This is a genomic window from Actinospica acidithermotolerans, from assembly GCF_018139625.1.
Lineage (GTDB): Bacteria > Actinomycetota > Actinomycetes > Streptomycetales > Catenulisporaceae > Actinospica > Actinospica acidithermotolerans.
The window spans coordinates 57,672-115,342 of sequence record NZ_JAGSOH010000001.1; the positions used below are offsets into that span (position 1 = coordinate 57,672).

Here is a 57,671-nt window from a genome sequence, read left to right on the forward strand (position 1 = left end):
CCTGACTATGGAGACACCGTCACGGCATCGTCACAGAGATCGGCTCGTTGCGGGGCCTTTGGGTCACCTCCCGGCAGTCCCACCGTCCGGCGTTGAAGCACGCTGTCTCGCGATGCTGCGCATGCTGGAGCAGAGCCCACCTGTGCCATTACCGGCGTGATCACATGTCGACAGCAGGGTCGGCGCGTTCCCGTCTGCTGCAGGCGGCTGCTGGCCAGCCCTATATGCAGAGCGGCGCCCGGACGACCGTCCGGGCACCGCTTCGATCTGCCTTTTGGGAAATGAGCCGCTACATATCAGCTGTTCTCAAATACCCCGAAGGCGTCGATGATGACCTGGGTGCTTCCGCTCCCGCCGAAGTAGAGCCCGATATCGTAGCTGCTGTTCTTCGAGTCGTACGTTATTCCGGGCGGGACGATCACGAGGTTGGGCACTGTCTGTCCCTTCCCGAAGTTGAGGTTCGACGTCGACGGGAGTAGTCCCGGGTCGGCGTTGTCGAAGGGGTAGACGGCCAGGAAGCCGCCGCCCGTCGGCTGGGTCACGGTCGCGTTGAGCACTGCGGCGGTGATGTACGCGTTCTGGGTGAGCGGGAGATACCCGACCGTGTCGGCCGGTAGGGGCCCGCCGCCCTTGCGTGTGTCGAGGATGCGCTCAGGGACTGACAGCGGGAGATATCCGCCGTAGCCGCCAGCGGCGGTGAAGTAGCCGAACACGTCTGCCACCAGATCGACGGACCCGCTGCTGTTGTTGTGGAACACGACCTCGCCTGAGGCGCCGAGCGGGACCATCGCCATGTTCGCCACGGTCTCGCCCGCGGAGAAGTTCAGGTTCGAGACGGTCGGCAGAGACTCGCCGGCCGGGTAGGCGGTGAGTACACCGCCTCGCGCCGTGTTCGTCACCGTGAGGTTCAACGCGGCCGCGGTCACCCCGGACGAGGGGATCTCGGTGAGGTTGGCGCCCTCGATCTTCAGTGTCAGGTTGCCGTTTGCCGGGATCTTCGCCACGGTCGCCGTGCCGATCGCCTTGCGGGTGTCCAAGACCCGGATCGGCGTGATCGCCACGTACTCGTCGGCGACCTGCTGCATGAAGTAGCCGGAGACGTCCGCGACGACCTGGGTCGTGCCGCTCGCGGCGTTGTAGAAGTCGACGACCCCGTTCGGACCGACCGGTGCGACGACTAGATTGGGGACGGTCTCCCCTGCCCCGAAGTTCAGGTTCGATGTGCTGGGAGCGGCAGCGGACGCCCCGCTGGCGGTTTCATCCCCGTAGACGGTGAGATGGCCGCCTGCACTCGGCTGGGTCACGGTGACGTTCAAGATGACCGCCGTGATGCCCGACGGAATCGTCGAACCCTTCGTGCCGGCGCCGACCACCTTCAGCTTCAGTGTGCCGTTCGAGGCTACGGCAGCCTTGGCTGCGCCCAGCCCTATACGGGTATCGAGAAGGCGGACCGGGCCGTACGGCGTGTATTCCGAGCCTGCAGTCTTCACTCCGGACACCGAGTTCGAAGCGAGATCGTTCTTGCCATCGGTGGCGTTGGCCGTGATGCTGTACGTGCCTGGGTCGCTGTAGGTGTGCTGAACCGTCCCGGTGCCTGTCGCGTTGAATGACTCCGACTGGCTTTCGCCGTCGCCCCAGTAGATGGCCATTCCCTCGCTTGGACTGGTAAGTGTGGTGTCGCCGGTGACCGTATAGGTGAGCGTCACGGAGAACGCGCCGGAGTCCACGACTGAGAACGCGACGGCCAGGTTGGGGTTCGGCCCGGTGAACTGAACAGCGCCGCGCGTGTTGTACGGCGAGACTCCGTAGTAGTCCGAACTCAGGGCGCCCGGCGCGCTCGCGTTCGCTGTGCCGTCGACAGGCGTCTCATTCGTCGGAACGATCCCAAGCGGAAAATTGCCGTCGGGGAATCGCATGTACGAGCCATCGAACGTTGAGAACTCGTCGAGATCGTGTGCTCCTTGGCTGGACGCCGCCTCGAACGCTGCGATAGTGCCGAAGCTCGTACCTTCCCAGCTGTACGGGTCGTTCGCCTCCGTCGGCTGCGGATCGAAGTAGTTGTAATCACTGGTGGTTCCGGCGGAAGCCGAAGTGGCGACAGTGATGTTCGGGGCCCAGCCGTACCCGTTCTTCAGACAGTAACTCTCGTCGATGATGCGGGGGGACTGCGGAGCCACTTCGACGACGTTGTTCTCGATCGAGACACCGCTCGACGCACCCTCGATGTCGACGGCTCCCGCGCAGCTCGGCAAGATCGTGTTGCCGACGATATCGAGGCCCGCGACCCCCGTCGCGACGATCGGCAGATTACTGATCACATTGCTCGCCAGATCGACATTCTTCGCACCGGCCGCGATATCCACCGCCGTCAGGCCGGTGCCCCAGCCTTTGGTGTCCAGAAAACTGCGGCTGATGGTGACGTTGCTGGAAGCGCCGTCGATGGAGACCCCGTTGCCGGGGTAGGTGCTCCCGCCGATGAAGTCGGAGTCCAGTGTGATGCCGGAGGAATTCTCGATCACGACAGCGGCGGGATTCCCGGACGACATGATCATATTGCTGATCTTCACGTCGGACGCGCCGTCCAGCGTCAGCTGGTCGACCCACGAGGTATCTGTGGTGCCGACGAGTGTCAGTCCGGACGTCGTGATCGTTACCGCAGGTGAGCCAGTCCCGCTGTGGACGGATCCGACGTCGATCGTGTCGCCGGAGGCGGCAGCGTTGACCGCGTCCTGGAGACTGCAGTACGGACTCGCCTCGGTACCATTGCCGGTCTCCGTGGAACACGACGAGCCCGACAGCGAGTAAATGGTCGTGCCAGATCCAGTCGTCGCGACAGTCCGTGAGACTGCGGACATGTCGGCTGCCACCGACTTTTGCAGCCGGAAGGATTTTCCTGCCGGAGTGCTGTAGGTCTTGAACCCGGCAGCTTCCGCCAGAGAGGTCACTGCGGCGGTCTTGGCCGGGCTCAACTGCTTCGCTCCGGCCGAGGGCGATGGTGTCACAGCCTCGGCGGCGATGGGTGCGAGTGCGACGGCAACGGATCCGGCCAGCGCAGCGGGTATCAAGAATCGGCGGCGCAGCACCGTGTCCCTCCCCAGGGTTCTCCGCGGACAGCTCGCGGAGCATTGAGAACTAAGGCAGTCGAAGCTACTGCTCATGAGAGTGCCGTTCAACTGCCGTCACAGTTCTGGAACGTACGTGCCGGCCTTCGGGAGGGACCAAGTACCGTCTACGGCGCGCCCTCGTGGCGGCGGTTTCGGTAGTGGCCCGCACTCGACGGCCATGACTGGCTTTGCGCACTCTCCCGCAGGTCGCCAGCAGCGCCACCTGCATCTGTAAGCCTGCGAGTGTAACAACTGGTACACGACGTCCGCTGGCCTCTACGTCGCGTCGCCGAGCGCGCGTATTGTCGCTGCTTGGGTCTCGTGAGAGATCTTCATGAAGGATCTTCCTGCGAGGGATCCTCATGGCGGGGCATCGGAAATCAGAGGTGGGGGGACATGCGTCCTCGTGTTGTCGCCGTGTCCGCGGCGACGCTTCTCGCGGCTGCCTCCGTGGCGCCGGGGACGGCGCAGGCGGCCGGGCAGAACGCGCTCTACGTCAACGGCGGCAGCTCGGCCTGCACGGACTCCGGGCCCGGGACGTTGGCCGCGCCGTTCTGCTCCATCCAGGCGGCGGCCGATGTGGCGAATCCGGGCGACGTCGTCGTCATCTCGGGTGGCACGTACGCGTCCGGGGTCACGATCACGCGCTCCGGTACCGCGTCGGCTCCGATCGTCTTCACCGGTGCGGCGCGGGTCACGACGATCGGCGAGGGGTCCACCGCCTCGTCCGAGTTCACGCTCTCGGGTGCGAGCTATGTCGAGATCGAGAACCTTGAGATCTACAGCGGCTCGTCCGCCGCGGTGACCGTCAACGGCGGCGCCGATGACACCTTCGCAAAGGACGTGTTCACCAGCGTTGCCGGGCCGAATACGGGTGGGCCGACTGCGTTGCACGTCACGGGCGGTGCGTCGGGTGTGACCCTCCAGGATTCCACGGTCTACGACGGAATCGCGGTGGACGGCGGCTCGACCGGGACGGTGGTGACCACGAACGTGGTCGAGGGCGCGGACAGTACACCGATCTCCGTACAGGGGGCGAAGAACACCGCCATCACCAGCAACACGGTCGAGGGCTGCAGCCCGGGAATCGCGGTCACGGGTTCGTCGGCCGGCACGAGTATCGAGAACAACGTCGTCACGGTCCTCGAGGATTCGCGCTGCCCGGCCGCCTCCGCGCAGTACGGCGTGCAGGTCGATGCGAGTTCGGCAGCCGGCACGACGCTGGACTACAACGACGTCTATGGCGGAAGCAGCGGGACGGCCTATTCCTGGGGCGGTACCGCCTACCCCACCGCCGCGGGGCTGTTCTCCGCTGTGGCGCAGGGCAAGCACGACTACAACGGCGCCGACGGCGGTGAGCTCGCCGAGGGCTCGCCGGTCATCAACTCCGCCGACTCCGCCGCGATCGGCGAGCAGCCGTTCGACGTCAACGGCGATCCGCGCGTGATCGACCCGCTGGTCACGCCGACCGGCGCCGGGCCGTACAACTACTACGACCGGGGTGCGACCCAGTTCCAGGACCCGTACACGGCGACCGCGAACAGCTCGTACACGCTGTCGGCGACCAAGATCCCGCTTGGCGCGACGGTCACCGCGCATGCCGTTCTCGCCGACACCTGGGGCGACAGCTTCACTTCGTACGAGTTCCTTTTCGGCGGCAGCGCGCAGCCCGTCGTGAGCTCCACGCCGACGGAAACCTTCACCCCGACCACCGCCACGACCTACTGGACCGCCGTTCTCGCCGCGACCGCGGGCAGTTCCACGTACCACCAGCTCTCCGGGGTCGCCGACCAGTACGTCTCCGTCGTCGCACCGCAGCCGCTGGTAGCGGCCGAGGCTCTGACGGCTAGCGGCGAACTCGGCGTCATCGCCACCGACTACGGCACGACGGACGCGTGGAACATCTCCAGTGCCACGTTCGACTTCGGTGACGGCACGAAGCCCGAGACGGTCGCGGACCTCGCCCAGGCGCAGCACACCTACGCCAAGCCGGGTACGTACACGATCACCGAGACGGTCACAGACGCGGGCGGGAACTCGGCGACGACGTCCTCGAAGTTCGCAACCGCCGAACCCCAGCCCGGCACGCTGGGTTCCGTCGTGAACGGAGGCGGAGTCCCGGCCGGATCCACCGGCATCGCGCAAGCCGCCATCGGCGGCGCCGGCTCAGGCGCAGAGATCCTCGCGGCCACCACCAGCGGGCAGGCCGAGTTCTCCAGCAGTGACTTCAACGCCGTCTGGCAGCCCTGGCAGACCCTGAGCCAGCCGGGCGTGACGGTGAAGTGGGTCGGCCTCGCGGGCATGCCGAACGGCTCCACGCAGCTGATCGAGGTCACCTCCGCGGGCAGACTGCTGCACACGATCCGCAACGCGAACGGGACGTGGCAGTCCAGCGGCTGGGGCAGCCCCGCCGGATCCACCGGATTCGCGCACGCGGCGATCACGGCCATGCCCGACGGATCCGCGCAACTCGTCGCGGTCACCACGTCCGGCGTGTTGATGCACAACATCCGCTTCGCCAACGGCTCCTGGCAGGGTTGGCGCGCGCTCAGCCAGCCCGGCACGACGATCATCGACGCGAGTATCGCCGGCAAGCCCGATGGCTCCTCCCAGATCGTGGAGGTCACCTCCGGCCGTGTCATGAAGCACACGATTCGCTTCTCCAACGGGTCGTGGCAGAAGCAGGGCTGGGGCTCGCCGGCCGGGGCCACCGACATCGTCCAGGCCTCCATCGCCACCGTCGGCGCCGGGTCCACGGCGATCGCGGTGACCAAGGCCGACGGCACCGGCGAGACCACCTATCGGAACTGGGACGGCTCGTGGACCGGATGGCAGCAGGCTGACATATCCCCCGCGCCCTCGATCACCGACTTCGAAGCCGGCTGGGTTCCGAACGAGAACGTCCTCTTCATCGCCGTTTCCGGCGGCTGAGCCGACCACCAGACCAGGAATACGAGGTGGGGGACATGCGTCCTCGCGTCGTCGCCACGTCCACGGCGACACTCATCGCCGCGGCCTCGCTCTCGCCGATGGCGGCGCAGGCGGCCGGGCAGAACACGATCTTCGTCAACAGTTCCAGTTCGGCATGCACCGACTCGGGCACCGGGACTGTCGCGGCCCCGTACTGCACGCTCCAGGCGGCCGCCGACGCGGCGAATCCCGGTGACGTCGTGAACGTGGCGCAGGGTACGTACGCGCCCGCCACGATCACCCGCTCCGGCACCGCGTCCGCGCCGATCACCTTCACCGGCAACGGTGTGCGCAACGCCATCGGGAGGCTGGCCTACGCGGCGACCATCTCCGTCGACGTCAGCGGCGCGAGCTACCTGAAGTTCCAGAACTTCGACATCATGCCCGGGAGCAGCGCCGCCGCCGCGGTGGTCGACGGTGGTTCCGACATCACGTTCAGCACCGACTGGTTCCAGGCCGCGACGCCCGCGGAGCCCTCGCTGCACGTGACCGACGGCGCGTCGGCCGTGACCGTGCAGGATTCCATCTTCTACGAGCAGATCCTCGTCGACGGCGGATCCTCCGGCACGATCCTCACCACGAACAGATTCAGCGATCTCGCCTCGAATCCGATCTCCGTGGTCGGCGCCGCGAACACGGCCATCACCAGCAACACGGTGTACGGCTGCGGACCGGCGGTGTCGGTCACCGGCTCGGCGACCGGGACGAGCATCGAGAACAACGTCATCGGCAATCCCGCTACGTCCTCGACCACGACCTGCCCCGCGCCGGCGCAGGCTGAGGACGGCATCCTGGTCGACGCGAGCTCCGCGTCCGGCACGACTTCCGACTACAACGACGTGTACGCGACGGGCTCTGCCTACGACTGGGCCGGCACCACATACGCGTCGGCCGCAGCGCTCTACGCGGCGGCAGGTCAGGCCCAGCACGACGACAACTCCCTGCTGGGTACCGAGACGACCGAGCATTCGCCGCTGATCAACTCGGCGAACTCCGCGGCGATCGGCGAACAGCCGCTCGACCTCAACGGCAATCCGCGCGTGATCGATCCGCTGGTGACGCCCACGGGCGCGGGACCGTACAACTACTACGACCGCGGCGCCATCCAGTTCCAGGACCCGGTGACGCTGACCTCGAGGAGCATCACGGCCTCGGCGACTCAGGCCCCTGTGGGCGGCGTGGTCACTCTGCATGCCTCAGCGACGGACACGTGGTCCAGCAAGTTCGACTACCAGTTCCGGATCAACGGCAGCAACGGCACGCTGATCGACGGCGGGACGAGCGGTACCGCGACCGCCTCTTTCAGCACGCCGGGCGACTACGCTGCTTACCTGTACCTCGCCCCAACCAACGGCTCGCCGACCCCAGTTACACCGGCGGCCTATGTGCAGCTCGTCGTAGTCCCCGCCGCGCCGCTCGCGCCGCAGATTAGCGCGACCGCGGGTCCGGGACCGTACGACGTCATCGTCGCCGACTCGGGCACGACGGATGCATGGAACATCACCGGGGTCACGTACGACTTCGGCGACGGCACGCCGACGCAGACCGTCGCCACCGGGGCGAGCTCGACGCACACGTACGCCAAGGCCGGAACGTACACGATCACCGAGACGGTCACAGACGCCGACGGGAACAAGGCCACGACCTCGACGAGGTTCAGCACATCCGCACTGACCGCCGGAACACTGATCAACCTCGGCAGCGCACAGACGACCGACGTCCCCGCCAACTCCACCGGAATCGTCCAGGCGGCCGTCGGCTCGCTGCCCAACGGCACCAGCGATCTCGTCGCGGCCACCACCGCCGGGACGGTCGAGTTCGCCACCGGCAACAAGAACGGCACCACCTGGCAGTCCTGGCAGCAGCTCAGCCAGCCGGGAGTGACGGCGAGGTGGGTGGGGATCGCGGGCATGCCCAACGGCTCCTCCCAGCTCATCGAGGTCACATCCACCGGCAGCCTGCGGCACATCGTCCGCAACGCCAACGGCACCTGGCAGTCAAGCGGCTGGGGCACCCCGGCCGGTTCCACCGGGTTCGCGCACGCGTCGATCACCGCCATGCCCGACGGCTCGACGCAGCTTCTCGCCGTGACTACCTCGGGCGTGCTGATGCACAACATCCGCTTCGCCAACGGTTCCTGGCAGGGTTGGCGGGCGCTGAGCCAGCCGGGCGTCACGATCGTGGACGCGGGGATCGCCGGGATGCCCGACGGCTCCTCGCAGATCGTCGAGGTGACCTCCACGCAGGTGATGAAGCACGACATCCGCTACGCCAACGGGCGCTGGCAGCCGCAAGGCTGGGCCGTCCCCGCCGGCGGCACCGGGATCGCCGGGGTCTCGATCGCCGCTCAGCCCGCGTTCAGCAGCACGAGCACCTCCCTCGGCGCGGTCATCTCGGCCGTCACCACGCAGGGCGGCGTGCTCATCGGTATGCGCGAGGCCAACGGCTCGTGGTCCGGCTGGCAGAACTGGAGCGGCACGGCCACTGGACTCGGCAACTTCGGCACCGCCGCCAACGTGACCGACGCGACCCAGCACGATACGACGTTCCTGAACTTCGCCGTGGCAGGAGGCTGAGCAGCGAATCGGTTGCCGCCGCGCCCGGCCTGCGGTGTGCGGCGGCGAAGGTGGCGGCGTGGAGGGCCAGGGCGAGCAGGGCCCGTCAATCGCTTCGTCTCCGCCCGATCGCATAGCACCTGCACAACGACGACCGCTGGCATTCGCACTCATGTGAATGCCAGCGGTTTCGCGTCTGGCCACCCGAACGCGGCCCGCCGAGCGGGCTAGCGAACTTCTCCGCGAACGCTATGTCAGAGTCCGACGACCGTCAGCCCTACTACGGCCACTCCGATGGGCGTGCCCCAGCACGACGGAGGGCGTGACGCCGAGAGGCCCCGACGGCGGTGCCCAGTCCGGCGCTCTCGCCGGGACGCCCACGCCGGCAACGAGCGGCTCGGTGACTGATTCGAGGGTGCCCTCGCCGACTTCGCCCACGTCGCTTGCTCTGGGAGCGGAGGATCGGCTCGCTAAGGCGGCGCTGAGCTCGGGGTTTCGTGGTGTCCGGTGGGCTTGGGGTGCTCGGGTTGCCTGAGCATGCGCGGCCGGTCCATGCCCGCCCGGATCGAGAGGTCAGCAGAGCTCGATCACGGCCGCGGCTCTCTGCTGCGGCACGTCGGCGGCGTGGGAGTGGACGGTGAGCACGGCGCCGTCGACCTCGACGCGGCGGGTGCGGGTGGTGTCGCCTGCACGAAGGCGGTCGAGGCAGCGCAGGAACAGCTGCATCTCGGCGTCGTCGAGGACTGCGGCCGCCAGGTCCAGGACCGGGGCCAGGCTCTCGTCGGTGAGTTCGGCGGGCAGTTCACCCGACAGGAGGACGACCGATTCGCCCTCGCGGCCCCGGACCACAGCGGTGGTGGGCCCCCCTTGCACGACCAGCACGTGACTCCTCGGTGCGTTGCGCGGACGAAACCGGGGCGCGGATATGGCCCGGTCGGGCCCGTGCGCTTCGGTTTCTGCGACGTTAACCCGCGTCAGCGGTTCTTGGGGGAGTCTTGACCGAATAGAACGCGCCAATACTTGGCGCCAGTGCAGCGCCACCCGTAAGGGTGGATCGCTCACTCGTGCGGCGTAACGGCGGAACCAGCGCTCTCCGCGTTCTGCGCGTCCTCGTCGCCCTTGCCGCGCTCCAGCAGGGACTCGACGAGGGCCGCGACATGCCGACGGTCCTGTGCGGAAAGCTGGTTGAGGCTCGCGATCAGCACGTCGACCTCGGGGTCGGGGGCGGCCTCGTAGACGTGGATGCCGCAGGACTGCGCGGCGGCGCGGCGGACGGCGTCCAGCGGGAGCTCGAGTCCGCGGGCCAGGCCCTCGAGGGTGGCCGGCTGCGGCATGCGCACCAGGCGCTCGGCCGTGGCGAGGTGGTGCACGGTGGAACGCGGGATGCCGCCGCGCCGTGCCACGTCGCCGTAGGACCAGCCCTGGCGCTCCAGTCGCTCGCGCACCAGCTCCTGCAAGGCGTTCGACGCCGCGTTCGTCACTCTGGACACCTGCACCTGTAGCCGGGACTCCTCGGACGGTCGATCTGCCCGGCCGACGACCCGTCGGACACCTGCCGGGACGTCGATTCTATGCGTAACACGCGTGACGCGAGTCAACCTGTCGCCACCGCATGTGTCCCGACCTGCCGATTCCGCTGCGTTACCGGCCTGTTGCAATCAGTTTCGGCGAAATGCTTGCGCGGCGCTCCGGCGATCCACTACTGTCCAATCTCGTTGGACAGAACGTCCGACGCAATTGGACGAACCGGAGGGATCCGTCATGGACATGCACGAGCTCGAGGCCGAGACCGCTGAGCTGCTGCCGGGCCGCGAGGCGCTGGGCAAGCTCTCCTTCAGCTTCACCAAGAACCTCACGGTGCACAAGGCGTACGTCAGCGCCGACAACACCTCGAACGTCGGCAACTTCGGCTCGCCGGGCGCCGTCGCCGAGGGCGAGGCCGTTCAGAGCATCTCGATCACCCAGTAGCACCGCAGACCTTCCTACCGACCTTCCTCTCTAGCGACAGGAGAACACCATGAGCATGGACATGCACGAGCTCGAGGCCGAGTCCGCCGAGCTGCTCCCGGGCCGCGAGGCGCTGGGCAAGCTCTCCTTCAGCTTCACCAAGACGGTGAACGTCTCGAAGAACGTGGCCGCGGTCGGCGCGTCCAACACCTCCAACGTGGGCAACTTCTGCTCCTGGGGCGCCGTCGCCCAGGGCGAGGCCGACCAGTCCATCTCGATCGCCCAGTAGCCGGACCACGCCGAGGCACGGGGGTACCGCGGGCCGCCACCCGCGGTACCCGACCGTCTTCACGAAACGCCGAGGAAATGACAGTCGCTGCGAATGCGAAGACGCAGGCGTTCGTGCCCGGTCCGGGCGGGTTCGCCGTTTCCGTGCCGCCGGCCGACGCCGTGATTCCGCCCGGCCGGAGCTTCCCCATCCCCCGGCAGAGCGCGGGACTGCGGTTGCACGGCGAGTACTTGGGCTCCGGGTTCACCGAGCCCAAGTACATCGCCCGGCGCGGAGACGGCCAGGTGCTGCAGCTCAGCCGGCTGCTGCACCTGGTCGCCGACGCGGTGGACGGACAGCGCGACACCGAGGGGATCTCCCACCGGGTCAGCGCCCGCCACGGCCGGGAGGTGAGCGAGGAGAACATCCGTTTCCTGCTCGACCACAAGCTGATCCCGCTGGGCGTCGTCGTGCCCTGGGATCAGGAGGGCGACGAGGTCGAGGCCCCGGGCACCGACCTGCTGCTCGCCCTCAAGGGCCATCGCGTCATGTTCAGCGAGGCGCGGGTCAACAAGATCGGCAAGTCGCTCGCGTGGCTGCACCGGCCGCCGATCGTCGCCCTCGTGCTGCTCGCCGCGGTGGTGATGGACGTCTGGCTGTTCGGGTTCTACGGCGCGATGGGGCCGGTCCTCGGGGTGCTGAACCAGCCGGTGCTGATGCTCGCGGTGTTCGCGCTGACGGTCGCGTCGCTGGTGTTCCACGAGTTCGGCCACGCATCGGCCTGCAGATACGGAGGCGCGCGACCAGGGTGTATCGGTTGCGGCCTCTATCTCGTATGGCCGTCGATGTACACCGAGGTCACCGACGTCTACCGGATCAATCGGGCCGGCCGGCTGAGAACGGATCTCGGCGGCGTGTACTTCAACGTCGTGTTCATGCTGGTGCTGACCGGTTGCTACCTGCTGACCGGCCAGCCCTTCCTGTTGAGCGCCGTCTACCTCGGGCACTTCGAGGTGCTCGAGCAGCTGATGCCGGCGGTGCGGCTCGACGGCTACTACATCCTCGGCGACATAGCGGGCGTACCCGACCTGTTCGGCAAGATCAAGCCGATCCTGCGCAGCATGATCCCGGGCCGGCCGACGCCGCCCGAGGTCAGGGACCTCAAGCGCTCGGCTCGCATCATCGTCACGGTGTGGGTGCTCGCGATGGTGCCGCTGATCCTGGGCGACCTGGGATACGCGCTGTGGAACCTGCCCCGTCTCCTGTCGACCGGGGCGCGCTCGCTTTCGGAGCAGCTGTCCGGCACCGGTTCGGCGTTCGTGCACGGGCAGATCGCGGTGGGGCTCGTGGGCGTGATCGGCAGCCTGATGCTGATCATCCCGCTGGCCGGAATGGTGTACCTGTCGGTGCGGCTGACGGGTCGTCTGATGCGGACGCTGCGGCGGGCCAGCGAGGGCAACACCCGGCTCCAGATCGGGATCGGCGCGGTGGGCGCGCTCCTGGTCGGCGGCCTGTGCTTCGCCTGGGTCGTCGGCCTGACGCCGAAGCCGCTGCCGCCGACCGCGCCGATCGTGCCCGCGTTGCAGCCGGGCGTCCCGACGGTGATCGCGGCGCCGAGCGGCCCGACCGGCTCGACGGCCTCGAGTTCGCCGGCGGCCGTGCGGCCGTCGCCGAGTTCGCTGCCGAGCGTGCACCACAGCGCGTCGGCCTCCGCGGCCGCCGCGGCGGCGAGCGCCAGCGCTACCGCATCGGTCTCGGCCACGGCCGGCACCTCCGCTCCGGCTACCTCGCCGAGCCCGAGCACGGTGGCGAAGAGCACGTCGCCGGCCGGGGGTTCGTCCGGTGGCTCCACGCCGACGCCGACCGCGTCGGCGAGCCCCTCGCCGTCGGGTTCGGCGACGACCGCGACCACGACCCCGACGCCCAGCGCATCCACAACCTAAGGAGAGAAATGACAGCTTCGCATCGCAAGGAAGGCCGGCCCGAGGCGGGCTCGCGCCGCCTGGCCCGATTCGGCGTGCTCGCCACGGCGGCGGTCGGCACAGTCGCCACGATCGGCGGTGTCGCACAGGCCGTGACCGTCGGCGGCGGGACCTACACGAACTCCAACGGCGTCGCCGTCGCGGAGGATCACACCTTCGCGCTCAGCAACCCCCAGAACCAGACCTCGTTCAAGGACTCGTTCACGGTCCACCAGGCCGGCTCGGTGGACGCGGCGTACCTGCACAACGAGGCGACCGCAGAGTCGGTGTCCTGCTCGCCGGACGCGCCGTGCCACTCGGTCTCGCTCTCGTTCCAGATCGTCACGATGGCGGGCACCGACATCCACCTGAGCGCGAACAACTACAGCAACGCCGTGAACGAGCACTGCGCCGGATGCCAGACGGTCGCCGGCGCCTACCAGTTCGTCGTGGACACGCCCGGCGCGTTCACGCTGAGCAAGACGGCCATGAAGCAGCTCGACGAGATCCACCACGAGCTCAACGCGCTGAACAACTCCTCGCTCTCCGCGGACCAGGTCCAGTCGGCGGCAGACGCGCTGGCGCTGAAGGTGGCGGCGATCCTGAAGAACGCCGCCGCGACCACGCCCGAGGGACCGGTCATGCAGCCGCTGACCAAGTCGTTCACCCCGAGCGTGCGGATCTACCGCGATTTTCAGCAGCACTGAGGCGCTCGTCACCGCTAGCCTGCTCCCGTGATCGGTGAGGGGGCGGCGAAGACGACGATGCCGGAGGGCGCGGTACTGCTCTCCGGCATCGTCGGGTCTACGGCCTACGGGCTCGCGGGGCCGGATTCGGACGTGGACCGGCTGGGGATGTTCGCGGCGCCGACCCTGGATCTGGTGCGGCTCAGACCGCCGAAGGACAGCCTGGTCACCACGCACCCCGACGTGACATTCCACGAGGCGGCGAAGGCACTGCGGCTGTTCCTGGTCTGCAATCCGACGGCCATGGAGCTGCTCTGGCTGCCGGACGGTCTGTACGAGACACGCACCGGACTCGGGGACGAGGCGATCGCCGTGCGTACGTCGTTCCTCTCGGCGCGACGCACGAAGGACGCGTACCTCGGCTACGCGGTTCAGCAGTTCAGAAAGCTGATGCTGCGCGATCAGGGGTCCTCGGCCTCGTCGCCGGCGCGGTTGGCGAAACATGCGAGGCATTTGATGCGGCTGGTCGAGCAGGGCTACGAGCTTTACACGACGGGGCAGGTGCGTGTCCGGCTGGAGGATCCGGAGAAGTACCGCGCGTTCGGGGAGCGGGTGGCGCGGGATCCGCAGGCTGCGGCGGCGTTCATGGCGGACGCCCAAGAGCGTTTCGCCGAGGCCAGGACCGTGCTTCCCGAGGAGCCGGATTACGCGGTGGCCGAGGACTGGCTGCTGCGGGTGCGACAAGCTTTCTGGACGCCGTGATTGGAGACTGGCCAGGTGGAACTGCTTCCAGCGGTCGTCGCGAGCTACCGAGGCGCGGCCAATGAGGAGCTGGCGGCGGCTCAGCGTCAGTACATGCGCGATCAGTTTCCGTTTCTGGGGATTCCGACACCGGAGCGCCGCCGTCTGTCCAAGGCTGTGTTGAAGGCCGCGGGCAACGCTCGGCCGAGCACGGATGAGTGCGCCGCGCTCGCCCTGCGCTTCTGGGAGCTGCCGGAGCGCGAGTTCCGGTACTTCGCCGTCGACTACCTGGTCGCGAACGTGAAGTACTGCGACACCTCGCTCCTGCCGACGCTGCGCACCTTGATCACGACGGACTCGTGGTGGGACACGGTCGATCCGCTGGCGTCCCGCGTCGTCGGCGCGCTGGTCACGGCGGATCCGTCGCTGGCCGACGAGATGGACGCCTGGGCCCGCGACGAGAACATGTGGATCGTGCGCTCGGCCATCCTGCATCAGCTGCACTACAAGGCGGCGACCGACGAGAGGCGCCTGTTCGAGTACTGCACACTCCAGGCCGGGCACAAGGACTTCTTCATTCGAAAGGCCATCGGGTGGGCGCTGCGCGAATACGCGTACACGGCGCCCGAAGCTGTGCGCGCGTTCCTCGATCGCGTCGAGCTTTCCCCACTGTCGGTGCGCGAGGCGAGCAAGCATCTTTGACGACGGCCTGAGCGGCGCGAGCCCGGCGGACGGGGAGAGCTTCAGCGCGGCGCGCCGTACCTGGCGAGACAGTGCCACACGTATTTAAGGTGCTGCGGGTCGTACTGCCCGGTCGCGGCGGCCTCGCCGATGATCCGCGGGTCCAGCCAGCCGTCGTCGGCGATGCTCCGGCCGAGCTCGACTATCTCTCGGCCGCGGAACTCCGGGTACGCGGCCAGCTTCTCGACGCGCAGCAGGAATCCGGCGTGCCACTCGACGGGGCAGGGCAGCAGCTCGGCGGCGACTTCGACGTCCGTGCCGCGGTAGCAGGGATCGAGGACCAGCGCCTCGACGTCGCCGTCGACGCGGACCGGGCCGTGGACGTGGGCCTCGATGTAGTCGTCGAGGTTCCTCCGGCCGGTGTCGGCAGTCGCCAGCGGAATCAGGCCCATGTGACGTGCGGTCCCGAAGTCCGCGGGTTCGCCGGCGCTGTCCGGGAAGCAGAACGTGGCGCGCGCGGTCGCCTCGGCGGTCAGCCGGAAGTGCGCGGAGCCGAAGCGCGGCGCCGCGCCGAAGGAACGGCCGCGATGGTTCAGCGCGCCGTAGACCGGGCGCAACCGCGGATCGGCCGCGTCGTACTCGCCGCCGAAGATCCGGCTCTCCCACAGCCAGCGGTCGCCGCCGGGGTACGCGGTCAGGCCGCCGTTGCTCGTGCCGGTGACGAACTGGGAGCTGTAGATCCGCTCCCTGGCCAGCGCGGCGAGTATCGGCACGCCGCCGGCCGCGCGGTCGGGGTGGAAGTTGAGCGTGACCCGAAGGGCGGCGTCGAGCGCGGGACCCGCGGATCGGGCCTCGACGTGGGCGATGGCCCGGGCGAAGAGGTTCACGGTCAGATCAGCAGCGCCAGGCCAAGGCCGGCGGCACCCGCCAGCAGCCCGGACGCGATGCTGCCCGCGATGTTGCCGAGGGAGCCGGCCAGCGAGCCGTCCTCGGTGAGCCGGATCGTCTCGAAGTTGAACGTCGAGAAGGTCGTGTAGCCGCCGCAGACGCCGGTGCCCAGCACGCTGACCACGTGCGCGTTCAGGCCGTGGTGCACGGCTAATCCGGTGATCAGGCCGAGGATGAAGGACCCGGAGACGTTGATCACCCAGGTTCCCCACGGGAACGCCGACTCCCACCTGGTCCCGACGAACTGGTCCAGCAGGTAGCGCGCGAGCGCGCCGAGGGCCGCCGCGAGGCCGACGAGGATGGCGAGCAGCATCAGGGTTTCCGCCCCACGTACCGGATGACCTCGACGTCGTCGATGATGACCAGGCCCTCCGTCACCAGTTCGTCGAGCTGCGGCAGGAACGCGTCGATCCGCTCGCGCTCGTCCACGATGACGATCGCGACCGGCAGGTCCTGGGACAGGCTGAGGATGCGGGTGGTGTGGATGTGGCTGCTGGCGCCGAAGCCCTCGATGCCGCGCATGACGGTCGCACCGGCGAGCCCGGCGCGGTGGGCCCGGTGCACGATCTCGGTGTAGAGCGGGTGGTGGTGGAACTGGTCGCTCTCGCCGACGAAGATCGTCAGCCGCCGTGCCGGGCCGGTCGTTCTCATCGCAAGGCCTCTGATTCGCTCGGGTCGGGCTGCTGTGCGGGGATGAGCGGGCCCTCGGCGCGCCGCCTGCGGTAGGCGACCAGGGCCCGGCCGCAGGCGAGGCCCAGCGTCGTGGCGGCCAGCCCGGCGAGCAGCGAGCCGAGGACGTTGGCGGCCGCGAGGCCGTAGCGGCCGGCGGAGATCAGCCTGTCGGTGTCCACCATCCACGTGGAGAACGTCGTGTACGCGCCGCAGAAGCCGGTGGCCAGCAGGGGCCTGAGGTACTTCGTCGGCGGCCAGACTTCGAGGATCAGCACCAGCAGCAGCGCCAGGATGAAGGAGCCGGAGATGTTGATCGCGAAGATCGTCGCCGGGAACGCGCCGTGCGCCGTGGGGAACGCCAGGCCGAGCAGGTAGCGCGCCTCGCCGCCGAGGAAGCCGCCGGCGGCGACGGCCCCGAGCACGCGCGGATCCTGCCGGCGTCGGCGCGGTCGGGCGGCGAACGGGTGTCCGTCGGCTTCGGTGGCCATAGCGACAGCGTATAGGCTCAATGACCGTGAAGATTCTGGTCATCGGCGGCGGCGGCCGCGAGCACGCGATCTGCGTCGCCCTCAGCAAGGACGATTCCGTCACCGCGCTGCACTGCGCCCCCGGCAACCCCGGCATCGCCGAGGTCGCCGCGCTGCACCCGGTGGACTCGCTCGACCCGGGCGCGGTCGCCGCGCTGGCCATCGAGCTGGGCGCGGACCTCGTCGTGGTCGGACCCGAGGCGCCGCTGGTGGCCGGGGTGGCGGACGCGGTGCGCGCGGTCGGGATCCCCTGCTTCGGCCCGTCCCGCGAGGCGGCGCAGCTCGAGGGCTCCAAGGCCTTCTCGAAGGACGTCATGGCCGCGGCCGGCGTGCCGACCGCCGAATCCTTCGTCTGCACGACGCTGGAGCAGGCCGAGCACGCGCTCGACGCGTTCGGGCCGACCTACGTGGTGAAGGACGACGCCCTGGCCGCGGGCAAGGGCGTCGTCGTCACCGATGACCGGCGGGCCGCGCTTGACCACGTCCGCGACTGCGTGCTGCGGCCCGGCGGCGGCCGCGTCGTGATCGAGGCCTTCCTCGACGGGCCCGAGGTCTCGCTGTTCGCGATCACCGACGGCGTGACCGTGCTGCCGCTGCAGCCCGCGCAGGACTTCAAGCGGATCGGCGACGGCGACACCGGGCCGAACACAGGTGGCATGGGTGCCTACTCGCCGCTCGACTGGGCCCCGGCCGGGCTGGTCGACGAGGTGATGGCGCTGGTGCTGCAGCCGACCGTGGACGAGCTGCGCCGCCGCGGCACGCCGTTCGCGGGGCTGCTGTACGCGGGCCTGGCGCTGACCAGCCGCGGCACCCGCGTCGTCGAGTTCAACGCGCGCTTCGGCGACCCGGAGACCCAGGTCGTGCTGCCGCTGCTGAAGACCCCGCTGGCCTCCGTGCTGCTGCGCGCGGCGACCGGCACGCTGGCCGACCAGCACCCGCTGAGCTGGCACGACGGCGCCGCGGTCACCGTGGTGCTCGCCTCCGACGGCTACCCGGTCAAGTCCCGCAGCGGCGATGTGATCCGCGGGATCAAGGCGGCCGAGATGCTCTCCGCGCCGACCGGCGGCTCGGTCACGGTCTACCACGCCGGGACCGCGCGCAACGCCGAGGACGAGTTGGTCACCGCGGGCGGCCGGGTGCTCGCCGTGACCGGTCGCGGCCGCGATCTGGCCGAGGCGCGCAAGATGGCCTACGCGGGCGTCACCGAGATCGGGTTCGACGGCGCGCAGCACCGCACCGACATCGCCGCCGCGGCACTCGCCGGGCAGGTCCGCGCGGCCGACGCGTAGCCCGCGGCGCCGGGCGGCGCGGCGGATCGCGCGGCCCGTTAATCACTCATACGAGCGCATCATGACCCCTCCCGGGTGCCGGGCCGCGCGGACCGGCGCTACAGTCCGGAATTGAAGGGACTCTTCCGGTTCCCTCTTCGAGCATGCGGGAGCGGGTGAACGCCGGTGGGCGGCGGCGCGGACCAGCCGGTGCGGCTGGCCAGGGCGATCCTGCGGATCGGATCCCTGGCCGTCGCCGGCTGGGTGCTGCTGGCCTGCGCGGTCGCGGCGCTGGCCGGCTGGCTGCTGCCGGGCTACGCCGGGGCCGCCGGGGTGCTCGCGGTGCTGGGCTTCGCCGCCGTGCCGCTCTGGCGCTTCCACCGGATAACCCCGCCCGCCTCGGCGACGGTGCCGCTGGAGAACGCGGACCGCAGCGAGCTGGCCCTGATCGTGCGGCAGATCTCGGCCGCGCTCGGCGTGCCGACGCCGGCGGCGATAGAACTCTCCCCGGACTGCGACGCCTGGCTCGAACCCAGGCAGGGCGGTCCGGTGCTGGTGGTCGGGACTCCGTTCCTGTGGTGGCTGCGGGTGAGCGAGCTGCGCGGGCTGCTGGCCCCGGTGATCGCGGGTCTCGAGGCGGCACACGATCCGGCCGTGGTCCGCGCCCGGCGCACCGTGCGGCGGTTGGACTGCGCGCAGCGACAGGGCCTGCTGCCCTGGCCGCGCGGCCTGGTCGCCTGGGTCGCGGACGGCTGCCGGACCCGGGCCGAGGGCATGGAGCGGGTGATCGCCGCGCACGCCTCGCAACGGGCGAGGATCGTCGAGCCGGCCGGCCGGGTGTACGCGCACGAGCAGGTCGGCCTCGTCGCGGCGGCCTGGGAGCGGCTGCTCACCCGGCTGGCGTATCCGGCCTGGGACGCGGGCTACGCGCCGAGCGCGCTCAACGCCGCGCTGGTGGCCGCGCTGGTCGAGCTCGGCGAGCGGGACCGGGTCGGCGTCGGCCTCGCGGACCGGCTGAGCGAGCGTCCGGGCTGCGATCTGCTGGACGAGCCGGGGGAGGTGGACCGGGCCGTCTCCGCGATCGTCCCGGTGGTCTACCAGGACAAGGCGGTCGAGACGCCGCTGGACTGGAGCGACTACACCCGGCTGGTCGCCGAGCCGAACCTGCGCAAGGCGGCCGCCGCGGCGCCGGACCACCCCCTCGTCGCGAAGACCCGGGCACTGCTGCTCGCCCCCGCGCCTCATACGACGATCACACTGATCCACGACTCCGGCGACGGCGAGCTGCCGGCCGGGCTGCGCGCCGTGCTGCAGTGCGGCCTGGTGGACCTGGGCTACGCGGCCTTCGCGGTGGACTGGCTGGACGGCGTCGTGCTGCGCGACCGGGCCGGGCTGACCGTGCCGGTGGACGAGATCGTGCACGCGCTCGTCGACTACTCCGACTTCACGGCGCTGCGGGAGTGGCTGTCCTACGCTGCCGGGCTGTGACCCGCCCGGCTAAAATCGTGGGCGGCGGGCCAGGTCTGTCCCGCTGAAATCCTCCCCGAAGGAGCGATCCGCCGTGATCGGACGGTACACACTTCCGGAGATGGGCCGCGTGTGGAGCGAGGCCCATAAGTACGAACTCTGGTGCCAGGTCGAGACCCTGGTGATGGAGGCGCACGCGGAGGCCGGGGTCGTCCCCGCCGACGCGCTCGAGGCGGTGCGCAAGGCGCCCGCCCCCACCCCCGAGGCGGTCGCCGAGATCGAGGCGGTCACCCAGCACGACGTCATCGCGTTCCTCAGCGCGTGGGCCGACAACACCGAGCCGCGCGAGGCCGCTGCCTACGTGCACTTCGGCATGACCTCCTCCGACCTGCTGGACACCGCGCTCGCGCTGCAGCTGGTCGAGGCCACCGACATCCTGCTGGAGAAGGCCGACCGGCTCGTCGCGGTGCTCCGGGACCACGCGCTCGCGCACCGGAACACGCTGCGCGTCGGCCGCACCCACGGGATCCACGGGGAGCCGGACGTGTGGGGCCACCGGGTGGCCGACTTCGCCTTCGGCGTCGCGCGCTCCCGGGACCGGATCAGGGCGGCCCGCGAGGCCGTCGGCGTCATGGCGATCTCGGGTGCGGTGGGCACGTACTCGAACATCGACCCGGCCGTCGAGGCGTACGTCGCCGAGAAGCTGGACCTGAAGGCGGCGGACGTCTCCACCCAGGTCGTGCTGCGCGACGGGATCTCCGAGTGGGTCAGCGCCCTGGCGATCATGGCCACGGTGCTCGAGGCGATCGCGCTGGAGGTGCGGCACGGGCAGCGGACCGAGGTCAGGGAGCTGTCCGAGGCCTTCGGGAAGGGCCAGAAGGGCTCCTCCGCGATGCCGCACAAGAAGAACCCGATCATCTCGGAGCGGATCGCGGGCATGGCCCGGATCGTGCGCGGGCAGATCGTGCCGGTGATGGAGGGCATCCCGCTCTGGCACGAACGCGACATCTCGCACTCGTCCACCGAGCGGATCGCGCTGCCGGACGCCTCGATCGGCCTGGACTACCTGCTGAACCTGACCATCCGGCTGGTCGAGGGCCTGGTCGTGGACAAGGACCGGATGCTCGCGAACCTGGAGTCCACCGGCGGCCTGATCTACACCTCCACGGTGCTGCTCGAACTCGTCGAGATGGGCCTGGAGCGCGACACCCAGGCGTACCCGCTGACCCAGCGCGCCGCGATGAAGACCTGGGAGAGCGGGCGCCCGTTCCGCGAGACGCTGCGCGAGGAGGCCGCCGAGGCCGGCCTCGAGATCGACGAGGCGCGGCTCGACGAGGTCTGCCGGCCGGAACGCTTCGTGCAGCGGCTCGACGGGATGTTCGCGAAGCTGGCGGAGCTCTCGTGAGCGGCGCCCTCGCCGACGTCCCCGGCGTGCGCCACCTCGGCTCCGGCAAGGTCCGCGAGCTCTACGAGGTGGACGGGAAACTGCTGCTGGTCGCCTCCGACCGGATCTCCGCGTACGACTACGTACTCGAGACGCCGATCCCGGACAAGGGCAAGATCCTCACCCAGTTGAGCCTCTGGTGGTTCGGGCAGCTGGCCGACCTGGTGCCGAACCACCTGGTCACGACGGATCCAGCGATGTTTCCCGTGGAACTTCGCGATCACAAGGCCTTGCTGTCGGGCCGCTCCATGCTCTGCGAGCGGCTGTCCATGATCGAGATCGAGTGCGTCGCGCGCGGGTACCTGACCGGCTCCGGGCTGGCCGAGTACGACGAGCACGGCACCGCCTGCGGCATCCCGCTGCCGGCCGGCCTGGTCGACGGATCCCGGCTCGATGAACCGATCTTCACACCGGCCGCCAAGGCCGCGGTCGGCGAGCACGACGAGAACATCGACTTCGCGGAGACGGAGCGCCGGGTCGGCGAGGACCTCGCCAAGGAGATCCGCGACCTGACGCTCTCGATCTACCGTCGTGCGCACGAGATCGCCGCCGGCCGCGGCATCATCCTCGCCGACACCAAGTTCGAGTTCGGGCAGCGCGCCGACGGCACGGTCGTGCTGGCGGACGAGGTCCTCACCCCCGACTCGTCCCGGTTCTGGCCGGCCGACCTGTGGGAGCCGGGCCACGCACAGTCCTCGTACGACAAGCAGTACGTGCGCGACTGGCTGACCTCCGCCGCGTCCGGCTGGGACCGCCGCTCCGGCGAGGCCCCGCCGCCGCTGCCGGACGACGTCGTCGAGCGCACCCGCGCCCGCTACGTCGAGGCGTACGAGCGGCTGACCGGACAGAAGTTCGCGTAGCCGCAGGTCGAGCGCACCTGGGCGGGGGCACTGTCCCCGCCCAGGTACCCTAGAGGAACCGCCAACAGCGATCACACGCGGACGTGTGTGGTCACGACACCGGGAGCGCTCATGGCACGCGTCGTGGTAGACGTCATGCTGAAGCCGGAGATCCTCGACCCGCAAGGACAGGCTGTCAATCGCGCGTTGCCGCGCCTGGGCTTCGACGGGATCGTCGACGTCCGCCAGGGCAAGCGCTTCGAGGTGGAACTGGAGGGTCCGGCCGACGAGGCCGCGCTCGCCCGGGTCCGCGAAATGGCCGAGAAGCTGCTCGCCAACACCGTGATCGAGGAGTTCCGAGTGCGGGTGGAGGGCTGATGCCGGCCCGCATCGGCGTCGTCACCTTTCCCGGCACCCAGGACGACACGGACGCGCTGCGCGCCGCCCGCCTCGTCGGCGCCGAGCCCGTCGCCCTGTGGCATCGCGACCCTTCGCTGCACGACGTGGACGCGGTCGTCCTGCCCGGCGGCTTCTCCTACGGCGACTACCTGCGCTGCGGCGCCATCGCCCGCTTCTCGCCGGTGATGGAGTCGATCATCTCCGCGGCCCGCGAGGGCCTGCCGGTGCTCGGCATCTGCAACGGCTTCCAGATCCTGTGCGAGTCGCACCTGCTGCCCGGCGCGCTGATCCGCAACGCGGGCACGCTGTTCATCAACCGGGACGTGCGCCTGCGGGTCGAGTCGACGGGCACCGCGTGGACCTCGGATTACGCGGTCGGCCAGGAGATCCTGATCCCGATCAAGAACGGCGAGGGCAAGTTCGCCGCGGACGAGAAGACGCTGGACGAGCTCGAGGCCGAGGGCCGCGTGATCGCCCGGTACGTCGAGAACCCCAACGGCTCGGCGCGGGACATCGCCGGCATCGCGAACGCCGCCGGGAACGTCGTCGGCCTGATGCCGCACCCGGAGCACGCCATCGAGGAGCTGACCGGCCCCTACCCCGGCCCGGCCACCGACGGCCTGCCCTTCTTCACGTCCGTTCTGCAGCATCTTCTGAACCCCGAGCTGGTGGACGCCTGATGAGCGAGAACAAGTACCAGGTGGACACCGTCGAGCGCGCCGCCGAGACCCCCGGGACCGAGCAGCCGTACGAGGCGCTCGGCGTCAAGGACGACGAGTACGCGCGGATCAGGGAGATCCTGGGCCGCCGCCCGACCTCCTCCGAGCTGGCCATGTACTCGGTGATGTGGTCCGAGCACTGCTCCTACAAGTCCTCGAAGGTGCACCTCAAGCAGTTCGGCGACAAGGCCCCGGAGGTCGACTTCCTGCTCGTCGGCCCGGGTGAGAACGCGGGCGTCGTGGACGTCGGCGGGGACCTGGCCGTCACCTTCAAGATCGAGTCGCACAACCACCCCTCGTACGTGGAGCCGTATCAGGGTGCCGCGACCGGCGTCGGCGGAATCGTGCGCGACATCCTGACCATGGGCGCGCGGCCGGTCGCCGTGCTCGACCCGCTGCGCTTCGGCCCGGCCGACGCCGCCGACACCCACCGGGTGCTGCCCGGCGTGGTGCGCGGCATCGGCGGCTACGGCAACTCGCTCGGCCTGCCGAACATCGGCGGCGAGGTCGTGTTCGACGCCTGCTACTCCGGCAACCCGCTCGTCAACGCGCTGTCCGTCGGCGTGCTCAAGAAGAGCGAGATCAAGCTCGCGAAGGCGGACGGCCCCGGCAACCGGGTCGTGCTCTTCGGCGCGCGCACCGGCGGCGACGGCATCGGCGGCGCCTCCGTGCTGGCCAGCGCCACCTTCGACGAGGACAAGCCCTCCAAGCGGCCGAGCGTCCAGGTGGGCGACCCGTTCATGGAGAAGGTGCTCATCGAGTGCTGCCTGGAGATCTACGCCGAGGACCTGGTCACCGGCATCCAGGACCTCGGCGCCGCCGGCCTGTCCTGCGCGACCACCGAGCTGGCCGCGGCCGGCACCGGCGGCATGGACGTGCAGCTGGACCTGGCGCCGCTGCGCGACGCGACGCTCGTTCCCGAGGAGATCCTCATGAGCGAGTCGCAGGAGCGCATGATGGCGGTGGTCACGCCGGAGAACCTGCCGCGCTTCTTCGCGATCTGCGAGAAGTGGGACGTGATCGCGACGGTCATCGGCACCGTCACCGACACCGGCCGGCTCCGGTTGACCTGGCACGGCGAGACGATCGTCGACGTGGACCCGCGCACCCTCGCGCATCAGGGCCCTGTCTACGAGCGCCCGTTCCACCGGCCGTCCTGGCAGGACGGGCTGCAGGCGGACGCGCCGACCGAGGAGCGCCTGGCGCGGCCCAAGACCGGCGACGAGCTGCGCGAGACCGTGCTGCGGATGATCGCCAGCCCGAATCTCGCGGACAAGACCTGGGTGCTCGAGCAGTACGACCACCGGGTGCGCGGCAACACGGTCCTGGCGCACGGCGAGGACTCCGGCATGCTGCGGCTGAACGAGGAGGACGGCCTCGGCATCGCGCTGTCCACCGACGGCAACGGCCGCTACACCAAGCTGGACCCGTACACCGGCGCGCAGCTGGCGCTGGCCGAGGCGTACCGCAACGTGGCCGCGACCGGGGCGAAGCCCTTGGCGGTGACCGACTGCCTGAACTTCGGCTCCCCCGAGGACCCCGAGGTGATGTGGCAGTTCGCCGAGGCCTGCCGCGGTCTCGCGGACGCCTGCCTGCAGCTGGGCACGCCGGTCACCGGCGGCAACGTGTCCTTCTACAACCAGACCGGCTCCGAGGCGATCCACCCGACCCCGATCATCGGCGTGCTCGGCGTGATCGACGACGTGGCCCGGCGCACTCGAAGCGCCTTCGAGACCGAGGGCGAGATCCTGCTGCTGGTCGGCGAGACCCGGGACGAGTTCGGCGGCAGCGAGTGGGCGCACGTGGTGCACGGCCACCTCGGCGGCCTGCCGCCGAAGCCGGACCTGGAGCGGGAGCGGCAGCTGGCCGAGATCCTGATCGCGGGCTCCCGCGACGGCATGCTCTCCGCCGCGCACGACCTGTCCGACGGCGGCCTGATCCAGGCGATCGTCGAGTCCTGCGTCCGCGGCGGCCACGGCGCCCGCGTCGTGCTGCCGAGCGAGCTCGACCCCTTCGTCGCGCTCTTCTCCGAGTCGGCCGGCCGCGCCGTCGTCGTAGTCCCGCGCAGCGAGGAGAAGCGGTTCACCGACATGTGCAACTTCCGGAACGTACCGGTCGCGCGCATCGGCGTCGTGGACGGCGACACGCTCGACGTGCAGGACCAGTTCAGCATCCCGCTGGACGAGCTGCGCGAGGCGTGGACCGGCACCTTCCCGAAGCTGTTCGGCTGACGGCAGGCCCGAAAAGACGCCTGATGGATCGCAAGGAGCTCGCCGCCGCGGTCAGGGAATCGGTGCGCGCTTTCGCGCAGAAGGTTCCCGGCCGCAGCGTCGAGCTCCGCGTTCCACCCTTCGTCGCCGTGCAGTGCGTCGAGGGCCCGCGGCACACCCGCGGCACCCCGCCCAACATCGTCGAGACCGACGCCGCCACCTGGCTCGCCCTCGCCGACGGGTCGCTGGTCTGGGCCGACGCCATCGCGGACGGCCGGGTGCGCGCCTCGGGACCGCGCAGCGACCTGAGCGCGTTCCTGCCCTTATAGCCCCCGCGCCGCCGCCGGTAGTAGAGTCCTGACAGACCTACGGGGCGTGTGAAAATGGGGGCACGCCCGGGAACGGTCCCGTTTTCAGGGGGCTCCATGTACCGACGCCGCTTCGCGGCCGTCACCGCGCTCGCACTCATCACGGCATCGACCTCTCCCGTCGTCGCGCACGCCGCGTCCGGGCCCACCACGTACTACGTCGCGCAGGTCGCCGCCTGCACCGATCTCGGCCCGGGCACCGCGGCCGAGCCGTTCTGCACCGTTCAGCAGGCCGCGTCCGCCGCGACCGTGCCCGGCGACACGGTGAAGATCGAGGTGGGCAGCTACAACGACGAGGTGGACATCACCGCCTCGGGCACCGCCGCAGCGCCGATCACCTTCGAGGCCGCGACGAACCCCACCCCGTACTCGTACACCGTCGGCCTGAGCGGCGGCCTGGTGATCAAGGGCGCCTCGTACGTCAACGTGAGCGGCGTCTCGACCACGGATGCGCAGATCGAGAACTCGTCGCACGTCACGCTCAGCAGCGGCGAGCTCACGACTAAGAGCATCAGCACGCCCGTCGTCGCGGTTACGGGCACCTCGTCCGATGTGACCCTCAGCAAGCTGCTGGTTTACGGCAGCGCGATCGACATCGACGCGAGCGGCACCGGGAACGCGGTCACGTCCAGCCTCCTCACGGAGTACAGCTCGCCCGGCATCATCGTCGACGGCAGCGCGAACGCCGTACTGACGAGCAACACCGTGAACGGATACTGCGGTACCGGCATCTCGATCGGCGACGACGGCAACGGCACCGCGTCGGGCGCCACCATCGAGAACAACGTGGTCGCGGAGGCTGCCACCTCGGCGAATCCAAGCATCCACGGCAGTTGCTCCGCCGCGAGCGCGGTCGGGCTCTCAATGCAGTCCACGGCCGACACCGCGGGGGTGACCGCCGACTACAACAGCATCTACCCGGATCTGAGCACGGCGTCCTCCGTCTACGACTGGGCCGGAAACGCGTATTCGACTCCTGCCTCATTCGAGGCGGCCACCGGCCAGGGCGCGCACGATTCGGTCGCGGACCCGGTCATCAACGCCGGCGGCTCGATCAGTGGCGAGTCCTCGCCGCTAATCAACTCGGCCAACGCGAACGCTCCCGACGAGCAGTCCACCGACCTGTTCGACCGCACGCGTGTGGCCGACCCGAACGTCGCGGAAACCGGTGCGGGCACGGCCGGATACGACCGCGGCGCTCTGCAGTTCGTCGAGGTGCTCGGCATGTACTCCCCGTCCACAGTGGCCACCGCGCCGAGCGGAGCGGCCGTCACCGTGACGGCTTACGCCGCAAAGAGCAACTGGGCCGGCGCGACCTTCACCTACGAGTACGACTTCGGCGATGGCAGCAAGACCACATCGTCGAGCCTCACGGAGAGCCACCCGTACACGAGCGCCAGCACGTACACCGTGACGGTTACCGCGATCAGCGACTACGGCGCGACGTACAGCACGCAGACGTCGATCCAGATCCTGGCGCCGGTCGCCTTCAGCGCAAGCATCACCTCCGCGCCGACCTACGGCACGATGACGGACACGGCCGTCACCGTCCACACCGACTGGCCGATCACCAGCGCGACGATGAAGTTCGGTGACGGCAAGACGCCACAGGACCTGACCTTGTCGACGTCCGGCAGCACGTCCACCGACACCGTCTACTACTCCTACGCCAAGCCGGGCACCTACACGGTCAGCTTCACCGTCGCGGACGCGGGCGGCGACCAGCAGACCATCACGAAGACCATCACCACCAAGGGAACGGACTTCACGGCGTACGGCCCGACACGGCTGCTGGACACGCGCAAGAGTCTCGGCGGCACCTCGAGCCAGCTACTGCACGACGGCTCGATCAAGCTCAAGATCGCCGGAAGCGGCTCGATCCCGGCGAACGTCACCGCCGTGGCGCTGAACCTGACCATCGTGAACGCGAACGGCGGCGGCTACATCCAGGCCGACACCGGCACCGACAACGGCACCTCGACGGTCAACTACAACACCGGGCCGGTCTACAGCAATGCCGTAATCGCGCAGGTCGCCTCCGACGGCACCGTGACGCTGCGGAACTTCGGCGCGACCACCGCGGTGAAGCTGGACCTGATCGCCGACGTCACGGGCTACTTCGCCCCGACCGCCGGATCCGCCTACGACTTCGTCACCCCGGCCCGGCTGATGGACACGCGCAAGGGCATCGGCACGGCCAAGGCCAAGCTGGCCGCGGGGAAGACCGACGTCCTCACGGTCGAGGGCGTCAGCTCTCTGCCGTCCAGCGGAGTCACCGCCGTCTCGGTGAACATCACCGAGGTGAACACGACCGGCTCCGGCTACCTGATCGCCTACCCCGACGAGACGACGCTGCCGAACAGTTCGACCGTCGACTGGAACGGCGCCACCACCAAGGCGGCCGGCGCCATCGTGCCGGTCGGCGCAGACGGCAAGATCGACATCCACAACGGCGGAGGCGGCACCGCGGCAGCCGACGTGATCGTGGACGTCACCGGCTACTTCACGAGCACCGGCAGCGGCGACGTGTACGTGCCGGTCACCTCGGACCGGGTGCTCGACACCCGGAAGTCGGGTCCGGGGATCGCTCCGGGCACCGCGACCTCGCTGAACCTGACGGGCAAGGACGGGATGCCCGGCGAATTCCAGAACGGCGTCGTCGGCTCCGTGTTCGTGGACGGCTACGTGCTGAACGCGACCGTCACGCAGACCCCGGCCGACGGCTACCTGCTCGTCTCCGGCAGCCAGACGCCCGACGGCACGTCCACGGTCAACTGGACCGGCGTCGACCAGACGAGCGCGAACATCGCGTTCACCCAGGCGCAGTCCACCAGCGCCTCGGACGGCGGCGAAGACTCCGACGTGTGGTTCTACAACACCGCCACGAAGGGCCACGTCCAGACCATCGCCGACGTGATGGGCTACTTCACGGCCGGCTGACCCGCCTGACCCGACACATCCGTACGCCGACGGCCCCCAACCAGTCGAAGAGGCAGACGCTCCGCGTCTCAACGCCTGATCGGGGGCCGTCGGCCATGTCGTAGACTGGAAGCGTGAAGCGCCCAGATGGACGACTGACCCACGACATACTCCCCGACGAAGACAAGCACCCGCAGGACGCCTGCGGAGTGTTCGGTGTCTGGGCCCCCGGGGAAGAGGTCGCCAAGCTGGCGTACTTCGGCCTCTACGCCCTCCAGCACCGCGGACAGGAGTCCGCGGGCATCGCGGCCTCGAACGGTTCGCAGATCCTCGTCTACAAGGACATGGGCCTGGTCTCGCAGGTGTTCGACGAGGAGACGCTCGGCACGCTGCGCGGGCACCTCGCCGTCGGGCACACCCGCTACTCGACCACCGGCTCCTCCGTCTGGGAGAACGCCCAGCCCACCTTCCGGGCCACCTCGCACGGCGCGATAGCGCTGGGGCACAACGGAAACCTGACCAACACGGCCGAGCTGGTCGAGCTGGTCGGCGCCGCCCGGGCCAACGGCGAGGTGCTGGGCAAGGACCGCGGCGCCAGCTCCGACAGCGACACGATGACCGACCTGCTGGCCAGCCGCTCCGAGCTCAGCCTCGAGGACGCGGCGATGCAGGTGCTTCCCCGGCTGCGCGGCGCCTTCTCGCTCGTCTTCATGGACGAGACCACGCTCTACGCCGCCCGCGACCCGCAGGGCATCCGGCCGCTCGTGCTCGGCCGGCTCGACCGCGGCTGGGTCGTGGCCAGCGAGTCCGCCGCGCTGGACATCGTCGGCGCCTCCTTCATCCGGGAGATCGAGCCCGGCGAGCTGGTCACCATCGACGAGGACGGCCTGCGCTCGCAGCGCTTCGCCGTCGCCGAGCCCAAGGGCTGCGTCTTCGAGTACGTCTACCTGGCCCGCCCGGACACGGCCATCGCCGGCCGCTCGGTCAACGCCTCCCGGCTCGCGATGGGCCGCCGGCTCGCCGTCGAGCACCCGGTCGAGGCCGACCTGGTCATCCCGACCCCGGAGTCCGGCACCCCGGCCGCGATCGGCTACGCGGAGCAGTCCGGCATCCCGTTCGGGCACGGCCTGGTGAAGAACGCCTACGTCGGGCGCACCTTCATCCAGCCCAGCCAGACGATCCGGCAGCTCGGCATCCGGCTCAAGCTCAACCCGCTGCGCGAGGTTATCGAGGGCAAGCGGCTGATCGTGGTGGACGACTCCATCGTGCGCGGCAACACGCAGCGCGCCCTGGTCCGGATGCTGCGCGAGGCCGGCGCCCGCGAGGTGCATGTGCGCATCTCCTCGCCGCCGGTGAAGTGGCCGTGCTTCTACGGCATCGACTTCGCCACCCGCGCCGAGCTGATCGCCAACGGCCTCTCGGTCGAGGAGATCGCCCACTCGCTCGGCGCCGACTCGCTCGGCTACATCTCGATCGACGGCATGATCGAGGCGACGACGATTCCGGCCGACCGGCTGTGCCGGGCATGCTTCGACGGCGTGTACCCGGTGGCGCTGCCCGACCCGGAGCGGCTCGGAAAGCATCTGCTGGAGATCCCGACCGACGTCGCCGCGTCGCTCAGCCACCCCTGAAAGGCCTCGCCAACGTGAACACCTACGCAGCTGCCGGACCCGCCGAAGGCGGCGAGGACGCAGTGATCGAGGCCGGTTCCACCACCTATGCCGCAGCCGGCGTCGACATCGAAGCCGGTGACCGCGCCGTCGAGCTGATGAAGCAGTGGGTGGCCAAGGCCTCCCGGCCCGAGGTGCTCGGCGGGCTCGGCGGCTTCGCCGGCCTGTTCGACGCGAGCGCGCTGACGAACTACCGCCGGCCGCTGCTGGCCACCTCGACGGACGGCGTCGGCACCAAGGTCGCGCTGGCCCAGAAGATGGACGTGCACCACACCATCGGCTTCGACCTCGTCGGCATGGTCGTCGACGACCTGGTCGTCTGCGGCGCCGAGCCGCTGTTCATGACGGACTACATCTGCATCGGCAAGGTCGTGCCGGAGACGGTCGCGGCGATCGTCCGCGGCATCGCCGAGGCGTGCGCCGTGGCCGGCTGCGCGCTGATCGGCGGCGAGACCGCCGAGCACCCTGGCCTGCTGGCGCCGGGCGAGTACGACGTGGCGGGCGCGGCTACCGGCGTCGTCGAGGCGGACGAACTGCTCGGCCCGGAGCGGGTCCGCGCGGGTGACGCGGTGCTGGCCATCGAGTCCTCGGGCCTGCACTCGAACGGCTACTCGCTGGTCCGGCACGTGCTGCTGAAGCAGGCGGGCTGGGAGCTGGACCGGCCGGTGCCGGAGTTCGGCCGCAGCCTCGGCGAGGAGCTGCTCGAGCCGACGAAGGTCTACGCGAAGGCCTGCCTCGAGCTGGCGCGCCGGGTGGAGATCCACACGTACGCGCACGTCACCGGCGGCGGCCTGGCCGCGAACCTGGCGCGGGTGATCCCGGCCGGGCTGCACGCGCGCCTGGACCGCTCCACCTGGACGCCGCCCGCGGTCTTCCGCACGGTCGGCGAGGTCGGCTCGATCGAGCGCGAGGAGCTGGAGCGGACGCTCAACATGGGCGTCGGCATGGTCGCGGTGCTCCCGGCGGAGCAGGCGGACGCGGCGCTGCGCGAGCTCGGCGAGCTCGGGCTGCGGTCCTGGGCGCTGGGCACCGTCGAGGCCGCGGCCGACCCGCAGGCGGCCGGCTCGGCGGCGCTGACCGGGGACTACGCCGGCTGAGCCGCCCGGCGGCGTTCGTCCCGATAAGCCGAGGAAGGGCAGGCGGAGCGGCCATCGGCCGTCCTGCCTGCCCTACTGCTCTGGCTCAGTTCAACGGTGGGGATACGAGTCGTCGTCCTCGTCTTCCTCGTCGTCCTCATCCTCTTCGGCGTCCTCGGCGTAATCCGCGTATGCCGCATAGCGGTCGTCGAGGTCGTGGTCCCGAGAACCATTGCTCCTCGACGGCGGTTCACTGACGCCCAGCTCCGACCGCAGACGGTCGAGGTCACCGGCCGGCTGGTACTTCAGCTGGCGAGCGACCTTGGTCTGCTTGGCCTTGGCCCGGCCGCGCCCCATGGCTCGACCCCCTCAACGACGGGGCGTTCGCACAACCCCGGGTCTCGACAACGATCAACTGACACAGTCACTGGCGTGACCGATGCCTCACGTGGGGATCGCCGGACCGGTCACACAGCTAAAGGTACCTGGTTCCGCGCCGAAGCGGTACGGCAGGGGGCCGAAAACCTCTCCACCGCGGGGACTCGATACCTCGGTCGAGGATACATGCCCACCGCGCGGATGGTCGATTCCGACGCCCGCGCGCCGTCCGTTTCGGCGCTCGACCGGCGGGTTCGGGACGGCGCGCGGCGCCGCCGTCACCCGGACGGCCACCCGGGACTCACCCCGGCAGCAGCAGGCCGCGCAGCCGGGAGACGTCCCGCATGCGCTCCTCGGCGAGCCGGTCGGCGGTGGCCGCCGGGGGCACGCCGTCGGCCTTTGAGCGGCGCAGGATCTCGAGCGTGGTGTCGAAGATCCGGGCGGCCCGGCCCTTCGCCCGCTCGAAGCTGAAGCCGCCGTCGTGCAGGTGGGCGGCCTCGTCGCCCACCTGGATGACGCCGCCGGCGTTCACCAGGTAGTCCGGGGCGTAGAGCACGCCGCGCTCGGCCAGGATCTTGTCCAGGCCGGGGTGGGCGAGCTGGTTGTTGGCCGCTCCGCAGACGACGGAGGCGCTGAGCGACTCGACCACGGCGTCGTCCAGCGCGCCGCCGAGGGCGCACGGGGCGTAGACATCGAGGTCGAGGGCCAGCAGCTGCTCGGTGGACTCGACCACGCGCACGTCCGGGTGATGGGCGCGGACCCAGTCGAGCGCGGCGGCGTTCACGTCCGTGACCACGATCTCGGCGCGCTCCTCGGTCAGGTGCCCGATCAGGTGGCGGCCGACCTTGCCGACGCCGGCGATGCCGACACGGCGGCCGGTCAGCACGGGCGCGCCCCAGCGCTCCTGGGCACACGCGCGCATCGCCTGGTAGACGCCGAAGGCGGTGAGGATCGAGGAGTCGCCGGCGCCGCCGTTCTCCGGGGAGCGTCCGGTGACGTACGCGCACTCGCGTGCCACCGTGTCCATGTCCGCGACGTAGGTGCCGACGTCGCACGCCGTCAGGTAGCGGCCGTGCAGCGACTGGACGAACCGGCCGTAAGCCCGCAGCAGCGCCTCGCTCTTGTCCTTCGCCGGGTCGCCGATGATCACGGCCTTGCCGCCGCCGAGGTCGAGCCCGGCGAGCGCGTTCTTGTAGGCCATCCCGCGGGCGAGGTTCAGCACGTCGGCGAGGGCCTCGGCCTCGGAGGCGTACGGGTAGAAGCGCGTGCCGCCCAGCGAGGGGCCGAGGGCGGTGGAGTGGATGGCGATGATCGCGCGCAGACCGCTGGGCTCGTCGTGGCAGTAGACGATCTGCTCGGGTCCGCCGGGCGCGAAGTGGGTGTCGGTGCTCATGTCTGAAGGGGTCTCCTCGTCGAGACGTTCCGATGCCTGTGTGCTCCGGTGTGCGGGGGGGTCGGGGGTCTCCCGATCGTCCCTGGGTAAAGGGTAGATCCTCGGCGGTACAAGGGGGCGCAGCGGGTGCTCGTAGGGTCTTCCGTTCTCCGGCAAGATCCAATATCGTTCGGTTTCACGCGGCTGCTGCGGACAGGTCTGCTTAGCGCCGCAGCGCCCACAGCGCCCGGATAGGACCGGGTGCATGACGAAAAGCCACCATGCCGCCACTGTCCGCAATGGGCGGCTCGCGCGCTTCCGTCCGCTTCCAGTGATTTGCCTCTTCTATGTATCGATTTCATAGAGTTCGCGGCCAAGCGGCTCCGGATGGTGTACTTCTAGTTCTTGAACGACAAGCCGTTCGTCCGATTACCGGCACGCCCGACCTTGAACATGACGGCATGACGGACCATCGGGGAGGATCCAGCGATCCGGCCCCCAGCCGGGCCGGGAACCATGGAGATGGAGGAAGCCGCTCATGACCGCGCGCACGCCCGACGCTGAGCCGCTGCTTACCCCGGCCGAGGTGGCCACGATGTTCCGAGTCGACCCGAAGACGGTCACCCGGTGGGCCAAGGCAGGCAAGCTCACGTCGATCCGCACCCTGGGCGGGCACCGCCGCTACCGCGAGGCCGAGGTGCGGGCCCTGCTGGCCGGGATCCCGGCGCAGCGGGAGGCCTGATCCGCTTCGGGACCTTCCCGAACGGAACCGGCGCAGCAGCACGAGGCAAGCCCAGAGGCAACAGCACAGCACCACCCACACACGGCCACCGGATCGGGCCCGGTGGTCGCCGCGCGTCGCCGCACGACGCCTCAAGAGCATGCACGGCCCGCCCCTCGCCGGGGCGGGCCTTCGCGTGTTTCCGCCGGGGCCGGGCATCCGGCTCGGCATCCGACCGGGCAGCACCCGGGCGAAACGGGCTAAACGCCGCTAACATCGAGGCGAGAGGCGAATGAGCCCTCGAAGACCGAGGTCTCGACCACCACCACGCCCGGCGGCCGGAAGGATCCCGACGGCAGATGAAGATCACCCACATTGCGCTGGAGCGGCTGCGGCTGCCGCTGGAGCCGCCGGGCTTCGCACCCGCCTGGGCGGCCGAGCCGTGGCAGGCCTTCGAGACCACGCTCGTGCGCGTCCACACGGATGAGGGGATCACCGGCACCGCCTCGTCGGCCGACCCGATGGACGGCTTCGAGGGCCACCGGCAGCTGTTCCTCGGCACCGACCCGCTCGACATCGTCGCCCAGGTCCGCGCGCTCGAGACGCTGGAGTTCCACGGCGGCTCGTTCCGCCCGCTGGAGGCCGCGTTCTGGGACATCATCGGCCAGGTCACCGGCCAGCCCGTCGCGGTCCTGTTCGGCAACGCGGCCAAGCGGCTGCCCGCCTACGCGTCCACGGCCGGGCTGCGTCCGCCTATCGAACGCGCCGAGGCCGCGGTGGCGATCAAGGAGCGCGGCTTCCGCGCGATGAAGATCCGCATCGACCGAGCGAGCCTGCACGAGGGCGTCGAGACCGTCCGCCGCACCCGGGAGGCCGTGGGCGACGCCTTCGAGATCATGGTCGACCTGGGCCAGTCCTGGCGCACGCCAGGCGGCGCCGGCGCGGCGAGCGACCTGGTCCGCACCCGCAAGATCGTCGCCGAGCTCGGCGAACTCGGCGTCTTCTGGGTGGAGAACCCGCTGCCCTACCCCGACCTCCCCGGCTACAAGCGCCTGCGCGCCGACATCCCCCACGTCCGCATCGCCGCCGGCGGCCTGCACCGCTCCGTCCCGGAACTGCTGCGCTCGCTGGAGCTCGACGCCCTCGACGTCTACCAGATGGACGTCGTCCACGCCGTGGGCATGCTCCGCGCCCGCACCCTAGCCGAACTCGCCCTGCTCAAGCACCGCGACTACACCCCCCGCACCTGGCACGACGGCATCGCCCTGCTGGCGAACCTGCACGTGGCCGCGGGCGTCGGCGGCGGCCCCTTCTTCGAGTTCCCCTACGACCCACCGTTCTGGACCCCGCGACAACGTGACTTCATGCTGGCCCGGGAGATCGATATCGACCCCGATGGGTTTCTGACCGTGCCCCAGATGCCCGGTCTGGGCGTCGAATTGGACGAGGACGCGGTGGCCAGGTACCGAACTTGAGCAACTCGCCGTCCACCTGCACCGATTCCGGATCGGGCACGCAGGAAGCGCCATACTGCACCATCCAGGCCGCGGCGGACGCCGCCGTCGCCGGCGACACAATAGCTCAGGCTCGGGCTACGGCTCGGCGACGCTGGAGCGGATCGATTCCGGGGCAGACGATCTCGAACACGGTGATCGTCCCGGTCGCGGCCGACAGCCGGATCGAGCTCTACAACGGTGCGCCCTGCTGGAGACGAACGAGAGCACGGACATCCCGAGCGACGCCACCTTCGCCGCGAACCTGACGGTCACGGACACGGCGGCGGGCGGGCATCTCACCGCCTTCCCGTTCAACACCTCGGCGGAGCCGAACGTCTCCGCGCTCAACTTCGGCAAGGGCCAGACCGTCGCCGGCTTCGGCCTGTTCGGCTCGCCGACCGGCGACGACGGGATCAACGTGGACAACTGGTCCGACGGGAACGTCGACGTGATCTTCGACGTGTTCGGCTACTTCGCGAGCAGCTGACGCGTCACCGCGTATCAGGGGCCGCGCTCGGGTGGGCGCGGCCCTTCGCGCTTCCATCACCGGTTGAGATAGATCCGTTACCCGACTGGGGAAAATCCGCCGCACCTCGCGGCAGGTTCGAGGTCTACAGTGCGACTAGACGGTCGTCTGCGCCGTCAGGGGATTATGTTCAGAGAGGGTTGGGGCCTCATGCGTTCCACGCGCCGCGCCGCCACGGCCGCGGTTTCAGTCTCATTGGCACTGACGGGAGTCGCGGCCACCGCACACGCGGACTCGACGAACGTGCTCTACGTCAACGGCTCGTCGTCGGCCTGCACCGATTCGGGCACCGGCACCGCGGCCGCGCCCTACTGCACCATCCAGGCCGCGGCGAACGCGGCCGTCGCCGGCGACACGGTCGACATCGCCGCCGGCTCCTACACGGGCCAGGTGGACGTGAAGTCGCAGGGTACCGCGGCCGCGCCGATCGTCTTCCAGCCCGAGGGCGGAAGCGTAGCGATCGAGGACGCCACCGGCCAGACCGGCGCGGCGCTGACGCTCGACGGCGCCCAGTACGTGAGCTTCGAGGGCCAGACCTGGGATACGTTCATCACCTACGGAACCGACGTCACCGGCTCCTCCGACATCACACTCAACAGGATCACCGGCAACTCCTCCGTCATCGTGTCCGGCACCTCGTCGAACGTGACCCTGACGCGGAGCGCCGTCACCGCCGTCCAGATCGGATCGGGGAGCTCCGGCGACGTCATCAGCACAAACTACGTCGTCGATGAGAGCGCGACGGCCGGAATCTCGGTGGCCGGCGCGTCGAACACGGACATCACGTCGAACAACGTCGTGGACGCCGCGTCCTACAGCAACGCGATCTCCGTTACGGGCAGTTCGACCGGCATCTCCATCGAGAACAACATCGTCGCCTACCCGCGCAACATCACGACGCAGGCCGCCGTGGCATCAGTCGAGGTGGACGCCTCCTCGGCGCCGGGAACGACGCTCGACTACAACGTCGTCTACCCCACAGTGAACGGCTCGGCCGTGGTGGCGCAGGTCCCTTACTCGTGGGCCGGCACGGAGTACTCGTCCGCGGCGGCGCTGTCAGCGGCTACCGGCGAAGGTTCGCACGATCTGAACACGAACCCGACGGCCTACCTCTACTCGCACAGCGAGTCCGCACCGCAGATCGACTCGGCCAACAGCAACGCGCCCGGGATGCTGTCCACGGACATCTACGGGAACGCTTGCAGCGTCGATCAGCTGGTCGCGGCGACTGGCGCCGGAACGCCCGACTACTGCTCGCGGGGCGCCTTGCAGGAGCACTACACCACCTCGGTCACCGCGACCGCGACCGCGACGTCCGCGCTGAGTACGGACCTGAGCAGCAGCATCGCGCAGACCGCCTCGTGGCTCAACGGCATCCAGACGGCTGTCACGGCGGCTGCGACACCCCAGGTGTCGTACACGATCAACTGGGGTGACGGGCAGTCGCAGACGGTTCAGGCCTCAAGCACTGCGGCCGCGACCAGCACCGCGCACACCTATGCCAAGAGCGGCACGTACACGATCACGGACACGGCGACCCTCGCCGACGGTTCGACCGAGTCGACCACGACCTCCGTCACGACGGCCGGCTCCGACTTCACATCGCTCACGCCCAAGCGGATCATGGACACCCGCAGCGGCGTCGGCGGCTTCAACGGCTCGATTCCCTCGGGCACCTGCTACGGCCTCAAGGTGGCAGGGGTGGACGGCGTCCCGTCGAACGCGACCGCCGTCGCACTGAACCTGACGGTGACCGGCACGGTGAGCAACGGGCTCTTCTACATCGGCTCGGGCACCGCCTCCAACCTGAACTACAACGCGGGCCAGACCGTGGCCAACAGCGCGATCGTGCCGCTGGACTCGGACGGCGGCATCGCCGTCTGCAGTTCGGGCGACAGCAACGCGAGCGCCGACGCGATCATCGACGTGACCGGCTACTTCAGCCGGGCCACCGGCAACGGCTACCAGCCGACGACGCTGGACCGGATCCTCGACACGCGCTCCGGCACGGGCGCGGCCAAGGCGAAGGTGGCCGCCAAGTCGAGCCTGTCGGTACAGATCACCGGCGAGGACTCGATCCCGGCGGACGCCACAGCCGTCGCGGTGCATGTGACGGAGACGAACGCGACCGGCAGCGGCTACATCGCGGTCGTGCCGGGTGGCACTTCCGGGGTGCCGACGACCTCCAGCCTGAATTACGGCAAGGGCCAGACGGTCTCGAACACGGTGATCGTCCCGGTCTCGGACGGCAAGATCGAGCTCTACAACGGCGCGGTCTCCGGTTCCGTCGACCTGATCGCGGACGTATCGGGCTACTTCGACGGCTCGGCGGCCCAGGCGTTCGTCCCGGTGACCGCGTTCCGCTCGGTGGACACCCGGCAGACCGGGAACGGCCTCGGGAGCGACGGAAGCGAAACCTTCCCGCTGAACTCCGTCCTGGCCACGACACTCGTGGGATTCCCCGCGAACGCGACGGTGGCCGCCAACCTGACGGCGACCGAGGAGACGGCGGGCGGCTCGGTCATCGTCTACCCGGCGGGCACCGCGCAGCCGAACGTCTCCGCGCTCAACTACGGCAAGGGCCTGAACATCGCCTCCTTCGGCCTGTTCACCACGACGGGCGTCGCGGACGCGGTCAACGTCTACAACGACTCGCCGGGCTCGACGCAGCTCGTGGTCGACGTGTTCGGTTACTTCTCAGCGAGCTGATCCGCCGACACACAGCGGGGGCCGCGCTCGCCGAGCGCGGCCCTTCGCGTTGCCGTCGCGGTCCGCCGTCACTCTGCGCAGTCACGCGTTGAGATAGATCCGTTACCCGACCGGGAAATGTCCTGGATATGCAGGGCTCTCACCAGGTCTACAGTGCTGAATGACGGCTGCTTGCGCCGTCGAGGATTTCTCGGGGAGGGTTCTGATGGGTTCTACGCGCCGCGCCACCACGGCCGCGGTGTCCCTGTCGCTCGCGCTGACCGGTGTCGCCGCGACGGCGCACGCAGGCAGCTCGAAGATTTTGTACGTGGACAAGGCGTCGGCGGCCTGCGTCGATTCGGGCACGGGGGCCGGGACCGCCGCCACGCCCTTCTGCACCATCCAGGACGCGGCGAACGTCGTCGCGGCCGGTGACACGGTCGACATCGAGGCGGGCGACTACACCGCCGCCGTCGATGTGACGACCGCGGGCGCCGCCGACGCGCCGATCGTGTTCCAGGCCGTCGACGGTCAGGTCATCATCGGAGGCGGTGTGGGCCTCGAAGGCGCGTCATATGTGACGTTCGAGGGGGCCGAGACCGGTGTCGCCACACAGGAACTGCGCATTTCGAAGGTGACCGTCGACGACTCGTCGCACGACACGTTCGATCGAACCGTGCTCGGCACGAGCGAGGTTACGGGGACGTCGACCGACGCGGCCTTCACCCGCAACTGGGTCCGCGGGTCCCTAACGGTCGATGCGGGCAGTTCCGGCGACGTCATCAGCACGAACTGGTTCGAGGCCGAGACGGGCGCCATCTCGGTCACCGACGCCTCGAACATCGCCATCACCTCGAACAACATCGAGGGGAACTTCCAGACCGTCAACGCCGTCGGCGTCTACGGGGCGTCCACCGGAGTCACGATCGAGAACAACATCGTGACCTATCCGTCTGTGACGACGGGATCGGACGCGGAGATTGCGGTCGACGCCGCTGCGGCGCCGGGCACCACACTCGACTACAACGTCGTGTGGCCGCACCCGGAAGACTCCAGCGTCATCGAGACGGAATACTCCTGGGCGGGCGTCACGTACGCGAGTGCCGCGGCGCTCTACAAGGCCACCGGTCAGGCACAGCACGACATCAATGCGAACCCCGAGCTGTACGGCGGATCGTTCTCCGACGACGACACCGCGCCGCAACTCAACTCGGCGAACAGTTCCGCGCCCGGGATGCTGAGCACCGACATGTACGGCGCTTCCTGCAGCGGTGACCCGGTCGTCGCCGCCAGCGGCGCCGGGACGCCTGCGTATTGCGCGCGTGGTGCGGTCCAGGGGACGTACACGACCGACGTCATTGCGTCGGCAGCGGCGACCGACGCGCTGAGCGTCAGCCTGACCAGTGGCGTGAGTCAGTACATCACCGCAGGCGGAACCACGAGCCGTGAGTACCTGGACGCGACCCCGGTCGTGTCGTACACGGTGAACTGGGGTGACGGGACCACAAAGGCGTACGCGCAGGGCGTCGACCAGGCGTCGCACACGTACGCCAAGATGGGCACCTACACCATCACCGACATGGCCACCCTCACCAACGGCACGACCGCGGTGACCACGACCAGTGTCACGACCGCCGGATCCGGCTTCACCGCATACGGCCCGACGCGGATCCTTGACACGCGCAAGGGCATCGGCGCTGCCAAGGCGAAGCTCGGCGTGGATTCGCGCGTCTACGTCAAGGTCGCTGGGGTCGGTTCGATCCCCAGCGACGTCACTGCAGTGGCCGTGAACCTGACCGCGACCAACACGACCGGCGGCGGCTACGTCGTCGCCGGCGGCGTGGGCACTTACGCGTCCACGTCGAACGTCAACTACGGCAAGGGTCAGACCGTCGCGAACAATGCGATCGTCCCGGTCAACTCCGATGGCACGATCGAACTTGTCAACGAGGGCTCCTCGGGCGACACCATCGACCTGATCGCCGACATCTCCGGGTACTTCACCCAGTCGTCGGGGAACGGGTACACGCCGGTAGCCCTGAAGCGGCTCCTCGACACCCGCAACGGAACCGGAGCGTCGAAGGCGAAGGTCGCCGCGGGCGGGCACGTGTCGCTCACGATTGCCGGAGCCGACTCGATCCCGAGCGGCGTCAAGGCGGTCGCGGTGCACGTGACGGAGACCGACGCCACCGGCGGCGGCTTCATCGCCGCCGAGGCAGACGGCGCCGGTGTGCCGACCACGTCGAGCCTGAACTTCTCAACCGGGCAGACGATCTCCAACACGGTCATCGTCCCGGTCGCGAGCGACGGCAAGATCGAGCTCTACAACGGGGCGGCCTCCGGCTCGGTCGACCTGGTCGCCGATGTCTCCGGCTACTTCTCCGCGAGCTCGACCGAGGCGTACGTGCCGCTCACCGCGGACCGCGTGTTCGACTCCCGTGACCAGGGCGAGCTCTACCCCAACAGCGTCACGGAGCTCTGGCTGGCCGACTGGACCACCGACGACACCGAGAATCTGATCCCGTCCGGCGCGACCGTGATCACCAACATCACGATCACCGGCACGCAGGCTGCCGGATACCTGACCGTGTACCCGGACGAGACCGCGGCTCCCGGGGTATCCGACCTCAACTTCCTCAAGGGGCAGACGGTCGCGAACCTCGGGCTGCTGACCACGACCGGCGCCGAGCAGGGCATCGACGTCGCCAACCACTCGTCCGGCTACGACGAGCTGATCCTCGACGTCGACGGATACTTCGCGAACAGCTGACTCACACACACGAAGGGCCCGCACTCGTCGAGTGCGGGCCCTTCGCCTTGTCCGCCGGGGTCGAGGGTCTCGAGACTCAGCCGAGCAGTTTCCTGATCCGCTTCTCGCTGACCGTGGTCGCCGTGCCGATCTGCTGGGCGAAGAGGCTGACGCGGAACTCCTCGATGAGCCACCGGGCCTGGCGCAGATCGGCGCTGGGGCGGCGGCCGCGGGGTACGCGGCTGAGGGCGTCTTCGTACTCGCGCTGGAGCTGTTGCACCTTGGCGAGGTTCGTCTGGTCGCGGTACGGGTCGTCGTTCATCTTGTCGAGGCGGTAGCCGATCGCGCGCAGGTAGCGCGGGAGGTGGCGCAGCTGCTCGTAGCCGGTCGCCGAGATGAAGCCCTTGGGCAGCAGTTGCGCGAGCTGTGTCTTCACGTCGGTGAGCGAGGGGAGCAGCGCGAGGCTCGCCTTGCCCTTCAGGCGGCGGTCGAGTTCGTGCGCGGCGGCGAGGGTGTCGGCGACGGTGATGAGCGTGTTCTCGGCGATCTCGACGAGGTCGGCGCGTACCTTGTCGCGGAGTGCTGTGAAGCCGGCCTCGTCCCAGCTGGGGCCGCCGTTGCGCTCCATGAGGTAGTCGGCGGCGCAGGCGACGCAGTCCTCGAACAGGAGCGGGACCGGGCCGTAGGGGTTCGTGCCGAGCGCGAGCTTCTGCTTGTTGTCGAGCGCGGCGAGCATGGCCTTGTTCGGCGACGGGATGTTGAGCAGCAGCAGACGGCGCACGCCGAAGTGCATCGCGTCGGCCTGCTCTTCGGGCGTGTCCAGCAGCTTGAGCGCCACGGACTGGCCCTCGTCGACCAGCGCCGGGTACGCCTTCATGGCCACGCCGCGCTGGTGCTGCTCGTAGGTGTGCGCGACGGCGCCGAAGTCCCAGGTCTTCAGGCCGGTCTTCTCGATGTCGTCGGCCGCGTTGGAGAGCGATTCGCGGAGCTTGGGCTTCAGCTTCTCCTTGAGGGTGAGCAGATCCTTGCCCTCGGCGATCTTCCGGTTGCGCTCGTCGACGATGCGGAAGGTCATCGTCAGGTGCTCGGCCAGCCGGCTCAAGTCCCAGTCGTCGCGGTCGAGGTCGCGGGCGCCCATGCGGCGCATCTCGCGTTCCAGGCCGTCGAGCAGCGAGCCGCTGTTGCCGTCGACCCCGTGGGCCGGCAGCTTCTCGAGCAGCGCCTTCGCGTAGTTGGGCGCGGGGACGAAGCTGCGGCGGATCGGCTTGGGCAGCGAGCGGATCAGCTCGGTGACCAGCTCCTCGCGCAGGCCGGGGATCTGCCAGTCGAAGCCGTCCGGCTCGACCTGGTTCAGCACGGCGAGCGGGATGTGCACGGTCACGCCGTCCGCGTCCGCGCCCGGCTCGAACTGGTAGGTGAGCTTGAAGCGCAGCCTGCCCTGCCGCCAGACGTTCGGATACTGCTCCTCGGTGACGGCCGCCGCGTTCTCGTTGACGAGCATCGAGCGCTCGAAGGAGAGCAGGTCGGGCGTCTCCTGCCGGGCCTTCTTCCACCAGGTGTCGAAGTGCCGCGCCGAGGTGCAGTCGGCTCCGACGCGCCGGTCGTAGAAGTCGAACAGCGTCTCGTCGTCCACGACGATGCCGCGCCGGCGGGCCCGGTTCTCGAGCTCCTCGACCTCCTTGAGCAGCTTGCGGTTGTCGTGGAAGAACTGGTGGCGGGTCGTCCATTCGCCGTAGACCAGCGCGTGCCGGATGAACAGCTCGCGGCTGAGCTCGGGGTCGATCTTGCCGTAGTGGACCTTGCGCTGCGCGACGATCGGGATGCCGTAGAGCGTGACCTTCTCGTAGGCCAGCACCGATTCCTCGGCCTTCGACCAGTGCGGTTCGCTGTAGCTGCGCTTGACCAGGTGGCCTGCGAGCTCCTCGATCCACTCGGGCTCGATGCGGGCCGCGACCCGTCCCCACAGCCGGCTCGTCTCCACGAGCTCGGCGGCCATGACCCACCGCGGCGACTTCTTGAACAGCGAGGAGCCCGGGAAGATCGCGAACCGTGCGTTGCGGGCGCCGAGGAATTCGCGCTTCTCCGGGTCGTACATCCCGAGGTGCGAGAGAAGCCCGGAAAGCAGAGCCCTGTGCACAGCCTGTGGATGGGCGGCCGCCGAGTTGGGGACGACGTCGAGGTCGCGGATCGACTGCCGCAGCTGCGCGTGCAGGTCCTGCCACTCGCGGATGCGCAGGTAGTGCAGGAATTCGTTCTTGCACAGCTTGCGGAACTGGTTCGAGGAGAGCTCCTTCTGCTTCTCCTTGATGTAGTCCCAGAGCTTGAGGTACGTCAGGAAGTCCGACTGCGCTTCCTTGTCCACGAAGCGGGCGTGGCTCTGCTGGGCCTGCGCCTGCTTGTCCACCGGCCGCTCGCGCGGATCCTGGATGGAGAGCGCGGCCGTGATGACCAGCACCTCGTTGAGGCAGCCACTGCGATCGGCCTCGATGACCATCCGCGCGAGCCGCGGGTCGACGGGCAGCCGCGCGAGCTTGCGGCCGACAGGGGTGAGCCTGGGCCGCGCCTCGGCGGAGGTGGGTTCGATCGCGCCGAGCTCGTGCAGCAGGTCCAGGCCGTCCTTGATGTTCCGGCGGTCCGGCGGCTCGACGAACGGGAAGCCGGCGACGTCGCCGAGGCCGATGTTCGTCATCTGCAGGATGACCGAGGCCAGGTTCGTGCGCAGGATCTCCGGCTCGGTGAACTCGGGCCGCGCCAGGAAGTCGGCCTCGGAGTAGAGCCGGACGCAGATGCCGTCCGACGTACGTCCGCAGCGGCCCTTGCGCTGGTTGGCCGAGGCCTGCGACACCGGCTCGATCGGCAGCCGCTGCACCTTGAGACGATGGCTGTAGCGGGAGATGCGCGCCGTGCCCGGGTCGATGACGTACTTGATGCCGGGGACGGTCAGCGAGGTCTCGGCCACGTTCGTGGCCAGCACGACGCGTCGCTCGCTGTGCGGCTGGAAGACGCGGTGCTGCTCGGCGCTGGACAGCCGCGCGTAGAGCGGGATGACCTCGGTGCGCCTCAGCTGGAGCTTGTTGAGCGCGTCCGCGGTGTCGCGGATCTCCCGTTCGCCACTGAGGAAGACGAGGATGTCGCCGTCGCCTTCGGCCTGCAGCTCGCCGACGGCGTCGCAGATCGCCTGCACCTGGTCGCGGTCCGGATCGCCATCCGGATCGTCGAGGTCGACGATGGGCCGGTAGCGCACCTCGACGGGATACGTGCGGCCGGAGACCTCGACGATCGGCGCGGGCTCGCCCGCGGCGTCGGCGAAGTGGGCGGCGAAGCGCTCGGGGTCGATCGTGGCCGAGGTGATGACGACCTTGAGGTCGGGCCGGCGCGGGAGCAGCTGCTTGAGATAGCCGAGGATGAAGTCGATGTTGAGGCTGCGCTCGTGCGCCTCGTCGATGATCAGCGTGTCGTACTGGAGCAGGTCGCGGTCGTGCTGCAGTTCGGCGAGCAGGATGCCGTCGGTCATCAGCTTGACCAGCGTGTCCGAGCCGCCCTTGTCGGTGAACCGGACCTTGTAGCCGACGACGGCGCCGATCTCGGTCTTCAGCTCGTGGGCGATCCGTTCGGCGACGGTGCGCGCGGCGAGCCTTCGTGGCTGGGTGTGCCCGATGACCCCGCGTACGCCGCGGCCGAGCTCCAGGCAGATCTTCGGGATCTGCGTCGTCTTGCCCGAGCCGGTCTCGCCCGCGACGATCACGACCTGGTTGTCCCGGATCGCCGCGAGGATCTCCGCCCGCTTCGCGCTGACCGGCAGGTTCTCCGGGTACTCCAGTGCGGGCACCGCGGAGGTGCGCGCCTGCAGCCGGCCCAGGGCCGTGTCGATCTGCGCCGAGATCTCGGCGGCGATGGCCGCGGCGGCCTCGGGCTTGCGTACCCGGCGCGCGCCGTCTATCCGACGGCGCAGCCGCGCCGCGTCGCGTGGGGGCAGCTCGTCGAGACGGGGGCGCAGGTCGTCGAGAGTGGTGGGTCCGTGAGCGCACATGACGTCACCAGCATAGGTGGCCGGGGCCCCGGATCGCTCCAGGTTATCCGCTTCTTGCAAATGAAAACGGTTTTCACTAGCCTTAAGGAGCGATGCCGGTTAAAATGATGTTCATTCTCAGCCTTTGGGGGCTTTCGACGTGTCCGACACAGCCGTTCCGCAATCACGCCGACGGATCTTGGCAGGCCTCACCGCGATCGGCGCGGTGACGCTGGCCGCATCGGCGTGCGCAACGACAGCGCCGGGGAGCGCGTCACGCTCCACCGGCACCGCGAAGATCGTCGTGGTCGCGGCGGAGAACTTCTGGGGCTCGATCGCCGCGCAACTCGGCGGTTCGAAGGTCGCCGAGACCTCGATCATCACCAACCCGGACACCGACCCGCACTCCTACGAGGCGACTGCCGCCGATGCCCGGACCATCGCGGGCGCGCAGCTGTTCATCCAGAACGGGATCGGTTATGACTCCTCCTGGGCGCCCGGCCTGGTCTCGGCGAATCCGAACTCCTCGCGCACCGTGCTGACCGTCGGCGACGTGCTCGGCCTCAAGGACGGCGACAACCCTCACCAGTGGTACTCCCACGCGAGCGTCTACAAGGTCATCGACGCCATCACCGCCGAGTACCAGAAGATCGACCCCGCCGACGCGTCCTACTTCGCGCAGCAGAAGACGGCCTTCGAGGACAGCGCGCTCGCCCAGTACAACCAGCTCGAGACGACGATCAAGGCGAAGTACGCCGGCACTCCCATCGGCGCCTCGGAATCCATCGTCTCCCCGCTCGCCGACAGCCTAGGGCTCGACATGCTCACGCCGTACTCCTTCCTCAAGGACATCAGCGAGGGCACCGACCCGACGTCGGCCGACAAGGCGGCGATCGACCGGCAGATCAGGAATAAGCAGATCGAGGTCTACGTCTACAACTCGCAGAACTCGACTCCGGACATCCAAGCCCAGGTCAAGCTCGCACAGCAGGAAGGCATCCCGGTCACGACGGTGACCGAGACGCTCTCCCCGGCCGGCGACAGCTTCCAGGAGTGGATGGTCGGCCAGCTCCAGGACCTGGAATCGGCCCTGGCCAAGGCGACGGGACACTGAGGACCATGATCGACGACGCTGTTCTCTCCCTGCGCGACGCGGCCGTGTCGGTGGGCGGGCGCCTGCTGTGGAGCGGCGTGGACCTGAGCGTGCGCCCCGGCGAGTTCGTGGCCGTGCTCGGCCCGAACGGCGTCGGCAAGTCGACGATGATCAAGGTGCTGCTGGGCACGCTGCCGGCTGCCGCGGGCAGTGTGACCGTGCTCGGCGAGCGGCCCGGCGCGGCCGGCGAGCAGATCGGATACCTGCCGCAGCGGCGGAACTTCGACGGCTCGCTGCGGATCCGCGGCGTGGACGTGGTGCGCCTCGGCCTGGACGGCGACCGCTGGGGCGTGCCACTGCCGTTCGCCCGCCGGTTCAGCTCGGGCCGCCGGATCGCGGACGAGCGCGTACGCGAGGTCATCGACCTCGTCGGCGCCTCGGCGTACGCGCACCGGCCGATAGGCGAGTGCTCCGGCGGCGAACAGCAGCGGCTGCTGATCGCGCAGGCGCTCGTGCGCAGGCCGCGACTGCTGCTGCTCGACGAGCCGTTGGACTCGCTGGACCTGCCGAACCAGGCCGGGATCGCCGCGCTGATCCACCGCATCTGCGTACAGGAGCAGGTCGCCGTGGTGATGGTGGCGCACGACGTGAACCCGATCCTCAGCTACCTGAACCGCGTCGTGTACATCGTCAGCGGCGGTGCGGCCTCCGGCCCGGCCAGCGAGGTGATCACCACCGAGACGCTGACCCGGCTGTACGGCACGCCGGTCGAGGTGCTGCGCGCGGCCGATGGCCGGCTCGTCGTGGTCGGCGGCCCCGAGGCTCCCGCGCTGCACAGCGATCGTCACGCGGATCACCACTCCCACGAACACGGCGACCGCCACGAGGCACTCCGGTGAACCCTGGATTCACGTGGAACATCATCACCGACGTGCAGTGGATGTGGTCGCTGCCGTCGATGGTCAACGCCTTCCGCGCCGGGCTCGCGGTCGCGATCCTGGCCGGGGTGATCGGCTGGTTCATGGTGCTGCGGCGGCAGAGTTTCGCCGGGCACTCGATCGCGGTGACCGGATTCCCGGGCGCGGCCGCGGCCGTGTACCTGGGCCTGAGCGCGACGGTCGGCTACTTCGGATTCTGCATCGGCTCGGCGCTGGTGATCGCGCTGCTGGCGCGCGGCAGTGGAACAGGTGTCGGCGAACGCGCGCACTCCTCGGCGCTCATCGCCGTCGTGCAGGCCTTCGCGCTCGCCCTCGGCGCCGTCTTCCTCGACCTCTACGGCGGATTCCTCAGCAGCACATCGGCATTCCTGTTCGGCAACTTCCTCGGCATCACCGACGAGGATGTGCTGACGCTCGTAGCCGTCGCCGTCGTGGTCCTGCTGGCAATGGCCGTGATCGGGCGCCGCCTGCTGTTCGCCTCCGTCGATCCCGCGGTCGCTGCCGCGCGCGGAGTCCCCGTCCGCGCCCTCAGCGTGCTGTACCTGGTGCTGCTCGGCGCGACCGTGGCCGAGGTCTCCAAGTTCACCGGCTCGCTGCTCGTCTTCGCGCTGCTCGTGATGCCCGCCGCGACGGCCCAGGTGATCACGGCCCGCCCGGGCCTCAGCCTGCTGTACACGGTCGTCATCGGTGTGCTCGTCACCTGGTTCGGGCTGGCGTGGGCCTATTTCGGCAACCAGGCCACCGGTTTCACGATCACCTCGCTCGCGTTCGCCTGCTACGTACTCGCGTACGCCGCGAAGTCCGTGCGCCGCACACTCCGGCAGGGCCGGCCGGGCCGGCTGGAGGTGGCGTGAGCGTGTTCCACGACTCGTACATGACGACGGCGCTCGTCGCTGGCACCGGTATCGCCCTCGCCTGCGGCCTCGTCGGCTACTTCCTCGTGCTGCGCGCTCAGGTCTTCACCGGCGACGCGCTGTCCCACGTCGCGTTCACCGGAGCGCTCGCGGCCCTGGCGTTCGGCATCGACCTGCGCGTGGGCCTGTTCGCGGCATGCGTGCTGATCGCGGTCCTGTTCGGCGCGTTGGGACGACGAGGTCGTGCGGACGACGTCGTGATCGGCAACGTCTTCGCCTGGGTGCTCGGCCTCGGCGTGTTCTTCATGACGCTGTACACGACGAACCAGTCCGGCTCCTCGAACTCGAGCGGCAACCAGACCGTCAACGTGCTGTTCGGCTCGATCCTCGGCATCTCCTCCGGCCAGGCGGTCACCGCACTCGTGATCGGCATCGCCGTCTCCCTCGTCCTCCTGCTGATCGCGCGTCCCCTGCTGTTCGCGACGCTGGACGAGGCCGTGGCCGCCGCGCGCGGAGTGCCCGTGCGCCTGCTCGGGTACACGTTCCTGGTGCTGATCGGGATCACGGCGGGCGAGGCCAGCCAGGCCGTCGGCTCGATGCTGCTGCTCGGCCTGCTCGCCGCCCCGGCCGGAACCGCGCTGCTCGTCACGGACCGGCCCTTCGTCGGACTGGCCGTCTCGGCGGTGCTCGGCGTATTCGATGTCTGGGTTGGCCTGACCCTGTCCTACTTCGTGCCGGACACGCCAACGAGCTTCTGGATCATGGCTGTCGCCGCGGCGACGTACGCTTGTGCCGTGGCATATTCGCGGATGGCCCGACGGCGGCGACGGCCGGGCGTGACAGCGGCAGCGTCGTGAGCACCGACGCGGCGGACGACTACCTGCTGCGGCACCTCGAGGAAGCCGGCGTCGACCTCGGCGGCACCGTCGTCGTCCTCGGCGACCGCACCGGCGAACTGCTCGCCGCGCTCCCGATGAAGGACGGGCGTCCGGTGCTGATAACCGACTCGTACCTGGCCATGGAGGCCGCGCGGGCCAGAGTCGGCGACGCGGCGACGCTGCTCAGCACGCAAGACGAGCCCCCGGCCCGCATCGACGTGCTGCTGATCCGCGTCCCCAAGATCCTCGCCCTGTTGGAGGATCAGCTCCACAGGCTGGCCCCCCGCTTGCACGAGGGCTCGGTCGTCGTCGGCACCGGCAAGGCCACCGAGATCCACACCTCGACGCTGAACCTCCTGACGCAGCTGGTCGGCCCGACCAGGACCTCCCTGGCGGTCCGCAAGGCCCGCCTCATCTTCACCGAGCCCGACGTCGCCCGAATCCACGCCGATTCCGCCAATCCGTGGCCGCTTACGTATCCCCTACCCGCGGACAGAAAGCTCGGCCCGATCGCCGGACACGAGGTGACCAACCACGCCGGCGTCTTCTGCGCCGACCGCCTCGACATCGGCACCCGATTCTTCCTGCAGTACCTCCCAGTCACCCACGGCGGCGACCACATCGTCGACCTAGGCTGCGGCAACGGCGTCGTAGGAACCGCCGCCGCACTGGCGAATCCGACCGCGCAACTGACTTTCCTCGACGAGTCGTACCAGGCTGTCGCCTCGGCGAGGGCTACCTACGAGGCCAACATCGCCGACCCCGGCAACGCCCGCTTCGTCGTCGGCGACGCGATGTCCCCCGTCGAAGACGCGAGCGCCGACCTAGTCCTGAACAACCCGCCCTTCCACACCCACCGCGCCACGACCGACCTCGTAGCCTGGCGCATGTTCACCGGCGCACGCCGCGCCCTGCGCCCCGGCGGCCAACTATGGGTCGTCGGCAACCGCCACCTCGGCTACCACGTGAAGCTGCGCAAGATCTTCGGCAACTGCGAAACCGTCGCGGGCAGCCCGAAGTTCGTGATCCTGCGTTCTGTCAGATGAGACTGCTTTGATGGAGCGATGGAGCCCCCTGTCATCCGCTTCACTGTAGACACGCCGCTGCCTTCCGGCCGCATGCGCGTCGCGGCCACGGCACACGGCGTGATCTGGGCCGCGTTCCACGAGAACGACACGGAGCAGATGCCCGAAGGCCTCGACCTCGCCGATCCCGCCGCGGTCGACGCCGACCGCCGCGCCCGCGCCGTCACCCAACGCCTAGCCGCCTACTTCGCCGGTCAATGGCGCAAGCCCAGTTTCGAGCTGCCGATCGACTGGTCACTGACCTCGAACCTGCAGCGCAAAGTCCTGCACTATCTCGACGCCACGGTTCCCTTCGGCGCAACCATCACCTACGGCGCACTCGCCGAACGCTGCGCCGGCTTCGATCCGGAAATGGCCCGCAGCGGCCAAGCAGCCCGCCTCGTCGGCACCATCATGGCCACCACCCCGATCGCCATCCTCATCCCCGCCCACCGCGTCGTCGCCGCCGACGGCCTAGGCGGCTTCGGCAGCGGGCCCGACGCCCTGCCCACCAAACGCTGGCTGCTCACCCTTGAGGGCTGCATCCCACCGACCCTGGATTGGGACGGACCCGAGGTCTAACCTGCGCTTGGCAATCACCCGACGCGATGATGACACCGACCGGAAGCCGGTGACACCGACGGGACACCTGGCGGCTGGCCACACCTTGATCCCTTCGACTCTGCCAGAAGATTGATTAGCCTTCGCCCCTCATGTACCGTCACAAAGGACTTACGTTCTCAGAACGCGCTTGGGGAGATCGCGCGCCGAAGGGGTTACCTTGACTGACGAAGCCCGTCCGACGAGCGCGCCGAAGGCTACGGCACGTCCCGCCTCAAGCCGCGAGACGAAGCGGAGAAGGCGGTTGGCGCTGGTCGCCGCAGTCGTCCTGGTCATCCTGATCGGCGGGGCGGCGTTCGCGATATTCGGTCGCGGCGGCACGAACACCCCCGCCTCGTCGGCACCCGCGTACCACCTGCCCCAGAAGGTCAGTGACCTCTCCCTCATCGAAGAACCGGACTCCTACCCGGTCTGGCGCACCTACCCTGCGGTGCTGCCGAAGAACACCGCCACGTTCTCGACCTTCAGCGGGTCATATTCCGATCCTGGCGGGGCCGGCGTAGCCGTCGACGGCATCTACGCGGTATCCCATGGCGCCGTGGGCGGCAAGCTCACCGACGACCCGGCCACCCTGGCCGAGAACACGCTGAACACGATCGACCTGGGCACGGCCTCGCCCGACGAATTCTCGGTCGGCAGCAGCTCCACCGCCGACCTGAAATGCGCAACGCTCGTCGGCAACGCCGGCAACGTCGACTGCGTCTGGGCCGACAACGGCGTCGAGTACGTCTTCTCCTTCAACAGCCTGCCGGACGAGGAGAAGGACGCCGACTACGCCAAGGCGATCGCGCTGGCCACCACCCACTGACAACGCGTAGGGAATACAGGCAAACACGAGGCTTGTAGAGCCGGGCAAACTGTCGCAGCTCCTCACATACCCCACGAACATTGATATTCTGAATCACCAGTTGCGTAGGGCTGAACCGAGCCCTCAGAGGGCGACCGGCAAGAGCTCCAGGTCAAGCCGGGTTCGGGATGCGATGCTGCTTACGGTGCGGGCTTCGCGCCTACGGCCCAGCGCCCGCAACGTGACAGCGAGATTGTTCGCTATGGCAGCGTTGTCGGGGTGATCACCCCCGAGCGCGGCTGCCATATGGTCGAGTGCTCGGCGCTCGAGGCGCTCGGCGTCACTGAGCCGCCCGGCGTGGACGAGGCAGTTTGCGAGATTGGCCATGGCCACGCACGTATTCGGGTGCCCGATTCCAAGACGTCCGGTGAGCCCCTCGACGACTCGTTCGAGCTGCGCCAGCGCCGCGTCGGGATTCCCGGCACGACGCTCGTAGACTGCGACATTGTTGACGCCTGCCAAAGTGCTGGGGTGGTCCGCACCGAAGCGAGCCTCGAACCCGGAGACGGCCTCACGCGCGATCTGCACAGCTCTGCAGTCGTTGACACGACCATTAGCCGATAGTGCAGCGGCCAGAGCCAATCCACACAGCAGCGCGCCGGGGTGATAAGGATCGTAGTTCCCGGCATAGTGCGTGCGTGTCTGCTGTGCCAACGCGAGGGCCTCAGCAGTCCTGTCCGCCTTGTTGAGTGCCCATACGAGCAGCGTCGCCACGCTCAGAGTGCGCGGTCTTGCGAGACCGATCGACTCGACGAGGCCGGCCATGCTCTCGGTAAGGATCTGCACGGCCTCCTCCCGTATGCCCATCACGAGGAGTTCAAGGCCTACTTGCGCCTGGGAGTGCAGGGTGTCCGGATGCTGTCCGCCGAGCACGGCGCGACGTCGGACGAATGTGTCTTCATCAATCTGCCGCGCCCTGGCGTAGTTGCCGACCAGGAAGTGGGAGAGGGCAAGGTTGTTGGCCTCGGAAAGCGTCCGTGGGTGGTCGGCGCCAAGTACTGTCACCGAGTCGGCGTACGTGCTCTGATCCAGCTTCAGAGCGCCGTTGAAGTCTCCAAGTGCGCGAAGATCACCGCCGAGCATGATCGAGGAAACGATGATATCGGGGTGACGTTCCGGTAGTAGTTCTCGCTGACGGCTGAGCGTCGCGGTGTCGAGTTCGTAGGCCTCGCGCAGATTGCCCTCGATGCGAAGCGTGGTCGCCATCTCTGTCTGCAGCGCGAGCAGCTGCCGATTGAGTTCGAGCGTCTGCTCACCCAGCACGAGCTCGTCTTCCTGGAGTCGCGCCGACCATCGGTCGGCAATCGGGCGGGCATATCCCAGGGCCCTTTGATATTCGCCGTTACGCCAGAGGAAGCGGACGCGATCGATCATCAGCTCACGGACTTCTGGCTCGTCACAAGACTCTGCCATCGAGGGGGCCAGGTGGTGCCAGATCTGCGCGTAGCGCGGCCAGGCCTCGGGGTTATCGATCTGGCCCGGCCCGGGACGAGCGGCGTAGAGGATGCGGTGGACGGCATGTACTGTCTCGTCGAACGCAGCCCCTTCCAATTGCGCACGCACCGCGCCTTGAACAAGGCGGTGGATGCGCAATTCGTTCGAGTCGGCGCGCAGCAGCGAGTACCGGACTGCCGCCCGCACGAGAGTGCCGACTGCGATCGAGTCATTCACCCGCTCGTCGAATCTGCGCAGCTCGTCGATGGCCGCCTTCGAGTAGAACAGCTCGGTAGCGATCCCATCGGGGCTCATGAACGAGGCCAGTTCGAGCAGGTGGGCCGCCGCTGGCTCGTATTCACGGAGCCGCTTGAGGCTGAGGCTCCAGACGGCAGCGACCGGAAGTGCATATCCCAGCGGCCGTTCGAGCGAGAGCACACGCATCGTCTCCCTGGCCAGAGCCTCAATGTACTTGTCAACAGGCGTACCCGTCGTCGCGAGCCACGCTGTGGCGCTCTCAACAGCCAGCGGCAAGTCACCAAGAAGCTCGGCAATCGACGAGGCGGCCTCCGGCGCAAGACTCCGCACTCCGCAGGTCAGCCGGGCAACGCTCTCACTTCGGGTGAACACGTCCACCTCGAGGGTGGCAGCGACCGAGGCCCATGTCTGATCGCGCGAGGTGATCAGAAGGTGGCCATGTGCTGCCGGCTCGGGCAGATACGCGAGCACGTCATCGGGCTCCGCCGCGTTGTCGAAGATCAGCAGCCAACGCCGATACGGCTCGCCACGCCTCAGCGCCTCCCTAGCTTGCCGCGCATCGTCCGGAGTCTTTCCAGTGGACGCGAGTCCCATCGCCTCTGCCAGTCGGGCGAGAGAGACGTCCACGAGTTCGAGTTGCTCCGTGTCGATCCACCACACCACGTCATAGTCCGCCTTGAACCGATGCGCATACTCCAGGGCAACTTGGGTCTTACCGACCCCGCCGAGCCCCCGCAGCGCGATCGGCAGAATCACCGTGCGCAGTCCACCAAGCAGTTGCTGGTGCAGTTCTGCCAGAACCGCGTCGCGCCCGGTGAAATGGACGTTGCGCCCGGGAACACTCCATACGTCGGGGGTGCGGCTCTGCGCCTGTGACGAACTCTCCGGAGTGGCGACAGCGCCCTCCTCAAGAAGCTCGCGCAGCTCATCCGCTTGCCGCGCGGACAGGCCGAGCGCCGCGATGAACGCATCGAGCAGTTCGGCGTTCGGCAGTTGCTCACCGCGCTCGACGTGACTGACTTGCCTGGGGTGGACGACCAACCGGGCAGCCAGCTCGGTCTGGGACAGGCCGACGGCAAGCCGATGCCCGCGCAGCCGGGCCCCTATGGCCGACGCTCTGGGCGTCGGTTCACGGCGTTCGACCGCGGCGCGTCGCTCCCGGTCATTCCATGGTTCGTTCGCGGGACCCGATTTTCCCGGCGTCATCGACCTCACCCTCCTTCGATGGGCGCATTCCGGCTGGCCATCTCGTCGTTAGATCACTGCGAATCGAGTGCAGCGACGCCCCTTCGAGAACCGCGGTCGACAGATCACAGCCGCGGAGATCCGCGTGGGCGAGATCCGCGCCCGACAAGTCCGCGCCGGAGAGATCCGCGTCGCGGAGATCGGCGTGAGTGAGGTCGGCGCGCAGCAGCCTGGCCCCACCCGCGTCGGCCCCACGCAGCGCGACACCACCGAGTTTCGCGTCGTCCGCGACGGCCCATTCCAGCACCGCCCGGTTGAGATTCGCACCGGTCAGTCGTGCACCGATCAGCGAGGCGCGGCTGAGGTCAGCATCGTCGAGTTTCGCGCCGACCAGATCAGCCCCGCTCAGATCCACTCCCGCGAGCTGCGACCCGACGAGATCGGCCCCGATCAACCGCGCGCCGGCCAGGGCTCCCTCGGCAAGCCATCCGCGGGCGTCCAGCTCCAGCAGCGCTCGGCCCGCCACAGTGTGGTCAGAACTCGCGCACTCCCGGACCAGTTGCCGCCGCCGCTCCTCATCCTCTCGGAGCCTGGCGGACCGGTCGATCACCAGGACAACAATCGCAGCGCCGACCAAATCGGCACCTGAGTTGGGATAGACCTCGAAGACGAATTCCTTCGGCCACCAGCTCCGCGGATAGTTGTAGCCCGCGATCAGAACCCCCAGCCCGGCGAGCGCGCAGACGACGCCCACTCGCGTCGCCGACCAGGGTCGGCGCCGTCGTGTCTTCAAGGCATCCCCCACCGGCAGGCGTCTATCTTGTTCTTCCCCTCCAGAGCCATACATCCCCCTCTTCGCAGACAGACGCTCTGGCGAGTGTAAACAGAGCGCTGAGACGAATCGAGTGGATCGTGACGCATTTTGCGGATCAGCGCGATACCCGAGCGCCGTCGGCGCGACGTCACGCGCCTGCGCTGAACACGGTCTCGACGGGGGTGGTCAATGCGAAAGCCCGGTGGTCATTTCGCTGATCACCGGGCTTCGTATGTCTGGAGCGGGTGACGGGAATCGAACCCGCGCTGTCAGCTTGGGAAGCTGATGTTCTACCATTGAACTACACCCGCACGACCACTCACCGTCACCGACGGTGGGGGTGCTGCCCGCTCAGGCTACCAGATCTGCGCGGCGGTTTGGGAGGCTGGGCGGTGGGGCGATACGGTCGTTGGCGTGTTGCTCTCAGATAAGGACCTGCGCGCGGAGATCGCCTCGGGGCGGGTGCGGATCGAGCCGTTCGAGGATGCGATGGTGCAGCCGTCGTCGATCGATGTGCGGCTGGACCGGTTCTTCCGCGTGTTCGAGAACCACCGGTATCCGCACATCGATCCGGCGGAGGAACAGCCGGAGCTGACGCGGCTGATCGAGCCGGAGAAGGGTGAGCCGTTCATCCTGCATCCGGGCGAGTTCGTGCTGGGGTCGACGTACGAGCTGGTGACGCTGCCGGATGACGTGGCCTCGCGGTTGGAGGGCAAGTCGAGCCTGGGGCGGCTCGGGCTGCTCACGCACTCGACGGCCGGGTTCATCGATCCGGGGTTCTCGGGGCACGTGACGCTGGAGCTGTCCAACGTCGCGACGCTGCCGATCAAGCTGTGGCCGGGGATGAAGATCGGGCAGCTGTGCATGTTCCGGCTCTCCTCGCCCGCGGAAAACCCGTACGGCTCCACGGCGGCCGGCTCGCGGTACCAGGGGCAGCGGGGGCCGACGCCGTCGCGCTCGTACCTGAACTTCCACCGCACCGAGATCTGAGCCGCGGCACTCGCCAATCACGTTCACAGGGGGGAATTCACCATGCCGCTCATCTCGGATCCTCGGGCGGTCACGATCGTCGCGCCCGAGCTCGCGCCGCTGGAGGGGCTGCTCGACGCGTTGGCGCCGCTCGGCACGGGGGATGTGTTCTGCGCGGCTCCGCCGGAGGACCCGGAGGAGGACGACTACTCGGACTATCTGGACGAGTACTCGTTCCCCTACTACACCGCCACCGTGTCGGACACGGTCGCGACCTTCCTGATCGAGATCGAGCGCGCGGATCCGAGCTCGGCGCAGACGCGGTACGAGGTGCACGTGACGGACTCGGGGCCGGGCGCCGATCGCCTGCGGTACCGGGTCGCGAAGGTCGTGCTGGAGCTGACCGGGGGAACGGCGTTCGGCGCGGACGGTGCGCCGACTGACTTGGCGGCGCCGTCGCAGGACCCGTTCGGCGCACTCTGGTAGTCACTGCCTGCTCCATTCGAGCGAGCAAGGCGTATATATCGTCCGACACGCCGGAGGCGCGCTGGGACAGTGGCGTCATGACAACCTGGACCTGGTTCCGGCACCGCTCCACCGCCTCTCCACCTCTGGGCGGCGATACGGCGGCCGTCCTGCGCAGCAGTCCTGTGCTGCTGCTTGCCGGGCCTCCAGCGGACGTCATGGTCAACCGGCTGCTGCGTACGTGGAATCCGCGTGCCCAGGTGGGCGGAGGGGCGGACGGTACGCTGGGCAGCTGCGCCATCGCTGACGGCGTGCGATGGGTCGGGCCGTTTCGGCTGGGCGCCGTCGGTGCTGCGGAGGCCGGATTGCCGCTCGGGTGGTCGACGGCGTACGCGGCGCAGGCGGAGCGCCGGCGGATGCGTGTGCCGGATGGGCTGGCGGCGGCCGAGGTGCGGGAGCGGTATCCGGACGGGATTCCGGTCGGTGCCGAGGCGGTGGCGTGGTCGCTGGTCACGGGGTTGGCGCGGCGGTTGGACGGCGCCGCGCGGCTTCCAGCGGGGGACCGTCGGCCGCGCAACGCGGGAAGTGTTGTCGCGCAACGGCCTGAGCTGCGGCAGAACACGTACTGCGTCTACGGGAACCAGGCGCTGCCGTGGTCCGTGCTGTGCTCGCTGCTCGCGCTCAGCCTGCCCGGGCTCGATCTCAACGGCGCGTTGGCGGACAACGACTACTGCCTCGATCGGACTGACACATTCGAGGTGCGGGTCGAGCCGTTCCGCGAGGGCGATTTCCTGCCGTACGCACTGCGTCCGCGGGCGACGGAGGGCTGGCCGTGCACGGTCTACCGCTTCCGCTGCCTGTCGCGGGCGACGA

The 57,671-nt window shown here is 69.1% G+C and carries 45 protein-coding genes and 1 tRNA gene (1 of these 46 only partly in view); 33 read left to right on the plus strand and 13 right to left on the minus strand.

Annotated elements, in window-relative coordinates:
• Positions 1 to 296: 296 nt before the first annotated feature.
• Positions 297 to 3,083, minus strand: coding sequence for a hypothetical protein (locus KDK95_RS00235; RefSeq protein ID WP_212515874.1), 2,787 nt, complete (start codon positions 3,081 to 3,083; stop codon positions 297 to 299).
• Positions 3,084 to 3,500: 417 nt separating this feature from the next.
• Between KDK95_RS00235 and KDK95_RS00240 the strand changes: the two genes are divergently transcribed.
• Complete coding sequence (locus KDK95_RS00240; protein ID WP_212515875.1) at positions 3,501 to 6,035, plus strand: right-handed parallel beta-helix repeat-containing protein; 2,535 nt, start codon at positions 3,501 to 3,503, stop codon at positions 6,033 to 6,035.
• Positions 6,036 to 6,070: 35 nt separating this feature from the next.
• On the plus strand, positions 6,071 to 8,650 hold the full coding sequence (locus KDK95_RS00245) for a PKD domain-containing protein (RefSeq protein ID WP_212515876.1): 2,580 nt from the start codon (positions 6,071 to 6,073) through the stop codon (positions 8,648 to 8,650).
• Positions 8,651 to 9,202: 552 nt separating this feature from the next.
• Here KDK95_RS00245 and KDK95_RS00250 read toward each other — a convergent pair.
• Both KDK95_RS00250 and KDK95_RS00255 read right to left on the minus strand, forming a co-directional pair.
• Positions 9,203 to 9,511, minus strand: coding sequence for a hypothetical protein (locus tag KDK95_RS00250; protein ID WP_212515877.1), 309 nt, complete (start codon positions 9,509 to 9,511; stop codon positions 9,203 to 9,205).
• Between the two features lie 176 nt (positions 9,512 to 9,687).
• The gene (locus KDK95_RS00255) at positions 9,688 to 10,125 is read right to left on the minus strand and encodes a helix-turn-helix domain-containing protein (RefSeq protein ID WP_212515878.1); all 438 of its coding nucleotides are present in this window, start codon (positions 10,123 to 10,125) and stop codon (positions 9,688 to 9,690) included.
• A 265-nt stretch (positions 10,126 to 10,390) separates the two neighbouring features.
• Here KDK95_RS00255 and KDK95_RS00260 point away from each other — a divergent pair, with 265 nt between their 5' ends.
• From KDK95_RS00260 to KDK95_RS00285, 6 genes are all read left to right on the plus strand, one after another.
• Complete coding sequence (locus KDK95_RS00260; protein ID WP_212515879.1) at positions 10,391 to 10,597, plus strand: hypothetical protein; 207 nt, start codon at positions 10,391 to 10,393, stop codon at positions 10,595 to 10,597.
• A 49-nt stretch (positions 10,598 to 10,646) separates the two neighbouring features.
• Entirely contained in the window at positions 10,647 to 10,865 is a 219-nt protein-coding gene (locus KDK95_RS00265) for a hypothetical protein (RefSeq protein ID WP_212515880.1), read from the plus strand.
• A gap of 77 nt (positions 10,866 to 10,942) precedes the next feature.
• Complete coding sequence (locus KDK95_RS00270) at positions 10,943 to 12,787, plus strand: zinc metalloprotease (protein ID WP_212515881.1); 1,845 nt, start codon at positions 10,943 to 10,945, stop codon at positions 12,785 to 12,787.
• 8 nt (positions 12,788 to 12,795) lie between these two features.
• Positions 12,796 to 13,512, plus strand: coding sequence for a hypothetical protein (locus KDK95_RS00275; protein ID WP_212515882.1), 717 nt, complete (start codon positions 12,796 to 12,798; stop codon positions 13,510 to 13,512).
• 57 nt (positions 13,513 to 13,569) lie between these two features.
• Positions 13,570 to 14,253: a nucleotidyltransferase domain-containing protein gene (locus tag KDK95_RS00280; protein ID WP_212515981.1), complete on the plus strand. Its 684-nt coding sequence runs from the start codon at positions 13,570 to 13,572 to the stop codon at positions 14,251 to 14,253.
• Positions 14,254 to 14,268: 15 nt separating this feature from the next.
• Positions 14,269 to 14,934, plus strand: a complete 666-nt coding sequence (locus KDK95_RS00285) for a DNA alkylation repair protein (RefSeq protein WP_212515883.1) — start codon at positions 14,269 to 14,271, stop codon at positions 14,932 to 14,934.
• 41 nt (positions 14,935 to 14,975) lie between these two features.
• Here the strand turns inward: KDK95_RS00285 and KDK95_RS00290 are convergent, their stop codons facing one another.
• The 4 genes from KDK95_RS00290 to crcB (KDK95_RS00305) are packed head-to-tail and all read right to left on the minus strand — an operon-like array spanning position 14,976 to position 17,021.
• Positions 14,976 to 15,800: a DUF3626 domain-containing protein gene (locus KDK95_RS00290; protein ID WP_307844018.1), complete on the minus strand. Its 825-nt coding sequence runs from the start codon at positions 15,798 to 15,800 to the stop codon at positions 14,976 to 14,978.
• 2 nt (positions 15,801 to 15,802) lie between these two features.
• A complete protein-coding gene (crcB, locus tag KDK95_RS00295; protein WP_249159941.1) occupies positions 15,803 to 16,174 on the minus strand; it encodes a fluoride efflux transporter CrcB in 372 nt (123 codons plus the stop codon).
• Positions 16,174 to 16,512, minus strand: coding sequence for a DUF190 domain-containing protein (locus KDK95_RS00300; RefSeq protein WP_212515884.1), 339 nt, complete (start codon positions 16,510 to 16,512; stop codon positions 16,174 to 16,176). The genes crcB (KDK95_RS00295) and KDK95_RS00300 overlap by 1 nt, the downstream gene beginning before the upstream one ends.
• A complete protein-coding gene (gene crcB / locus KDK95_RS00305; protein WP_212515885.1) occupies positions 16,509 to 17,021 on the minus strand; it encodes a fluoride efflux transporter CrcB in 513 nt (170 codons plus the stop codon). The genes KDK95_RS00300 and crcB (KDK95_RS00305) overlap by 4 nt, the downstream gene beginning before the upstream one ends.
• 26 nt (positions 17,022 to 17,047) lie before the next feature.
• Here crcB (KDK95_RS00305) and purD point away from each other — a divergent pair, with 26 nt between their 5' ends.
• The 11 genes from purD (at position 17,048) to purM (ending at position 31,460) form a co-directional block, all read left to right on the plus strand.
• Positions 17,048 to 18,349 carry a phosphoribosylamine--glycine ligase gene (purD, locus tag KDK95_RS00310; RefSeq protein WP_212515886.1) on the plus strand — a complete coding sequence of 434 codons (1,302 nt, stop codon included), beginning with the start codon at positions 17,048 to 17,050 and terminating at the stop codon, positions 18,347 to 18,349.
• 165 nt (positions 18,350 to 18,514) lie between these two features.
• Positions 18,515 to 19,816 carry a hypothetical protein gene (locus tag KDK95_RS00315; protein WP_212515887.1) on the plus strand — a complete coding sequence of 434 codons (1,302 nt, stop codon included), beginning with the start codon at positions 18,515 to 18,517 and terminating at the stop codon, positions 19,814 to 19,816.
• Positions 19,817 to 19,889: 73 nt separating this feature from the next.
• On the plus strand, positions 19,890 to 21,200 hold the full coding sequence (gene purB / locus KDK95_RS00320; RefSeq protein WP_212515888.1) for an adenylosuccinate lyase: 1,311 nt from the start codon (positions 19,890 to 19,892) through the stop codon (positions 21,198 to 21,200).
• Complete coding sequence (locus tag KDK95_RS00325) at positions 21,197 to 22,099, plus strand: phosphoribosylaminoimidazolesuccinocarboxamide synthase (RefSeq protein WP_212515889.1); 903 nt, start codon at positions 21,197 to 21,199, stop codon at positions 22,097 to 22,099. Before purB ends, KDK95_RS00325 begins: the two co-directional genes overlap by 4 nt.
• 111 nt (positions 22,100 to 22,210) lie before the next feature.
• Entirely contained in the window at positions 22,211 to 22,456 is a 246-nt protein-coding gene (purS, locus tag KDK95_RS00330; protein WP_212515890.1) for a phosphoribosylformylglycinamidine synthase subunit PurS, read from the plus strand.
• Positions 22,456 to 23,157 (plus strand): phosphoribosylformylglycinamidine synthase subunit PurQ, encoded by a 702-nt coding sequence (gene purQ, locus KDK95_RS00335; protein WP_212515891.1) that lies wholly within the window; start codon positions 22,456 to 22,458, stop codon positions 23,155 to 23,157. Before purS ends, purQ begins: the two co-directional genes overlap by 1 nt.
• Complete coding sequence (gene purL, locus KDK95_RS00340) at positions 23,157 to 25,427, plus strand: phosphoribosylformylglycinamidine synthase subunit PurL (protein ID WP_212515892.1); 2,271 nt, start codon at positions 23,157 to 23,159, stop codon at positions 25,425 to 25,427. Before purQ ends, purL begins: the two co-directional genes overlap by 1 nt.
• A complete protein-coding gene (locus KDK95_RS00345) occupies positions 25,424 to 25,735 on the plus strand; it encodes a sterol carrier family protein (RefSeq protein ID WP_372463238.1) in 312 nt (103 codons plus the stop codon). Before purL ends, KDK95_RS00345 begins: the two co-directional genes overlap by 4 nt.
• Before the next feature lie 96 nt (positions 25,736 to 25,831).
• Positions 25,832 to 28,714 carry a beta strand repeat-containing protein gene (locus KDK95_RS00350; RefSeq protein ID WP_212515894.1) on the plus strand — a complete coding sequence of 961 codons (2,883 nt, stop codon included), beginning with the start codon at positions 25,832 to 25,834 and terminating at the stop codon, positions 28,712 to 28,714.
• Between the two features lie 113 nt (positions 28,715 to 28,827).
• Positions 28,828 to 30,324 (plus strand): amidophosphoribosyltransferase, encoded by a 1,497-nt coding sequence (gene purF, locus KDK95_RS00355; protein ID WP_212515895.1) that lies wholly within the window; start codon positions 28,828 to 28,830, stop codon positions 30,322 to 30,324.
• 62 nt (positions 30,325 to 30,386) lie between these two features.
• Complete coding sequence (purM, locus tag KDK95_RS00360; RefSeq protein ID WP_372463239.1) at positions 30,387 to 31,460, plus strand: phosphoribosylformylglycinamidine cyclo-ligase; 1,074 nt, start codon at positions 30,387 to 30,389, stop codon at positions 31,458 to 31,460.
• 90 nt (positions 31,461 to 31,550) lie between these two features.
• Here purM and KDK95_RS00365 read toward each other — a convergent pair whose 3' ends face one another.
• Positions 31,551 to 31,796, minus strand: a complete 246-nt coding sequence (locus KDK95_RS00365; RefSeq protein WP_212515897.1) for a DUF3073 domain-containing protein — start codon at positions 31,794 to 31,796, stop codon at positions 31,551 to 31,553.
• A gap of 322 nt (positions 31,797 to 32,118) precedes the next feature.
• A complete protein-coding gene (locus KDK95_RS00370; protein ID WP_212515898.1) occupies positions 32,119 to 33,210 on the minus strand; it encodes a Glu/Leu/Phe/Val family dehydrogenase in 1,092 nt (363 codons plus the stop codon).
• A gap of 517 nt (positions 33,211 to 33,727) precedes the next feature.
• Here KDK95_RS00370 and bldC point away from each other — a divergent pair.
• The 4 genes from bldC to KDK95_RS00390 all read left to right on the plus strand — a co-directional run bounded on the left by bldC (position 33,728) and on the right by KDK95_RS00390 (position 41,390).
• Complete coding sequence (gene bldC / locus KDK95_RS00375; protein ID WP_212515899.1) at positions 33,728 to 33,931, plus strand: developmental transcriptional regulator BldC; 204 nt, start codon at positions 33,728 to 33,730, stop codon at positions 33,929 to 33,931.
• Positions 33,932 to 34,269: 338 nt separating this feature from the next.
• Positions 34,270 to 35,385, plus strand: coding sequence for a mandelate racemase/muconate lactonizing enzyme family protein (locus KDK95_RS00380; protein WP_212515900.1), 1,116 nt, complete (start codon positions 34,270 to 34,272; stop codon positions 35,383 to 35,385).
• Positions 35,386 to 36,082: 697 nt separating this feature from the next.
• The gene (locus tag KDK95_RS00385) at positions 36,083 to 38,641 is read left to right on the plus strand and encodes a beta strand repeat-containing protein (RefSeq protein ID WP_212515901.1); all 2,559 of its coding nucleotides are present in this window, start codon (positions 36,083 to 36,085) and stop codon (positions 38,639 to 38,641) included.
• Between the two features lie 205 nt (positions 38,642 to 38,846).
• Complete coding sequence (locus KDK95_RS00390; RefSeq protein WP_212515902.1) at positions 38,847 to 41,390, plus strand: right-handed parallel beta-helix repeat-containing protein; 2,544 nt, start codon at positions 38,847 to 38,849, stop codon at positions 41,388 to 41,390.
• 76 nt (positions 41,391 to 41,466) lie between these two features.
• Here KDK95_RS00390 and hrpA read toward each other — a convergent pair whose 3' ends face one another.
• Positions 41,467 to 45,399 (minus strand): ATP-dependent RNA helicase HrpA, encoded by a 3,933-nt coding sequence (gene hrpA, locus KDK95_RS00395; protein ID WP_212515903.1) that lies wholly within the window; start codon positions 45,397 to 45,399, stop codon positions 41,467 to 41,469.
• A 175-nt stretch (positions 45,400 to 45,574) separates the two neighbouring features.
• Here hrpA and KDK95_RS00400 point away from each other — a divergent pair, with 175 nt between their 5' ends.
• From KDK95_RS00400 to KDK95_RS00425, 7 genes are all read left to right on the plus strand, one after another.
• On the plus strand, positions 45,575 to 46,492 hold the full coding sequence (locus KDK95_RS00400) for a metal ABC transporter solute-binding protein, Zn/Mn family (protein ID WP_212515985.1): 918 nt from the start codon (positions 45,575 to 45,577) through the stop codon (positions 46,490 to 46,492).
• Positions 46,493 to 46,497: 5 nt separating this feature from the next.
• Positions 46,498 to 47,370, plus strand: a complete 873-nt coding sequence (locus KDK95_RS00405) for a metal ABC transporter ATP-binding protein (RefSeq protein ID WP_212515904.1) — start codon at positions 46,498 to 46,500, stop codon at positions 47,368 to 47,370.
• Positions 47,367 to 48,263 (plus strand): metal ABC transporter permease, encoded by an 897-nt coding sequence (locus KDK95_RS00410; protein WP_307844024.1) that lies wholly within the window; start codon positions 47,367 to 47,369, stop codon positions 48,261 to 48,263. Before KDK95_RS00405 ends, KDK95_RS00410 begins: the two co-directional genes overlap by 4 nt.
• Positions 48,260 to 49,120: a metal ABC transporter permease gene (locus tag KDK95_RS35370; RefSeq protein WP_307844025.1), complete on the plus strand. Its 861-nt coding sequence runs from the start codon at positions 48,260 to 48,262 to the stop codon at positions 49,118 to 49,120. Before KDK95_RS00410 ends, KDK95_RS35370 begins: the two co-directional genes overlap by 4 nt.
• Positions 49,117 to 50,187, plus strand: coding sequence for a methyltransferase (locus KDK95_RS35375; protein WP_307844026.1), 1,071 nt, complete (start codon positions 49,117 to 49,119; stop codon positions 50,185 to 50,187). Before KDK95_RS35370 ends, KDK95_RS35375 begins: the two co-directional genes overlap by 4 nt.
• An 18-nt stretch (positions 50,188 to 50,205) precedes the next feature.
• Positions 50,206 to 50,787 carry a methylated-DNA--[protein]-cysteine S-methyltransferase gene (locus tag KDK95_RS00420; RefSeq protein ID WP_212515906.1) on the plus strand — a complete coding sequence of 194 codons (582 nt, stop codon included), beginning with the start codon at positions 50,206 to 50,208 and terminating at the stop codon, positions 50,785 to 50,787.
• 199 nt (positions 50,788 to 50,986) lie between these two features.
• On the plus strand, positions 50,987 to 51,634 hold the full coding sequence (locus KDK95_RS00425) for a hypothetical protein (protein ID WP_212515907.1): 648 nt from the start codon (positions 50,987 to 50,989) through the stop codon (positions 51,632 to 51,634).
• Positions 51,635 to 51,757: 123 nt separating this feature from the next.
• On the opposite strand, the gene fxsT is transcribed toward KDK95_RS00425, so the two are convergent.
• The 3 genes from fxsT to KDK95_RS00440 form a co-directional block, all read right to left on the minus strand.
• The gene (fxsT, locus tag KDK95_RS00430; protein ID WP_212515908.1) at positions 51,758 to 54,571 is read right to left on the minus strand and encodes an FxSxx-COOH system tetratricopeptide repeat protein; all 2,814 of its coding nucleotides are present in this window, start codon (positions 54,569 to 54,571) and stop codon (positions 51,758 to 51,760) included.
• Positions 54,528 to 55,304, minus strand: coding sequence for a pentapeptide repeat-containing protein (locus KDK95_RS00435; protein ID WP_212515909.1), 777 nt, complete (start codon positions 55,302 to 55,304; stop codon positions 54,528 to 54,530). Before KDK95_RS00435 ends, fxsT begins: the two co-directional genes overlap by 44 nt.
• A 297-nt stretch (positions 55,305 to 55,601) precedes the next feature.
• Positions 55,602 to 55,675: transfer RNA gene (locus KDK95_RS00440), tRNA-Gly, on the minus strand.
• Between the two features lie 103 nt (positions 55,676 to 55,778).
• Between KDK95_RS00440 and dcd the strand changes: the two genes are divergently transcribed.
• From dcd to KDK95_RS00455, 3 genes are all read left to right on the plus strand, one after another.
• Positions 55,779 to 56,354, plus strand: a complete 576-nt coding sequence (dcd, locus tag KDK95_RS00445; RefSeq protein WP_212515910.1) for a dCTP deaminase — start codon at positions 55,779 to 55,781, stop codon at positions 56,352 to 56,354.
• 42 nt (positions 56,355 to 56,396) lie between these two features.
• On the plus strand, positions 56,397 to 56,819 hold the full coding sequence (locus tag KDK95_RS00450; protein WP_212515911.1) for a hypothetical protein: 423 nt from the start codon (positions 56,397 to 56,399) through the stop codon (positions 56,817 to 56,819).
• Positions 56,820 to 56,896: 77 nt separating this feature from the next.
• On the plus strand, positions 56,897 to 57,671 hold the 5' portion of the coding sequence (locus KDK95_RS00455) for a hypothetical protein (RefSeq protein WP_212515912.1). The gene runs 179 nt beyond the window's last position; 775 of the gene's 954 nt are visible here — the first part of the coding sequence; its start codon is at positions 56,897 to 56,899; the stop codon falls past the right edge of the window.

Excerpts from the sequence above, each read along its gene's own strand:
- KDK95_RS00240 (WP_212515875.1), top strand. The coding sequence starts at position 3,501 with ATGCGTCCTCGTGTTGTCGCCGTGTCCGCGGCGACGCTTCTCGCGGCT.
- KDK95_RS00245 (WP_212515876.1), top strand. The coding sequence starts at position 6,071 with ATGCGTCCTCGCGTCGTCGCCACGTCCACGGCGACACTCATCGCCGCG.
- KDK95_RS00260 (WP_212515879.1), top strand. The coding sequence starts at position 10,391 with ATGGACATGCACGAGCTCGAGGCCGAGACCGCTGAGCTGCTGCCGGGC.
- KDK95_RS00265 (WP_212515880.1), top strand. The coding sequence starts at position 10,647 with ATGAGCATGGACATGCACGAGCTCGAGGCCGAGTCCGCCGAGCTGCTC.
- KDK95_RS00270 (WP_212515881.1), top strand. The coding sequence starts at position 10,943 with ATGACAGTCGCTGCGAATGCGAAGACGCAGGCGTTCGTGCCCGGTCCG.
- KDK95_RS00275 (WP_212515882.1), top strand. The coding sequence starts at position 12,796 with ATGACAGCTTCGCATCGCAAGGAAGGCCGGCCCGAGGCGGGCTCGCGC.
- KDK95_RS00280 (WP_212515981.1), top strand. The coding sequence starts at position 13,570 with ATGCCGGAGGGCGCGGTACTGCTCTCCGGCATCGTCGGGTCTACGGCC.
- crcB (WP_249159941.1), bottom strand. The coding sequence starts at position 16,174 with ATGCTGCTCGCCATCCTCGTCGGCCTCGCGGCGGCCCTCGGCGCGCTC.
- KDK95_RS00300 (WP_212515884.1), bottom strand. The coding sequence starts at position 16,512 with ATGAGAACGACCGGCCCGGCACGGCGGCTGACGATCTTCGTCGGCGAG.
- crcB (WP_212515885.1), bottom strand. The coding sequence starts at position 17,021 with ATGGCCACCGAAGCCGACGGACACCCGTTCGCCGCCCGACCGCGCCGA.
- purS (WP_212515890.1), top strand. The coding sequence starts at position 22,211 with ATGGCACGCGTCGTGGTAGACGTCATGCTGAAGCCGGAGATCCTCGAC.
- purQ (WP_212515891.1), top strand. The coding sequence starts at position 22,456 with ATGCCGGCCCGCATCGGCGTCGTCACCTTTCCCGGCACCCAGGACGAC.
- purL (WP_212515892.1), top strand. The coding sequence starts at position 23,157 with ATGAGCGAGAACAAGTACCAGGTGGACACCGTCGAGCGCGCCGCCGAG.
- KDK95_RS00350 (WP_212515894.1), top strand. The coding sequence starts at position 25,832 with ATGTACCGACGCCGCTTCGCGGCCGTCACCGCGCTCGCACTCATCACG.
- KDK95_RS00365 (WP_212515897.1), bottom strand. The coding sequence starts at position 31,796 with ATGGGGCGCGGCCGGGCCAAGGCCAAGCAGACCAAGGTCGCTCGCCAG.
- KDK95_RS00370 (WP_212515898.1), bottom strand. The coding sequence starts at position 33,210 with ATGAGCACCGACACCCACTTCGCGCCCGGCGGACCCGAGCAGATCGTC.
- bldC (WP_212515899.1), top strand. The coding sequence starts at position 33,728 with ATGACCGCGCGCACGCCCGACGCTGAGCCGCTGCTTACCCCGGCCGAG.
- KDK95_RS00380 (WP_212515900.1), top strand. The coding sequence starts at position 34,270 with ATGAAGATCACCCACATTGCGCTGGAGCGGCTGCGGCTGCCGCTGGAG.
- KDK95_RS00385 (WP_212515901.1), top strand. The coding sequence starts at position 36,083 with ATGCGTTCCACGCGCCGCGCCGCCACGGCCGCGGTTTCAGTCTCATTG.
- KDK95_RS00390 (WP_212515902.1), top strand. The coding sequence starts at position 38,847 with ATGGGTTCTACGCGCCGCGCCACCACGGCCGCGGTGTCCCTGTCGCTC.
- hrpA (WP_212515903.1), bottom strand. The coding sequence starts at position 45,399 with ATGTGCGCTCACGGACCCACCACTCTCGACGACCTGCGCCCCCGTCTC.
- KDK95_RS00405 (WP_212515904.1), top strand. The coding sequence starts at position 46,498 with ATGATCGACGACGCTGTTCTCTCCCTGCGCGACGCGGCCGTGTCGGTG.
- KDK95_RS00420 (WP_212515906.1), top strand. The coding sequence starts at position 50,206 with ATGGAGCCCCCTGTCATCCGCTTCACTGTAGACACGCCGCTGCCTTCC.
- fxsT (WP_212515908.1), bottom strand. The coding sequence starts at position 54,571 with ATGACGCCGGGAAAATCGGGTCCCGCGAACGAACCATGGAATGACCGG.
- KDK95_RS00450 (WP_212515911.1), top strand. The coding sequence starts at position 56,397 with ATGCCGCTCATCTCGGATCCTCGGGCGGTCACGATCGTCGCGCCCGAG.